Annotated in this window: 33 protein-coding genes and 2 pseudogenes; 17 read left to right on the top strand and 18 right to left on the bottom strand. The window is 68.8% G+C overall.

The features are described from left to right. Positions 1–122: 122 nt before the first annotated feature. Together AOK08_RS06180 and AOK08_RS06185 are read right to left on the bottom strand one after the other, a co-directional pair. The gene (locus AOK08_RS06180; protein WP_055524401.1) at positions 123–770 is read right to left on the bottom strand and encodes a LysE family translocator; all 648 of its coding nucleotides are present in this window, start codon (positions 768–770) and stop codon (positions 123–125) included. Then, a complete protein-coding gene (locus tag AOK08_RS06185) occupies positions 763–1,341 on the bottom strand; it encodes a hypothetical protein (protein WP_055524403.1) in 579 nt (192 codons plus the stop codon). Before AOK08_RS06185 ends, AOK08_RS06180 begins: the two co-directional genes overlap by 8 nt. 239 nt (positions 1,342–1,580) lie before the next feature. On the opposite strand from AOK08_RS06185, the gene AOK08_RS06190 reads away from it, so the two are divergent. Together AOK08_RS06190 and AOK08_RS42300 are read left to right on the top strand one after the other, a co-directional pair. Then, entirely contained in the window at positions 1,581–2,930 is a 1,350-nt protein-coding gene (locus AOK08_RS06190; protein WP_055524405.1) for an aminotransferase-like domain-containing protein, read from the top strand. A gap of 453 nt (positions 2,931–3,383) precedes the next feature. Continuing rightward, entirely contained in the window at positions 3,384–4,388 is a 1,005-nt protein-coding gene (locus AOK08_RS42300) for a LuxR C-terminal-related transcriptional regulator (protein ID WP_079053859.1), read from the top strand. 39 nt (positions 4,389–4,427) lie between these two features. Here AOK08_RS42300 and AOK08_RS06200 read toward each other — a convergent pair whose 3' ends face one another. Together AOK08_RS06200 and AOK08_RS06205 are read right to left on the bottom strand one after the other, a co-directional pair. Further along, a complete protein-coding gene (locus AOK08_RS06200; protein ID WP_055524407.1) occupies positions 4,428–5,219 on the bottom strand; it encodes an FkbM family methyltransferase in 792 nt (263 codons plus the stop codon). Beyond that, positions 5,206–6,303, bottom strand: a complete 1,098-nt coding sequence (locus AOK08_RS06205) for a cytochrome P450 (protein WP_198539123.1) — start codon at positions 6,301–6,303, stop codon at positions 5,206–5,208. Before AOK08_RS06205 ends, AOK08_RS06200 begins: the two co-directional genes overlap by 14 nt. A gap of 762 nt (positions 6,304–7,065) precedes the next feature. Between AOK08_RS06205 and AOK08_RS06210 the strand changes: the two genes are divergently transcribed. The 9 genes from AOK08_RS06210 (at position 7,066) to AOK08_RS06250 (ending at position 22,622) form a co-directional block, all read left to right on the top strand. Then, positions 7,066–10,227 carry a non-ribosomal peptide synthetase gene (locus AOK08_RS06210; RefSeq protein ID WP_055524410.1) on the top strand — a complete coding sequence of 1,054 codons (3,162 nt, stop codon included), beginning with the start codon at positions 7,066–7,068 and terminating at the stop codon, positions 10,225–10,227. 93 nt (positions 10,228–10,320) lie between these two features. Next, positions 10,321–10,527 (top strand): MbtH family protein, encoded by a 207-nt coding sequence (locus AOK08_RS06215; protein ID WP_055524411.1) that lies wholly within the window; start codon positions 10,321–10,323, stop codon positions 10,525–10,527. Further along, positions 10,524–13,697, top strand: a complete 3,174-nt coding sequence (locus tag AOK08_RS06220; protein WP_055524413.1) for a non-ribosomal peptide synthetase — start codon at positions 10,524–10,526, stop codon at positions 13,695–13,697. Before AOK08_RS06215 ends, AOK08_RS06220 begins: the two co-directional genes overlap by 4 nt. Then, complete coding sequence (locus AOK08_RS06225) at positions 13,694–14,488, top strand: thioesterase II family protein (protein WP_055524414.1); 795 nt, start codon at positions 13,694–13,696, stop codon at positions 14,486–14,488. Before AOK08_RS06220 ends, AOK08_RS06225 begins: the two co-directional genes overlap by 4 nt. Next, positions 14,485–15,564: an alpha/beta fold hydrolase gene (locus AOK08_RS06230; protein WP_055524416.1), complete on the top strand. Its 1,080-nt coding sequence runs from the start codon at positions 14,485–14,487 to the stop codon at positions 15,562–15,564. Before AOK08_RS06225 ends, AOK08_RS06230 begins: the two co-directional genes overlap by 4 nt. Then, positions 15,561–16,817: an ATP-grasp domain-containing protein gene (locus AOK08_RS06235; protein ID WP_055524418.1), complete on the top strand. Its 1,257-nt coding sequence runs from the start codon at positions 15,561–15,563 to the stop codon at positions 16,815–16,817. The genes AOK08_RS06230 and AOK08_RS06235 overlap by 4 nt, the downstream gene beginning before the upstream one ends. Further along, complete coding sequence (locus AOK08_RS06240; RefSeq protein ID WP_055524420.1) at positions 16,810–18,030, top strand: cytochrome P450; 1,221 nt, start codon at positions 16,810–16,812, stop codon at positions 18,028–18,030. Before AOK08_RS06235 ends, AOK08_RS06240 begins: the two co-directional genes overlap by 8 nt. 10 nt (positions 18,031–18,040) lie before the next feature. Next, complete coding sequence (locus AOK08_RS06245) at positions 18,041–21,448, top strand: non-ribosomal peptide synthetase (protein WP_241826850.1); 3,408 nt, start codon at positions 18,041–18,043, stop codon at positions 21,446–21,448. After that, positions 21,441–22,622 (top strand): NAD(P)/FAD-dependent oxidoreductase, encoded by a 1,182-nt coding sequence (locus tag AOK08_RS06250; protein ID WP_055524423.1) that lies wholly within the window; start codon positions 21,441–21,443, stop codon positions 22,620–22,622. Before AOK08_RS06245 ends, AOK08_RS06250 begins: the two co-directional genes overlap by 8 nt. A gap of 79 nt (positions 22,623–22,701) precedes the next feature. Here AOK08_RS06250 and AOK08_RS06255 read toward each other — a convergent pair whose 3' ends face one another. The 3 genes from AOK08_RS06255 to AOK08_RS42795 are packed head-to-tail and all read right to left on the bottom strand — an operon-like array spanning position 22,702 to position 26,555. Next, on the bottom strand, positions 22,702–24,768 hold the full coding sequence (locus tag AOK08_RS06255; protein WP_055524425.1) for an amino acid adenylation domain-containing protein: 2,067 nt from the start codon (positions 24,766–24,768) through the stop codon (positions 22,702–22,704). Next, a complete protein-coding gene (locus AOK08_RS06260; RefSeq protein WP_079053862.1) occupies positions 24,765–26,087 on the bottom strand; it encodes an MFS transporter in 1,323 nt (440 codons plus the stop codon). The genes AOK08_RS06255 and AOK08_RS06260 overlap by 4 nt, the downstream gene beginning before the upstream one ends. A gap of 6 nt (positions 26,088–26,093) precedes the next feature. Beyond that, the gene (locus AOK08_RS42795; protein ID WP_079053865.1) at positions 26,094–26,555 is read right to left on the bottom strand and encodes a YunG family protein; all 462 of its coding nucleotides are present in this window, start codon (positions 26,553–26,555) and stop codon (positions 26,094–26,096) included. A gap of 212 nt (positions 26,556–26,767) precedes the next feature. Here AOK08_RS42795 and AOK08_RS06265 point away from each other — a divergent pair, with 212 nt between their 5' ends. Beyond that, on the top strand, positions 26,768–27,871 hold the full coding sequence (locus tag AOK08_RS06265; protein WP_055524427.1) for a winged helix DNA-binding domain-containing protein: 1,104 nt from the start codon (positions 26,768–26,770) through the stop codon (positions 27,869–27,871). Positions 27,872–28,013: 142 nt separating this feature from the next. Here the strand turns inward: AOK08_RS06265 and AOK08_RS06270 are convergent, their stop codons facing one another. After that, positions 28,014–28,757: a helix-turn-helix transcriptional regulator gene (locus AOK08_RS06270; RefSeq protein WP_055524429.1), complete on the bottom strand. Its 744-nt coding sequence runs from the start codon at positions 28,755–28,757 to the stop codon at positions 28,014–28,016. 54 nt (positions 28,758–28,811) lie between these two features. Here AOK08_RS06270 and AOK08_RS06275 point away from each other — a divergent pair, with 54 nt between their 5' ends. Both AOK08_RS06275 and AOK08_RS06280 read left to right on the top strand, forming a co-directional pair. Further along, positions 28,812–30,026 (top strand): MFS transporter, encoded by a 1,215-nt coding sequence (locus AOK08_RS06275; protein WP_055524431.1) that lies wholly within the window; start codon positions 28,812–28,814, stop codon positions 30,024–30,026. Then, a complete protein-coding gene (locus tag AOK08_RS06280) occupies positions 29,989–30,282 on the top strand; it encodes a hypothetical protein (protein ID WP_055524433.1) in 294 nt (97 codons plus the stop codon). Before AOK08_RS06275 ends, AOK08_RS06280 begins: the two co-directional genes overlap by 38 nt. Positions 30,283–30,331: 49 nt before the next feature. On the opposite strand, the pseudogene AOK08_RS06285 reads toward AOK08_RS06280, so the two are convergent. Continuing rightward, positions 30,332–30,604 (bottom strand): annotated as a pseudogene (locus AOK08_RS06285) (IS630 family transposase); the annotation flags it as partial. Between the two features lie 450 nt (positions 30,605–31,054). Between AOK08_RS06285 and AOK08_RS06290 the strand changes: the two are divergent. Further along, positions 31,055–32,614, top strand: coding sequence for an APC family permease (locus AOK08_RS06290; protein ID WP_055524434.1), 1,560 nt, complete (start codon positions 31,055–31,057; stop codon positions 32,612–32,614). Between the two features lie 511 nt (positions 32,615–33,125). Here AOK08_RS06290 and AOK08_RS48350 read toward each other — a convergent pair. Further along, a complete protein-coding gene (locus tag AOK08_RS48350) occupies positions 33,126–33,257 on the bottom strand; it encodes a hypothetical protein (protein ID WP_277816008.1) in 132 nt (43 codons plus the stop codon). A 48-nt stretch (positions 33,258–33,305) separates the two neighbouring features. Further along, positions 33,306–33,455, bottom strand: coding sequence for a helix-turn-helix domain-containing protein (locus tag AOK08_RS44435; protein WP_157876576.1), 150 nt, complete (start codon positions 33,453–33,455; stop codon positions 33,306–33,308). A gap of 102 nt (positions 33,456–33,557) precedes the next feature. Here AOK08_RS44435 and AOK08_RS06300 point away from each other — a divergent pair, with 102 nt between their 5' ends. Next, entirely contained in the window at positions 33,558–34,028 is a 471-nt protein-coding gene (locus AOK08_RS06300) for a tyrosine-type recombinase/integrase (protein ID WP_079053863.1), read from the top strand. Positions 34,029–34,862: 834 nt separating this feature from the next. On the opposite strand, the gene AOK08_RS06305 is transcribed toward AOK08_RS06300, so the two are convergent. The 5 genes from AOK08_RS06305 to AOK08_RS06325 form a co-directional block, all read right to left on the bottom strand. Beyond that, a complete protein-coding gene (locus tag AOK08_RS06305; RefSeq protein ID WP_055524436.1) occupies positions 34,863–35,183 on the bottom strand; it encodes a S1 domain-containing protein in 321 nt (106 codons plus the stop codon). Positions 35,184–35,375: 192 nt separating this feature from the next. Next, a complete protein-coding gene (locus tag AOK08_RS06310; RefSeq protein WP_055524437.1) occupies positions 35,376–35,642 on the bottom strand; it encodes a hypothetical protein in 267 nt (88 codons plus the stop codon). Between the two features lie 97 nt (positions 35,643–35,739). Continuing rightward, positions 35,740–36,327 (bottom strand): suppressor of fused domain protein, encoded by a 588-nt coding sequence (locus AOK08_RS42800; RefSeq protein WP_079053864.1) that lies wholly within the window; start codon positions 36,325–36,327, stop codon positions 35,740–35,742. 99 nt (positions 36,328–36,426) lie between these two features. Next, on the bottom strand, positions 36,427–42,846 hold the full coding sequence (locus tag AOK08_RS06320) for an RHS repeat-associated core domain-containing protein (RefSeq protein WP_241826849.1): 6,420 nt from the start codon (positions 42,844–42,846) through the stop codon (positions 36,427–36,429). Between the two features lie 107 nt (positions 42,847–42,953). Further along, entirely contained in the window at positions 42,954–45,869 is a 2,916-nt protein-coding gene (locus AOK08_RS06325; protein WP_055524440.1) for a LamG-like jellyroll fold domain-containing protein, read from the bottom strand. A 53-nt stretch (positions 45,870–45,922) separates the two neighbouring features. On the opposite strand from AOK08_RS06325, the gene AOK08_RS44440 reads away from it, so the two are divergent. Next, entirely contained in the window at positions 45,923–46,519 is a 597-nt protein-coding gene (locus tag AOK08_RS44440) for a 3-deoxy-7-phosphoheptulonate synthase (protein ID WP_241826851.1), read from the top strand. Between the two features lie 1,508 nt (positions 46,520–48,027). On the opposite strand, the pseudogene AOK08_RS06335 reads toward AOK08_RS44440, so the two are convergent. Then, a pseudogene (locus AOK08_RS06335) lies at positions 48,028–48,474 on the bottom strand (IS30 family transposase); the annotation flags it as partial. Positions 48,475–48,594: 120 nt separating this feature from the next. After that, positions 48,595–50,349 (bottom strand): group II intron reverse transcriptase/maturase, encoded by a 1,755-nt coding sequence (gene ltrA, locus AOK08_RS06340; RefSeq protein ID WP_055524445.1) that lies wholly within the window; start codon positions 50,347–50,349, stop codon positions 48,595–48,597. Between the last annotated feature and the right edge of the window lie 689 nt (positions 50,350–51,038).

Below are 51,038 nucleotides of genomic sequence, written 5' to 3' on the forward strand. Positions count from 1 at the left end.
CGAACAACTGACCGCGGCCCGGTAGTACCGAAGCCGGGGGGGCATGGCCGGAGGGTCGGTAGCGGGGATTCCGCTGCCGACCCTCCGGCCATCCGGCTTTTCGGGGTGCGACCGCCGTGCCGTCAGCTCGCCTTGGTCGGGCCCGAGGTGTCGATGGCCAGGGAGATGGCGAGCAGGCCCAGTACCGTGCCCATCGCGTAGCGCTGCACCTTCAGCCAGGACGGACGGTGGGCGAGGAAGACGGCGATGGCGCCGGCCGCCAGGACGATGGCGAGGTTGACCGCGACGCTGACAACGATCTGGATCGAGCCCAGAATGAGGCCCTGGAGGAGGACGTGGCCCTTGTCCAGGTCGATGAACTGGGGGATGAGCGAGAGGTACATGATGGCGATCTTCGGGTTGAGCAGGTTCGTCATCAGGCCCATGGTGAACAGCTTGCGCGGTGAGTCGTGCGGCACGTCCTGCGGGGCGAACACGGAGACCCCGCCCGGCTTCAGCGCGTTCCAGGCCAGGTAGGCGAGGTAGGCGGCGCCCGCGAGCTTCACCGCGAAGTACAACTCGGGCACGGCGAGGAAGACGACCGACAGACCCAGGTTCGCGGCGAGCAGATACACCATGAACCCGATGGCGACGCCGCCGAGGGAGACGATGCCGGCGCGCCTGCCCTGGGTGATGCTGCGGGAGACGAGATAGATCATGTTCGGGCCTGGGGTGAGCACCATGCCGAGGGCCACCACCACCACGCCGAGGACCCCGCTCAGTTCAACCATGAAAATTCCTCAATTCGTCGGTGCGTTGTGCCGTCGTCCCCTCGGAGGCCGCTTCGTCGTCGGCGCGGCCGTCGCGCAGGACCTCGGCGAGGTCGTGCGCGATGTCGTGGAGGAGATGACGGGTGAAGAAGTCGACGGTGAGCCGTGGATCGGCCAGGCGCGGATCGTCGCGGTCCCAGTCGTCGGCGGTGAGCATGGCCAGGCGGCGGGCCAGGGCCTCGGCGGCACACCCCAGCTCCTGGGCCACCTGCCGCGGCTCCTCGTCCCGGTAGCGCGGGCCGGTGTCCGGGCGGTCCGCAGAGGCCCCGGACTCCGCCCCGGCCGATAATCGCGGTGCAATCGGCGATTGTCCGAGGATTGCATCGAGCCGGATGTGGAACAGCAGGCACATGTCCCGGACATGGCAGCCCCGTTCCAGGGGCGACCAGGCGGGCAGGCCCGCGCACCGGCCGCCCGATCCCGGATCCCGCAGGAACCGCTGCCAGCCCGCCGTGTACTGCCGGAGCACGTCGGCGATCACATCGTGCCCGATCGGGTCGGAGGTGAAGCCGCAGTCGCGACAGTCGGGCATGGGCGGAGGAGTCCGGCCGAGCGGTGACCGGGATCGCGTGGTCGTTTTCATGCGCCCTGGACTCCTTCCGTCCGAAGACCCGCCCGCTCGGGGCAATGCTCGGACTTTATTGCACGGCGAACTTCGATGCAATACGAGCATTGCACTGAGTGCAATGCTGTGGTTGGATGGATGTCCGCACGGGAAGACCGACCGACGGCCGACGATGGACGGCCGACGATGGACGATGGGGGAGCGCCGTGAAGGACTACCGGAGCGTCGCCGACATGGTGGCCGGGGAGATCGGAGCCGGTGCCCTCCGGCCCGGCGACCGGCTCCCCCCGCAACGCGAGTTCGCACGGCAGCACGGCATCGCCAACTCCACCGCCACCCGCGTGTACCAGGAACTGGCCCGCCGGGGCCTGACGGTGGGCGAGGTGGGCCGGGGCACCTTCGTGCGCGCGGAGTCCGCCGGGTCCGCGGCCACCGGCCCCGCGCTCACCGAACCCGCCGACAGTCGTCGCGTCGACCTGGAGCTCAACTATCCGGTCGTCCCCGAGCAGAACGCCCTGCTCGCGGAATCGCTCGGCGGGCTGCTGCGGCCCGACGCCCTCGGGCACGCCCTGCGACCGGTCGGCACGTCGGGTTTTCCGGCCGTACGGGAATCCGCCGCCGACATGCTCGCCCGTGGCGGCTGGCGCCCGGACCCGGCGCGGATCCACTTCGCGGGCAACGGGCGGCAGGCGATCTCGGCCGTCGTCACCGCACTGGTGCCGCCGGGTGCCCGGCTCGGCGTCGAGGAGCTGACCTACCCGATCGTCAAGGCCGTCGCCGCCCGCCTCGGCATCACCCTCGTCCCGCTGGCCATGGACGGCGACGGGCTCGTCCCGGAGGCGGTCGAGGAGGCCCATGCGGCGGCCCCGCTGCACGCCGTCTACGTACAGCCGAGGCTGCACAATCCGCTCTCCGTCAGCATGCCCGCCCGGCGCGTCGAGCGGCTGGCCGACGTACTGCTCGGCCTGGGCATCCCCGCGATCGAGGACGCCGTCTGGTCCTTCCTCCACGACGAACTCCCGCCGCTGGCCGCGTACGCCCCCGGCCGGACCGTCCTGATCGACAGCCTGTCCAAGCGCATCGCCCCGGGCCTGACCCTCGGGTTCGTGGTGGCGCCCGGCGCCCTGGTCAGCGAGATCGTCTCCACCATGCGGTCGGGCGGCTGGACCCCCACGCGGTTCGCCCTGGACGCCGCCCACCGCTGGCAGCAGGACGGCGCGGTGAAGGCGCTGGTCGAGGCCAAACAGCGGGAAGCGGTGGTACGGCAGAAGGTCGCGGCCCGGCACCTCGCCGGCTTCGCCGTACGGAGCGATCCGCGCTCCTACCACTGCTGGTGGCAGTTGCCCCGCCCGTGGCGCGCGGACACCTTCGTCGCCGCCGCCGCGCGGCACGGCATCGGGGTGGTGCCCGCCGCGGCGTTCACCGTCGGCCGCAACCACTCCCCCAACGCCGTCCGGCTGGGCCTCGCCTCGCCGGAGCCGGACGTCCTGTCCCGGGCGCTCGGCACGCTCGCCGAACTGGCCCGGTCCGCCCCCGAGGACCTGGTCACCGACTGACGCCGGCAGCCCCGCCCGTACGCCGTACCGCTTTTTCTCCAACCGGTCGGTGCGCGTTGAAACTTTTCACTCTGGGGCGATAGAGACGCCGCCAATTCCACGAGAACTTACGATTTTCCGAAAGAATTGCGGAAAATCTCCGCGACGCCACGCAGGAAGCCCCGACGGCGAATTTCTGCCGCGCTGGCCGAACTCAGCCCCAGGCCGAGTCGTCGACCGACCGGGCGCTGACCTCGACAAGGGTTGCGCAAGCTTGCGTGTATCGGGTGATCCTTGACATCTTCGATACCTCTCGGGTGTGAGTATTTCCACGTTTAGCTATAACTCTCCAGGCGGGCGGTGATGCTCACCGCAAGCGCCCCTCGCTTAATCAATCTTGCCGATGTCGGGACGGCAGCGCGAGAGCGAAGGGCGTCGGGAACACGCAGCGCAGCAATACGCGGGGGTGGACATATGTGCCAGAAAAAGGGCATCAAGGAAAAGGAAAGCGGCGGAACCTCGTGTGAGGCTCACTTCTGCACGCAGGGGCTGGAGAGTTATCGCGAGGCCCTCAACAGCGGGACGATATCGGGAGAGGTTCCCGACTGCGTCGTCACGTACGGGCTGTTACGTTCGATGCCGGGCCTGACCGGGTACTTCGTGCCCATCCCCCCGAAGGTCGCCGAGGCGGAACTCTCCCGTTCCGTCGTCCAGGAGATCGAACGCCACGAGAAGACCCTGGCGGTCCTGCGCTCGTCCTTCATGGCCGCGGAGACCCTCTACCGCACCGCGCAGCACGACACGGGCGTCCCCATCGAGTCCCTGAAGGGCACGGACGTGATCAGCCAGTCGCTGAGGCTGGCCGTCGAGGTGTGCAAGGAGGAACTGCTCACCGCGCAGCCGGGCGGCGGACGCTCCCCGGCCCTCCTCGCGGAGGCCCTGCCCCGCGATCTCGCGCTGGTACGCCGTGGCGTGGGCCAGCGCACGCTGTACCAGCACAGCGTGCGCTCCCACCAGCCGACCCTGGCCTACATAGAGCGGGTGACGGCCGAGGGAGCCGAGGTCCGCACCCTGGACGAGATCTTCGAACGCGTCATCATCTGCGACCGGGCGGTCGCCTTCATCCCCGGCATCCCGGAACGCAGGACCGCGGCACTCGCCGTCCGGCACCCCGGCGCCGTCGCCTTCCTCGTCAAGGTCTTCGACCACATGTGGGAACGCGCCCGACCGGTGTCCATCACCCCCGAGCAGCACCGGCCGGACCTGCTGATCGACTCGGTCCGCTCCGCCATGCTCCGCATGGTCGTCACCGGCCACACCGACGAAACGATCGCCGGCCGCCTGGGCATGAGTTCCCGCACCGTCTCCGCCCACATCAAGAAGGTCGCCGATGTCCTGGGCAGCCGCAGCCGAGCCGAACTCGGCTATCTCATCGCCCAGCGCCGCCTCCTCGAACAGGACGAGCTGGTCGGTTCCTGATTCGCCGCGTCCGTTCCAAGCCCGCCTGCCCGGCCGCGATCACGTCCCCGCGTGTGCGACGAGGTCGTACAGGGCGGTGCCCGCCAGTTTGGGGCTCTGTGAGACGTCGACCGAGAAGCCGTGTTCTGTCAGCAGGGCGGTGATCGTTTCCAGGCGGCCGTCCTCCGCGTGGACCTCGGCCGCGACGCAGCGGATGAGCGGCCAGTGGGCTTCCTCTATCCCCTGGAGCACCGAGAGTTCGGCGCGCTCGACGTCCACCTTGAGGAGACCGATGCCCGTCAGGTCGTACTGCCGGATGACATCCGACACCGTGACAGCCGGAACGGGAAGGGAGATCCCGAGGTGGAGATCTTCGAGCAGTTCGTCGATGAATTCCTCGTCGACTCCCGAATTCAGGAGAAACCGACGAGTGGTCTGATCGTCCGCCGTACGGTCCGCGAAGAGGCTGGAGTTCCCGGGGGAATTCGGATAGAAGGTGAACTCCATCTCCCCGGCGCTGTCGCACACCGCGGCGCGCACCGCGACGGCCTGCGGGACATGGATTCGCAGGTTCTCCTCAAGACAGGCGAAGGTTTGCGGTGCGGGCTCGAATGCGATGAGCCGCAGATCGGGTACACGGCTGTGGAAGAACACCGAAGCCAGCCCGATATTCGCTCCGATGTCAAGCACCGTGTCTCCGGGCCGAAGACTCCCGACGGCGGCGTCATACATTCCGTCCACCGAGATCTCGGTCCAGAGCAGCAGCGCCTCGGATTCCGTGACACAGGCGACGGTTCGCCCGTCCGGCAGTTCGATGCTCGCCTTTTGAGAAGTCTGGTCACTGGTCCGCATGGCATCCACTCTCACTGTCGTTGAACTTCCGATGAACAGGTGCCGAACCGGCCGGCTCCAGCCGCACCATGACTCCGAGTGGCCCTCGGGTGAAGTTGGAAGGGCTCCATTCCACCGGCTCGACGAGATGAATCCGCCGCACCCGGGCGCGTAGTTCGTCGAGGAACGCCGCTATCTCCATCCGGGCAAGTCGCGCACCGACACATACATGCCGACCGTGACCGAAGGCGAGGTGCCGGTTGGGGCGCCGCGAAATGTCGAACGTCTCCGGGTCGGGGAAGACCTCGGGGTCCCGGTTGGCGGCCGGCGTCCAGACCGTCACCCGGTCCCCGGGGGCCAGGGTGCGACCGCCGAGCAGGGTCTCGGCCGTGACGGTCCGCATGGCGTGCACGGCCGGTGAGGTCCAGCGCAGGATCTCCTCCACCGCCGGAGCGACCAGACTCGCGTCGCGCCGCAGACCCGACCACTGCTCCGGATGGTTCGCAAGTGCGACCAGCCCGCCGGCGACGGCGTAACGAGTCGTCTCGTTGGCCCCGATGAGGATGCCGGCGAGATTCACCACGAGATCGACTTCGGAGAACGGCGCGGCCCCGGACTCCTCGGCCTCGGCGGCCGCCCTGATGAGGATGCTGATCAGGTCCGGTCCCGGTCGCTGCCGACGCTCCTCGATCACCTCGGTGAAGTAGAGGAACAGCTCGGAGTTGGCGGCCAGTCTGACCTCGTCGTCGTCGGAGTCGATTCCGTCGGTGGTCAGTTGCCCGATCCATTCCCAGTCGGTGCGGGGCAAATCCATGAACGCACAGATCACCTGAGTGGGCAGGGGGCGTGCGACCGCCGAGACGAACTCACGCGGCTCGTCGGCCACCACCGCGTCCATCAGCTCCCGCACCACACCCCGGACGCTCGCTTCGAGGTCTCGGACCACGGGAGGAGTGAAGGCCGATCCCACGAGTCGCCGTACCCGTACATGTTCCGGGCTGTCGGTGACGATCAGCATGCGGTCGGCCACGGCTTTCACGGCATCGGCGTTGGCACCGAGCCGCATACCGAGCCGCGAGCTGAAGAGTTCGTCGTTCGCGTACACATGGGAAGCGTCCGCGTGGCGCGTGACAACCCAGAATCCCGGGCCGCCCCCGTCCTCATGAAAGTGAACGGGATCGTCATGACGCAGCCGTGTGAGCTCTTTCATGAATCGGTCGTCGCGGAACAGCTCCGGATCGGTCAGCTCCACATTTCCCTTACCCGCCCTGTCCCCTCCCGGGTGCATGACGCTCTCCTCTGGTGTGGTCTCGATGGCCATTGACACGCGCACGCGCAGAACGAAGACACACGTGAAAACAAGAAATGGTTGGAAGGGTGAGAGGGAGTACACCGCACGCCACGGTCGTGACGATCAGCCGGCCTTCTATCGGCTTCGGCCGGCTTCGATCAGTCTGCGGTCGTTCTGCGGTCGTTCCGCGGTCGGCACAGGAAGTGCTCACAACCACGAGTTCAAATGCGGTCGACGCGTCTGCGAGCGCGCGACAGCGTTCCCTCAAGACGGCACCGTTGTCCGCCAACGAAGATCATTCCTATCAGAGGTTGCCCGCTCCGTACAGATGCAAACGTGACCCGTGCCGCACTTCGGCCCCGCCATCCCCCGTGCTTCCACCGTCACTTCGCGGGCAATTGTGCACAACTCGACCGCGTTTGACGGCAGTACGCAAGCCCAGTTCGGCAACTGTCCGGCATCAATTAGCTGTTGACACTTGCCGAGTGGGCGTGTGTATCTTTCAACGGTCCGCCTTCAAGATCATCTGCGAGCTGGGGCGGGCAAAGACCAAAGAGCTTGAAAAACGGGGGCAGTATGCACGGCGATGGTCTGCGGCATGCGCAGAATCCGGAGGTGGTGGCGCGGGCGACCCCCGCGCAGCGCCGGATATGGATAGAGAACCGGGTCCGCCAGGATTCCGGAGCCGACGGGGCGGGTTTCCACTCCGTTCTGCTGCTTCGCCTTCCGGCCGGCCTGTCCCTTGCCGTCGTTCAACGCGCGTTGACCGCTCTGGTGAAGCGGCACGAGGCGCTCCGGACCACCTTCCGCTTCGACGCGGACGAGCTGCTCCAGGTCGTCCGGCCGCCGTACGTTCCCGAACTCGTCCACGAAGAGGTCGAGGGCTGGGATCCGGTGGCGGACCTCTTGAGCGATCGGCACGTCGAGTACTTCCGCGAGCCCTTCGACCTGGAATTCGGCCCGGTCTTCAGAGCGCGTGTCCTCGCGGCGGGCACGGGCGACCGGACGCTGATGCTCGTCATGCATCACATCGCCACGGACGGCTGGTCCCTCGGTCTTCTGCACCGTGATCTGGCCGAGTTGTACCGCGCGGAGGCACAGAACCTGGCTCCGGACCTGCCGGAGATCTCCCTGCGGCTCACCGACCTCGCCGAGCGGGCGGGGAGCGACGCGGCGGACGCGGCCCGCCTCGACAGCCTCGCCCACTGGGAGCACACCCTTTCCGGGGTCCCCTCGACGCTGGAGCTTCCCCTGAAGCGGGCGAGACCCGGTGTGCGCTCCCATCGTGGCGACCGCGTGGAGCTGGAGATCCCCGAGCCCCTCTGCCGAGAGGTCCGCCGGGTGGCCGCCACCGCGGACAGTTCGGACTTCGTCGTGTACCTGAGCGCTCTCCAGGTCGCGCTGAGCCGCTGGTGCGGTCAGGACGACGTAGTGGTGGGCACCATGATCGCCGACCGCTTCGAGCCGGGTTCGGAGAACGTTGTCGGCCCGCTGCTCAACATGGTGCCGCTGCGGGCCCGCGTAGACGAGTCGGCGTCCTTCGACCGCCTGCTCGACCTGAACCGCGAGTCGGTGCTGGAGTCGCTGGACCACATCGGCCTCGGTTTCGACGAGCTGGTCCAGCACCTGGTCCCGGAACGGCTGCCCGGTTGCGGCCCGCTGGTGCAGGCCGTGTTCAACGACGTACGGGAGGTCGACTCCTCCGACGGCTCCCTCCTGGGCACCCCCCTGCCCTTCACGTACGGGGAGAGCACCCACTTCGACTTCGTCGCGGAACTCGAGGAGCACTCGGGCAACACCCTCCTGGCGCTGTCGTTCGCCACGGACGTACTGGACGCCGCCGCGGTGACCGCGTTCGGGGACCGCTTCCTGCGACTGCTCGCGGAGCTGTGCGACCGGCCCGACGCCCCGCTGCTCGCTCATCCGCCGGTCGGCGCCGCGGAGCGCGCCGAACTCCTCGCCCGGGGCACGGCGGCTGCCGTTCCCGGAGCCCCGGGGTTCGTGGAGCGGGTGCAGCAGACCGCGGCCCGGTATCCCGACCGGCCGGCCGTGGTCGCGGGCGACGAGACCCTCGGCTACGGGGAGTTGCTCGACCGGGCCCGCCGGCTGGCGCAGGTGCTCAGGGAGGCGGGCGTGGGCCCCGAGACACCGGTGGGGGTCCATCTGCCGCGCTCGGCCGACCTGGTCGTGGCCCTGCTCGCCGTCATGGGGGCCGGCGCGTCATACGTGCCGCTCGCCCCCGACTACCCGGTGGACCGCCTGCGGTTCATGGTGCGGGACGCCGGTGTCAGGGTGCTGATCACCTCGGCACCGGAGGAAGAGGGCATCTGGGCCGGGGTGCCCACGGTCATCTCGCCCCGCGCCCGTTGTTCGGAAAAGGTGCCGCCCGCCCTCGACGCGCCGGCCGGCGGCAGCGTGGCCTACACGGTCTACACGTCGGGAACGAGTGGACGCCCCAAGGGAGTTCAGGTACCGCACAGCGGGCTGGGCAATCTGGTCGACTGGTACGTCCGCGAGTACGAACTGACGCACACGGACCGGATCCCGCAGTTGGCGGGCATCAGCTTCGACGCCGGCCTCCTGGAGATGGCGCCCGCGCTGGCCGCCGGTGCCTGTCTGACCGTCGTGCCGGACGAGGTCAGGGTCGACCCGGTGGCGTTCTGCCGGTTCCTCGATGTCTCCGGTGTCACCGTGGCCTTCCTCGTGACCCCGGTGCTCACCGCCGTGGAGAACGCCGGCGGCCGGATACCCGGCCGTGTCCGACGGATCCAGGTCGGCGGGGACGAGCTGACCGCCGTACCCGCCGGAGGGTCCTACCGGCTCTCCAATCTGTACGGTCCCACCGAGGCGTCCGTGGTCAGCGCCGCCGGGGAGCAGCGGGAGGGAGCGGAGGTCACCCTCGGCGGGCCGCTGCCCGGCGGGCGGCTGTATCTGCTCGACGAGCTGTTGCGCCTGGTGCCGGACGGAACTCCCGGCGAGCTCTACGTCGGCGGCGCCGGGGTCGCCCGGGGATACGCGGGGCAGCCGGGTCTCACCGCTTCCCGGTTCCTCGCGGATCCCTTCGCCGGGGACGGATCGCGGATGTACCGGACCGGTGACCGCATGCACTGGGACAGCGGCGGGAAGCTCGTCTTCCGGGGCCGGACCGACGCACAGGTGAAGATCCGTGGCTTCAGGATCGAACCGGCCGAGGTGGAGCGGGTGCTCCTGGAGGCCAAGGGAGTCGGCGCGGCCTGCGTCGTCGTTCGCGAAGTGCCGGGTGCGGGCAGTCAGTTGGCCGCCTTCCTGGTCCCGTCGGCGGCGGCGGACGGCGTGCTGGACATCGAGGAGATCCGCGCGGACATCGGCCGTCTGCTGCCTCGGCACATGGTGCCGTCCTCCCTGGTCCAGTTGTCCGGTCTTCCCCTGACGGCGAACGGCAAGGTCGACCGGGCCGCGCTGGCACGGCGCGAGGTGCCGAGCGGCCCGGAAGCCGGCTTCACGGCTCCCGAGGGTCCGGTGGCCGAGGTGCTCGCGGAGGTCTGGGCCGAGGTGCTGGGCCTGTCCCGGGTGTCGGCCCACGCCGACTTCTTCGCCCTCGGCGGCCATTCCCTCCTGGCGACCCAGGTGGCGGCCCGGATGAGCGACCGCCTGGGTGTGCACGTCCCGCTGAGCCTCTACTTCGAACAGACGGTGCTTCAGAACCTCGCGGACGACATCGAGCAACGGCTCTTCGCCGCCATCGGCGACACCGTCTGAACCATGTGGCTCTTCTGAACCACGTAGGTCTTCCGAACCACGTAGGTCTTCCGAACCACGTTCCACGAATTCTTCATCCGTCCAGGAGGACACATGACGGCCTCGGGCGCCCATTTTCAGGTGCTTGTGAACGACGAAGGACAGTACTCGATCCACCCCGCGCGGCTGAGCCCACCGGCCGGCTGGCGAGGGGCGGGATTCACCGGCACGGAGAGCGCGTGCACTGAATTCGTCGACGAGGTGTGGACGGACATGCGCCCGCAGAGCCTCGTCGACCAGATGTCCAGGAGCGGCAAGTGAGTCAGACGGCCGAACGCAGGGCGGCGATCGCGAAATGGCTCGCCCAGAGGGCCGAAGCCACGGCACAGGACCCGACCGTGACCTCCGCGAACACGGGCCGGATCTCCCTGGGCCAACGGGGGCTGTGGTTCCAGAGCGGTCTCGGTGAGAGCGAGAACACGGGTTCCGCGTTCTGCTACCGGCTGCGCGGGACCCTGCACCACCAGAGTCTCGCGCAGGCATTCGAAGCGGTCATCGCACGTCATGAGCCCCTGCGTACCCGCTACGTGTACGAGCGGGACGAGCCCGTCATGGTGACGGACCCGCCCGCGCCCGTGGCCCTCGATGTCGTCCGCGCCGAAGCCCCGACCGGTGACGACGGCGTCAACTGGTTGATTCCGGCGATCCAGGAGTACGCGAGCCGGCCGTTCGACCTCGGCGCCGACGCGGCTCTGCGGCTGCGGCTCTGGCGGATCGGCGACGACGACCACGTACTGGCCTTCGTCGTGCATCACATCGCGTTCGACGGCTGGTCCCTCGGCGTGTTCCAGAACGAGATCTCGCATTTCTACGACCATTTCCTGCACGGCGCGCCCGTCACCCTGCCCGAGCTGACGACCTCGTACAGCAGCTTCGCCGAGGAACAGCGACGGTCCGTGGACGAGGGGCGCTTCGCCGAGCACACGGCGTACTGGAAGGACCAACTCCGTTCTGCCCCGCCCCTGTTGGACCTTCCGACGGACCATCCCCGTCCGGTGGTGCAGTCGTTCAAGGGCGATCTCCACTCCTCCGCCGTCTCCCCGGAGTCCTGTGTTGGCATAGGCATGACAGTGGAGCAGGAGGGTGCCTCGCTTGCCATGGCCCTGCTGGCCGGGTACGCCCTGTTCCTCGGCCGCTGGTCGCGCAAGGACGAGGTGGTCGTCGGACTGCCCGTGGCCAACCGGGCCAAGGCGGAACTCGAACCGCTGATCGGCATGTTCGTGAACCTGCTGCCGATCCGTGTCCGCCTCGATCCCGACCTGACCTTCCGTGAACTGCTGCGCCAGGTCCGTACGACGATGCTCGCGGCCTTCGACCACCAGGCGCTGCCGTTCGACCAGATCGTTCAGGAGCACCGGCGGGCGGACGAGGACCAGTGGTCGACACCGATCGTCAACACGGCCCTCGCGCTACAGACGGCGGACCGCGGCAAGCTGGTCTTCGGTGAGGCGTCGGTCGAGGCCCTCATGGTCCACGAGCGGACCAGCATCTTCGATCTGACGCTGACCATGGCCCCGGTCGGGGACGGGTTCGCCGGATATCTGGAGTACAACCGGGAACTGTTCGAGGCCGGGACGATCAGCCGGATGAACGAGGCGCTGGCTACGGTCTACGCCTATTGCGCCGGCCACCCCGACCTCCCGCTGAGCGGCCTGTCCCTGGCGGGGGCCGACCCCGCTCCCCGGCCCTCCGGCGAGACGGCGCCCACCGCGACAGCGGACGCGGGAAGCGGCCGAGGACTGCTCGACCGTTTCCTGTCCACCGAGCGGACCACGCCGGAGCGCGCCGCCGTGACGGACCGTCAGGGCGGCCTGACCTACGCCGAACTGCGTGCCGCGGTCGAGGCGTCGGCCGTGCGGCTCAAGGACGCCGGGGTCGTCCCCGGTTCCGTGGTGGGCGTACATCTGCCCCGGGGCAGGGACCTCCTCATCACGTTTCTCGCCGTCCTGTGGACGGGCGGGGTCTATCTTCCGCTCGATCCGGTCCACCCCGTGCGGCGGCTGAGCGAACTCGTCGAGGACAGCGGCGCGAGCCACATCGTGACGGACGCCGTCGGTGACCTTCCCTGGAGTACGGGACCGGTCGTCGTGCGGCCCGGAGCCGAACCCGGCACCGGCACCGGCCCGCACGAGGTCGACGGCTCGGCTCCCGCCTATCTCATCTACACCTCGGGGTCGACCGGCCGGCCCAAGGGCGTGACGGTCAGCCGGGCGAACCTGGACCACCTCGTCGTCGCCCAGGACGCCCTCCCGGTCGACGGCTCGGAAAGCTTCGCCGCCGTCGCCACACCGTCGTTCGACGCGTCGGTCTGGGAGATGGCACTGCCGCTGGGCAGACAGGGCCGCCTCGACTTCTGCGCCCCCGAGACCCTCGCCGAGGACCTGACGGAGTTCGGCACCCAGGTACTGACGAGCACCCCCTCGCTGCTCGGCACGATCGGACAGGTGCCGCCCACCCTGAAGGTGATCGTCTCCGCCGGTGAGGCACTGCCGACGGCGCTGGCCCGGACGCTGGAGCGATCCGTCTGCCTGGTCAACGCCTACGGGCCGACCGAGACCACCGTGTGCGCCTCGTTCTCCACCTCCGCGCGTGACCAGGACACGCGGAGCATCGGCACCGCGCTTCCCGGCGTCGAGCTCCACGTCCTCGACGAGAACCTCCGCGAGGTGCCCCTCGGCGCCGTGGGCGAGATCTGCGTCGGCGGGGCCGGTGTCGCGCTGGGCTACCACGGCGACGAGGTCCTGACCAAGGCCCGGTTCGTGTCGTCGGCGGTCCGCCCCGGCGACCGGGTCTACCGCACCGGTGACCTCGGCCGGCGGGGCACGGACGGCTGTCTCTACTATCTGGGCCGCGCGGACGACCAGATCAAGCTGAACGGTCAGCGCGTGCAGCTCGCCGACATCGAGGCCGCCGCGGCCCAGGCCGCCGGTGTGGTCTCGGCAGCCGCGTACGTGAGCCGGACGCCCGCGGGAACGCACCTGGGACTGGCCGTCACGGCGGCGGCCGGCACGGCCGACCCGGCCGGCCTCGTCACGGAGGTCGAGCGGGCCTGTGCCGAGCGGCTTCCGTCCGGTGTCGTCCCGACGCGTATCTGGGTGACGTCCGGCCTGCCCCTGACCCCGAGCGGCAAGGCCGACCGTACGGCGCTGGCCGCCACGGAGCCCGCCGCGCCGGCCGGCGCTCCGGACACGGCACAGCCGCGTACCCCCCTTGAGGCGGAGATCGCGGACATCTGGGCCGAGGTGCTCGACACGCCGGTGAACGATCTCACCAGCACGCTCTACTCGCTCGGCGGACAGTCGCTCCAGGCGGTCCGCATCATCTCCGAGATCCGCAAGAAGTTCGGCATCCGCATCGCCGTACGCGACTTCCTCTCGGCACCGACTGTCGCCGCCCTGGCCGAGCGACTCGGCAAGGAGCTGAACCAGTGACGGCACAGACGCGGTCCGCCCCGGTGCTGGTCGGCCTCAGGGACGGTTCTCCCACCGCTCCGCTGATCGTCCTGCTCCCGCACTCGGGGTGCAACAGCACGGTGTTCCTGCCCGTCGCCCATGCCATGACCGGCGGTTCGCCGGTGGTGGGCGTCGACTACCCGGGGCACGGGGCACGCTTCACCGAGGCTCTGGCGCCTGACGTCCTGAGCATCGCCACCGAGACGGCCGACGCCGTACTGGCGCTGGCACCGCCCGAGGTCGTCCTGTTCGGCCACAGCTTCGGCTCGATCGTGGGCTTCGAGGTGGCCCGGGCGCTCACCGCACGGGGCGTACGGGTACGACGGCTGATCGCCTCCAGTTGCGTCGACCCGCACGCGATGGCAGCGCAGACCCGGACGGTCCACCTGGAAACCGACGAGGTCCTGCTCGACCTGCTGGTGGGCCACGGCGGGATCGAGCAGGAGCTGCTCGACGAACCCGAGCTGCTGGAGGTGATGCTGCCCGTGATCCGGCACGACACCCGGCTCGGTGAGATCCACCGGCCGCAGCCCGGAGCGGTCATCGGCGCACCGGTGACCGCGGTCGGCGGATCCGACGACCCCACGGTGAGCGAGGAGGACCTCGCGGGCTGGGGCGGGTGCACCACGGCCGGGTGCACCGTCGCGTTCGTACCCGGGGGCCACTTCCACGTCATGGAACACCCGCACAACATCGCGTCACTTCTCACGGACGCCGCCGACAGCGCGGCCTCACCACCGCGGACGACCACGGAAGGAAAGACGGCATGAGGCCGCTCTCACCCAGCTTCTGGGAGCTGACCGGGGCTCCCGGACCGGAGCTCCCGGTGGCGCTCGTCTTCCCCTTCGCGGGTGGCAGCGCCCACTCCGTCCGGGAGTGGGGCGAGCGGCTGCCCGGCTTCCGGACGATAGCCGTGCAGTACCCCGGGCATGGCGGCCGGACCGGCGAACCGTTCGCCGAGTCCGTGGAGGAGCTGGCCGCCACGCTGGTCAAGGAATACCTCGCCGAGTTCACCGAGCCGCCGAGGCTGCTCCTCGGGCACAGCATGGGCAGCCTGGTCGCCCTGGAGGCGGCGCTGGTACTCGAACAGCACGGCACGCCGGCCGATGTCCTGGTGGTTTCCGCCGCCGGTCCGCCCGGCACGCGCGCCGGCGGTGACGGGCCGCTGTCGGAGAACAGCCACGGCAGCCCGCTGCACCTCCTCGACGACGAGGTGCTGGCGGCCTCCCTGGTCGCGGCGGGCGGCCTCCCGGCGGAGACCCTGAACGAACCGGAGCTGCTCGCCCTGGCGCTCCCGGTGGTGCGCCACGACTTCCGGCTGGGCTGGGACTACGCGTCCCCCTCGGCGGGCCGGACCGTGTCATGTCCGCTGGTGGCGGTGGGGGGCGCGGCGGATGCGGCCGTTCCCGCCGAGGTGCTGCGTGCCTGGGCGCCGCTGACGACAGGCACGTTCACGACCCGGACCTGGCCGGGCGGTCACTTCTACTACCGCGAGGAACTGCCGGGCCTCGATGCCCTGGTCCGCCCGGCGCGGCTCAGGCCCGCGCAGAGCCCGGCCGGCGATGCCCTTTCGGCTCCGGGTGCCGAGTCCGCTCCCGTGGAGCCGATGGAGAGCGAGGTGCTGCGAGCGGTCATCGAGGTGTGGGGCGAACTGCTGCCGGCCACCGAGGTGAACGGACAGACCCGTTTCTTCGAGGCGGGCGGCACCTCCATCGCGGCGATGCGCGGCTGCGCGAAGCTGAGTTCCCGGCTGGGTGTGCGGGTACCGGTGAAGATCCTTCTCAACCACGGCCGTCTGGACGAATTCGCCGTCCAGGTGTCCGAGATCCGGCGCGCGGCCCGATGACACGTCTTCTGGTGCCCTACGACAAGGGGGCGGTGCATCCGGCGGAGATCACCCGTGCGCTGGAGGACGTCGCGGAGATCGTCTTCGCCGTTCCGGACTCCGAGCACGCCCGGCGCCTGGAGCCGGTGATGGCGGCACTCGGCCGTACCGTCCCGCTCAGCCGGCACCGTGAGACCGACCGCCGTACGGCCGAGGCCCTGGGGGTCGACGGTGTCGTCACCTTCAGCGAGCTGATGATCAGGTCGGCGGGTTGGCTCGCCGCCGACCTCGGGCTGCCCGGCCCGGGTGCGGAGGCGGCCGAGGCGGTCACCGACAAGAACCGTCAGCGCGCTCTGCTGCGCGCGGCCGGCGTCGACACGACCCGATCGGCGATCGTCACGGACGGCTCCGGCTGGGACGCGGCGGTGTCGGCGGTCGGACTTCCCGCCGTGCTCAAGCCCGCGCGGGGCGGCGGCAGCCGCGAGACCCATCCGGTCACGGACCTGGAGGAGGGCCGGCGACTGCTCGCCGGTGTCCAGGGCGCGGGAGAGGTCTTCGTACTGGAGGAACTCCTGCGCGGTGCCGACCGCGCCCCGTTCGGCGACTACGTCTCGGTGGAGACGGTCGTCCTGGGCGGAACGCCGCACCACTTCGCGCTGACGGGGAAGTTCCCGCTCGCGGCTCCCTTCCGCGAGGTGGGCCAGTTCTGGCCGGCGCCGCTGGACGAGGCCGAGGCCGGCCGCGTACTCGATCTGACGGCGGCGGCGCTCAAGGCGCTCGGCTTCGGCACCGGGGTGACCCACACCGAGCTGAAGCTGACGCCGGACGGTCCCCGGGTCATCGAGGTGAACGGCCGGCTGGGCGGGCACATCGGCGAACTCGCGAGACGGGCGGCAGGAGTGGACCCGGTGCGGATGGCCGGACTGGCCGCCCTCGGGGACACCACCCCGCCGCGCCCCGTCACCGCCACGGGCCGCGTGCACTGGCAGTACAACAATCCCGCGCCGCGACAGGCCGGTGAGCTGACCGCCATCAACGGATGGCGGGAGGCGCGGCAGGTCAAGGGCGTCACCGTGTACACCCCCTATGTACGGGCAGGGGCCCGGCTGCCGGGCGGAGTCATGACCGAACCGCTGGACCTCCTCGGCGGAGAAGCCGCCGACCACGACGAGATGTTCGGCCAACTCGCCGAAGCCGGGCGCCGTTTGACGTACTCCTTCCGGTTCGCCGAGGGCGACCGGACGATACCGATGAGGTACCTGCCTGATGCCTAGTCCAGCGACCGCATCCGTGCACGACATCACCGTGCCGGATCTGACCGACCCGACCCTGCACGCCGAGCGGGACCTCTCCGGCTACTTCCGGCGGCTGCGCGCCGAACAGCCCGTGGTCTGGTGCCGGCCCCCGGGAAAGCGGGGGTTCTGGCTGGTCAGCACGTATGCCGAGGCGCTCACGGTGTGCCGGGACGGCGACTCGTTCGTCTCCACCGGGGGCAATGTGATGGACACGCTGCTGACCGGTGGGGACGCCGGAGCCGGCCGCATGCTCGCGGTGATGGACGGTCCCCGGCACACCAGCATGCGCAAGCTGCTCTGGCGGTCCTTCACACCGGGAGCGCTGACGAGCTACGCGGAGCGGATCAGATCGGCGACGCTGGAACTGTTGCGCGCCGCCGTACGCACCGGAACGTGCGACTTCGCCAGTGATGTGGCGGCCACCATTCCCCTGGTGGCGATCTGCGATCTGCTCGGGGTGCCCGCCAAGGACCGGCAGTTCATCCTGGAGCGGACCAGCAACGCGCTGGGCTCCGAGGGCGCCGCCCACGCGCCGGGTGCCGCCCGGCTGGCGAAGGGCGAACTGCTGCTCTACTTCGCCAAGTTGGCCCGGGCCCGGCGCAAGGAGCCCGCCGACGACCTGATCACCCTGCTGTCCAGCGGGCTGGTCGAAGGGGACCGGCTCACCGACGACGAGGTGATGCTCAACTGCTACAGCCTCATCCTCGGGGGCGACGAGACCACCCGGCTCACCATGATCGGTGGCGTGCGGGCACTGATCGACCATCCCGAACAGTGGCGTGCGCTGAAGGACGGCACCGTCACCACGGCCTCGGCGACGGAGGAGATCCTCCGCTGGACCTCACCGGCCCTGCACATCGGCCGGACCGCCGTACGGGACCTGGATCTGGGCGGGGAACGGATCCGCGCGGGTGACGCGGTGGTGGCCTGGACCGCGTCGGCCAACTTCGACGAGGCCGAGTTCGACGAACCGGACCGGTTCGACCTGGCCCGTCAGCCCAACCGGCATCTGTCCTTCGCCTACGGCCCCCACTACTGCCTCGGGGTGCATCTCGCGCGGATCGAGATCGGGGCCCTGCTCGACGGTCTGCGCGAGACCGTGAGCGTACTGGAGCCCGCGGGGCCGACCGAGCGGGTCCATTCCAATTTCCTCAGCGGCCTGAGCAGCCTGCCGCTGCGGCTGCGAGCATAGAGAGTTGACGATGCAGGAACCGGCGACCATTCCCGAGCTCTTCGACCATGTGGCGCGACGGCACGCTGACCGCGTCGCGCTGACGCACCAGGGAACCAGTCTGACCTATGAGGAGTTGCGACGCCGATCGGACGGGTTCGCCGATGTGCTGACCCGGGGCGGGATCGGCACCGAGACGGTCGTCGGCGTGTACGCGGAGCGCTCGATCGAACTCGTCGTCGCCCTGCTCGGCGTACTCAAGGCCGGTGGGACCTACGTCTGTCTCGCCCCCGACCATCCCAGGGAACGACTGGCCCGCATCCTCGCCGACGCGGGAGCGGCGGCGGTCGTCGCCACCGACGGACACCAGCGGGCAGCCCGGGAGTTCGGCCTCCCCGTGATCGGAATCGGCGCGGCCACGGGCTCCGGCAGCCCGGACGAGGCCACCCGGCCGCGTCCCGTGCCCCCGCCGGACGCGCTCGCCTACATCATCTTCACCTCCGGATCGACCGGGCAGCCCAAGGGCGTCGGCATCACGCACCGAAACCTGCTCGGGCTCGTGCGCGGGCAGACCTACGCCGCGTTCGGCCCCGAGGAGACCTATCTGCAGCTCGCCCCCACCTCCTTCGACGCCTCGGCGTTCGAGATCTGGGGAGCGCTGCTCTCGGGCGCCCGTCTCGTGGTTCCGGCAGCCTCCTACCAGGCGCTGGACGAACTCCCCGACGTGCTCCGGGCCGAGCGGGTCACCATGCTGTTGCTCACCCCTCCGCTCTTCCACGAACTGGTCCGGCGGCGGATCGACGCGTTCGGCACGGTACGACGGCTCGTCGTCGGCGCGGAGTCGATGTCCTTGCCGGCCGCCCGTGCCTATCTGGAGGACGCCCGCGGGCGCGGTGCCGCCTTCGCCAACGTCTACGGCCCCACCGAGGCGACCACACTGGTCAGTTGTTACGAGATCACCGACCTGGACGGTCCTGGGGCGGTCATCCCGATCGGCACGGCCATCGAGGGGGCGACGGTCCGGCTGCTCGACGACGATCTGAACCCGGTCGCCCCGGGTGCCACGGGCCAGATCCACATCGGCGGCAGCGGGGTCGCGCGTGGCTATGTGGGACGGCCCGGTCTGACCGCGAAGTGCTTCGTCGCCGACCCGCATTCCACCGTTCCCGGGGCGCGGATGTACGCCACGGGAGACCTCGGGCGACTGCGCGCCGACGGGGAGATCGAGTTCCTCGGCCGGGCGGACGATCAGGTGAAGATCCGTGGGCACCGAGTGGAACTGGGCGAGGTCGAGGCGGTCCTGGCCCAGTGTCCCGGGATCCATGCCGTCGCCGTGACCGCCCGCGCGACCAGTGTGGGCAGCCATCAGCTCGTGGCCCATGTGGCCGCGGCGAACACCGGGCACGGATCACCGGCCGACGCCCTGGCGGCGTTCGCGGCCGACCGGCTTCCCGCCTATCTGCGGCCCTCGTCGATCCGGGTGCTGCCGTCCCTCCCGCTGACGCCTTCCGGCAAGATCGACCGCAAGGCCCTCGCCGCCCTGTCCGGCACACCGGCCCACGCGGCGGAACCGGCCCCGGGGTCGAGCGACGCCGGATCCGTTCTCACCACGATCTGGCAGCAGGTGCTGGGAGTCGACCGCATCGAGCCCGACGACGACTTCTTCGCCCTCGGCGGCGACTCACTGCTCGCCATCCGCATCATCGCCGACGCCGAGGAAGCCGGCATCGACATCAGCCTCGCCGACCTCTTCGCCACCCCCACCGTCCGCGCGCTCAGCACGAAGACCGCCCCGCAGCCCGACGGCACACCCACCGCCACAACGACCGACAGCCCGGTCACGGACGACGGTACGCCGGACCTCACCCCCGCACAGCGGAACCTGTGCGCGATCTGGACCGAAGTCCTGGGCGTGACACCGGAGTTGGACGACGACTTCTTCGCCCTCGGCGGCGACTCACTGCTCGCCATCCGCATCATCGCCGACGCCGAGGAAGCCGGCATCGACATCGCCCTCGCCGACCTCTTCGCCACCCCCACCGTCCGCGCGCTCAGCGCCGCCGGCACCGATACGGACACCGACGTGGAGGAGACCACTCCTGCTGTCGGTGCTGGCGGAAGCGGCGACCTGGCACAGCACTTCGGCCCGGAGATCGAGGCCGTGTATCCGGCGTCGATGATGCAACTCGGCCTGCTGTTCGAGGCAGAGACGGATCCGGACAGCGGCCTGTACATCGACGTCATCACCCGCCGTATCGCGGGGCGTTTCGACGAAGCGCTGTTCACCCGTGCGCTGGAGACGACGCTGACCCGGCATCCGGCCCTGCGAACCGGCTTCGACCTGCACACACTCACGACACCGGTACAACTGGTGCACCGTGATCCGGCCGTCGACCTCGTGGTGACGGATGTGCGCGGTACGAGTGCCGGCTCCGCCGACTCCACGGTGGACGAGGACATCAGAGCGTCCGCACGGCCCTTCGAGCCGGACGACCGCTCGCTCATCCGCTTCCGGGTGACCCGGATCTCCGACTCGGACTATCACCTGACCTACGGATTCCACCACGCCGTGATGGACGGCTGGAGCGAGTCGGTCTTCGCCGGGGACCTGCTGCGCCGCTACGACACCCTGCTCCGTGAGGCGCCGCCCGAGCCTGTGGAAGTGGTGCGTGGCTACGCCGACTTCGTGGAACTCGAACAGCGGGCACTCGCGTCGGAAGACACCCGGCAGTTCTGGAAGGAGCACTGTGCCGCCCTGGAGCCGGTGCTCACCAGCGCCGCCGAGGGTCACCCGGGCCCCGATCGGCTGACCCTGGCCGTACCCGTACCGCACGATGTCGTACAGGGGTTGCGGCGCTGTTCGCGGGAATGGCGGCTGCCGTACAAGAGCCTGATCGTGGCGGGTCACCTGGCCGCTCTCGGCCGGACGCTCGAAACGGCCGAGCCGGTGACCGGCCTGATCGTGAACGGGCGTCCGGAGACCGCCGGAAGCGATCAGCTCGTCGGCCTCTTCCTGAACGTGCTCCCCATGTCGGCGTCCACCACCGGTTCCTGGCGGGAGATCGCCGAAAGGGTCTTCGAGCAGGAGAAGACGCTGCTCCCCCATCGGCGCTTCCCCTACCCGGCGTTGCGCGACCTCATGGGACCCGGGCCACTGTTCGACGTCGTCTTCAACTACGTTCAGTTCCATCGCGGCGCCCAGTCCGACGGCCTCACCGAGGTGCGGGTGACCGACACACGCATCATGGACAAGACCAGCTTCCCCATGGCCTTCGACGTGGTTCAGTCCCCCGGCGGCGACCGGCTGACCATCGAGGCGGCGGTCGCGGCCGACGCGTTCTCCGCGGATGACCTCGACAGGACGGTGGCATCCCACCTGGCCGCCTACCGGGCCATCGCGGCAGCCGTACCGGCGGGTTCGGTGAGCGCGGATGTATGACGTCATCGTCGTGGGTGCCCGATGCGCGGGCGCTTCCACAGCCCTGCTCCTGGCAAGGCAGGGCCACCGGGTGCTGCTGATCGAGCGGGCCAGGTTCCCCAAGGACACGCTCTCCACCCTGTACATCCATCAGCCGGGTGTGGCCAGGCTCGCCTCCTGGGGTGTGCTGGAGCGCATCGCGTCCACCGGATGTCCACCGGTCGACTCGGTCACGTACACCGTCGGGGACGTCCGGCTCACCGGGTCGAGCCGCCCCGTGGACGGTCAGGGCGCGGCCTACGCTCCGCGCAGGTATCTGCTCGACCGGATCCTGGTCGACGCGGCCGTCGAGGCGGGTGTCGAGTTCCGTGACGAGACGACCGCCGGCGACCTGCTGTTCGAGGACGGCCGGGTCGTCGGGCTCCGGTGCAGAACGGCCGGTTCCGTGTGGCGCGACGAACGCGCGGGCCTGGTCGTCGGCGCGGACGGAATGCGCTCGCAGGTGGCGAACCAGGTCAAGGCCACGGTGTTGGACAGTGCCGCGCCGAGGACCTGCGCCTACTACACGTACTGGGACCTTCCCGGCGCGAGGATGTCCCTCCACGAGGCTCCCGGCCGCTGGGTGGGTGCCGTCTCCACCAACGACGACGCCACGCTGGTGGGCTGCTATTTCCCGCAGGAGGACTTCCAGCGCATTCGCGGACACGCACTCGACGCCTATCTGGACTGCTTCCGCGAGCACGCACCCGAACTCTACGAAGAGCTCGCCGGGAGCACTCCCGTCGACAGGCTGTACGGGACGGGTGACCAGCAGAACTTCGTCCGGCGGGCGGCCGGTCCCGGATGGGCCCTGGTGGGGGACGCGGCCCACCACAAGGACTCGATCACCGCACGCGGCATCACCGACGCGTTCCTCCAGGCCCAGCTACTGGCCGACACCCTGGCGGATGAGCCGAAACGCGGCGCGGAGCTGGACGAGTCGCTGCGACGCTACGCGGCGGCCCACTACGACCTGGTCGTCGAGGGCTACCACAGCACCTTGTTCGTGGCGGAGCTGACAGTGAAGGAGGAACGGCTCGCGATGCTGCGCGCCGTCGCGAAGAGCGAGGAGATGACGGGGCTGTACTTCTCGATGCTGTCCGGCGCGTGCGACTCCGACGAGTTCTTCAGCGACGAGTTCATGGCCTCCCTCTGACGGCTCGGCTCTCCCGGGCCGCGCCCGACTCCGATGTCCCCGGTCCGGCGTCCTGCCACACGGCAGGACGCCGGACTTCTCAGTGCCCGGCCAGCATGCGCCGCACGACAGCCCGGTCGACCTTTCCGTTGGCCGTGAGCGGCAGGGCGCCGGTCGCCACCAGGCGTCCGGGGACAGCGTAGGGAGGCAGGGCGTCCCGGACCTCGTCCAGAACCGTTCGGGAGTCCAGCTCCGCGTCGCCCACCACCAGGGCACCGAGGACCCGGCCGCCGCCGGCGGCTTCGACCATCTCGACCGCGGCCTGCCGGACTCCGGTCGCCGAAGCCAACACGCCCTCCACTTCGGTGAGTTCGACGCGGAAGCCGTTGACCTTGACCTGTCGGTCGATCCGCCCCAGGTAGTCCAGCGCTCCGTCCCCGCGCCAGCGCACCAGGTCACCCGTGCGGTACACCCGGGTGCCCGGCACCTGCGGCAGTTCGACGAACGCGGCGGCCGTTCGCACCGGATCGTTCAGATAGCCGGTCGCCAGCGAAGGCCCGGAGACGCACAGCTCACCGACGGCGCCCCACGGTCGCAGCGTCAGTCGGTCGTCGACGACGTACGCGGTACAGCCGCCGATCGGGCGCCCGATCGGCGGCGGAGCGGTCCACTCACCGGTGAGCTTCTGCAGGGTGACCGCCACAGTGGCCTCGGTGGGCCCGTACCCGTTCCACAACTCCCTCTCGGCGGACGCCCATTCGTTCACGAGTGCGCCGGGCACCGCCTCGCCGCCGACCGACACCAGCCGCAGGGAAGGCAGTTCGGCCGGATCCAGCAACGGGAGCAGCGCCGGCGGCAGTTCGGCCAGGGTGATCCGCTCGTCCCGGATGAAGTCGGTGAGCAGCATCGGATCCATCCGGGCGTCCGCATCGGGGATCACGACCTGCGCCCCGGCGGCGAGAGTGGCGAACACCTCGAACACGGAGACGTCGAACACCGGACGGGCGAAAGCGAGCACGCGGTCCGCCGGCGTCATGGCGTACGCGGCGTTGATCTCCCGGGAGAAGTGCCCGAGGCTCTCGTGGGACACCTCGATGCCCTTGGGAACTCCGGTGCTCCCGGAGGAGAACAGCACGTACGCGGCCGTCGAGGGCTCCGGCGGAGCGGGAGACAACGGCGTCGACTCCGTCGCGGAGTCCTGCCCGATCCTGATGACGGGTGTCCCGGCGGGGAGGAAGTCCGCCGGAAGCGGCTCCTGCGAGTCGTCGGCCCACAGACAGGCTCCGGCTCCCGTGCCGGCGGCGACCTGCGCGAGCCGCGCGACGGGCGACTCCACGTCCAGGGAGACATAGCTCGCGCCGACGAGATGGCAGGCCACCATGCCCGCCACGGTCGCGTCCGACTGCGACCCGTACAGCAGCACCCGGTCACCGCGGGCGATCCCGGCGGCCTTGAGCCCGGCCGCGGTGTCCGCGGCCCGCCGGACCAGGTCTCCGTAGGTGACAGTGCTGCCGTCGAAGCGGACCGCGGGGCGCAGGGGGTGGCTTTGGGCCCACCCGAGGATCGCTTCCGGGACTGTGCGGTACCGGGCACCGGCGGGTGTCCCGCCGTCTCCCAGGGCCAAGAGGCGCGCGACGGAGTCGGGTGAGACGAGGGGAAGGCCGGCCAGGTCGGCGTCGGGATCGACGAGCCAGCCGGTCACGAGCGTGCGCAGGGCGTCCGTGAACGCCGTTGTCGTCCGATGGTCGAGCAGGCCCTCGTCCCAGGTCGTGGAGAGGCGCACCTCTCCGCCCGGGGCGTCGTCCGGCGGGACGTGGACGGCCAGTTGGAGGGAGTTCACGGACTCCGGAGCCGTCCTCGCGGCGGAGGCGATGATGTCCCGAGCCTTCACTCCCGGCTCGGCGACCGCGTACTGGTTCCAGCGCTCGGCCAGGTGTTCGGCCAGCCGTCGCACGGTCCGCGTCGGCGGGAGGGCGTTGGCACGGCACCAGCGGAAGAGCGCGCGGGCATCGTCACCGGCGAGCAGAACGACCTGCTCGGTGCGCGTGCCCTGTGCCCGGCGATCGGACTCACAGCGGTGGTCCGGCGGCAGGACGAGCCGTGCCATGGCATCGGACGGGCCCTCGGTGCTCCCCGCGGGCACCGAGGGCAGGTGAGCGTTCGTCATACGGTCTCTCCCTGCCGAACCTGTTCGTCCTGCTCGTCCTGCCCGTCCCCGTCCCCGTCCTGCTCGTCCTGCCCGTCCTGCCCGTCCTGCTGCGGCTGTTTCATCGTGGCGCGCCTGAGCGGCGAGGACAGGAGAGCCAGTACGCCCGCGCCCGCCAGTACGGCGGCGCACACCAGCGCTGTGGCGAAGGCGTCCACGACGTCGGCCAGTTGGCCGAGCAGGTTCAGGGTCACCACGAGTACGAGGCTCTGTACCAGGGTGATGAGTGCCTGAACCCGCGCGAGGTGCGTGACCGGGCTGGCTCCCAGCATCACCGGGCCGAGATGGGTGACGAACAGGCCCAGGCCGAGGCCGAAACAGGCGCCGGCCGACACCGCCACAGGTGCCTGGTGCGCTTGCCCGAGCACCGCTATGCCGAGAGCCATGGGTACGACGCTCAGCGCGGCGACGACGCCCGGCAGACGGAAGGCCCCCCAGCGGGCCACGAGCAGGGCGACGACCAGGGCGCCCAGTGCCTCACCGCCCAGCACCACGCCGGCGACCTGCGCGCCCCAGTGGTTCTCACGCGCGAGCAGGGGTACGAGCAGGGACCCCACCGGGATCGCGAAGCCGGCGACCCCTCCGGTCAGCAGCAGAGCGGGCCGAAGGACGGGGTGGCGAAGGGAGAACGTCACTCCCTGCGCGGCCTCACGCAGGAGGTTCGTACGCTCCGCCGGGGGCGGTACCTCGAAGCGCGGCCGGATGAGCACGGCCACCAGCACGGCGAAGGCGAAGGTCACCCCGTCGAAGACCGCCGCGCCGGTGAGCCCGCCGGCCGTCACCAGGGCCCCGCCCACCGAACCGCCGACCAGTGAGATCAGTTGGCTGCCGCTCTGGCTGAGACCGACCGCGCGGTCGAGGTTGTCCGCGCCCACCAGTCTGCGCGGCATCGAACCCGACACCGGAAGATAGAACGCGTCGATGGTCCCGATGATCACTCCGGCGCCCAGCAGCAGCCACATGGTGGATCCCCGCGCGTAAGCCGTCAGAGCCACGCCGACTGTCATCGCGACCATCATCGAGTCGCCGAGGATCAGGATGCGCCGGGGGGAGAACCGGTCGGCCACGGCCCCTCCCAGAAGGAGGAGCAGAGTTCTCGGAAGCGCCACCGAAGTGAGCACGAGCCCCGCGGCACCACCCCCGTGCGCGGTGGCCGCCCACCCCAGGGCGAAGTACATCGCGGCATCCCCGAGCTGGGACGTGAACGCTCCACCGAGCCAGAGGAGATACGTTCTCGGCAGCTTCGTGCGCAACGCTATGTGGTCATCCGCAATGCTCATGGAAGATCACACTAATGTTGTGTGCCCTGCTGTGTCTCCCAAATGATCTTCCTCTCCTTGGTGAGTGCCCGGGCTGCCGGCCCCGGCCGGGCCGAGACGGGCGAACACCCGTCGGCGAAGCAGTTGATACTGCTCACGGCAGTGCCCCGGCGGCCCGGGCGGTCGCACCACGACCTCGCCGGGGCCCACGCTTTCGCCGGGACCGAACTGTTCCCGCGTCAGGTCGATCTCGATCCCCTGGCCGAACCGGTTCCACCAGTGGTAGTCGACGACCTCTCCCTCGACCCGCACTTCTCCGCACACCAGATCACCGCCGAAGAGGTCGTGCACGACCAGCGCGGTCACTCCGCACTGCCCGCGAGCGGGATTGCCGGGATGCCATTTCGGTACGTCTTCGGGCGCACAGGTGTCGACACCCCAACTTGCCCGCAGGGCCGCCTCAACGCCAGACAGCGTGATCGTGTCCATGCCCAAGAGCATGGCAGAGAAGGTGCTCCCCAGTCGCACCGGGCACGGCACTGTACGAACAGGCATTCGCCGACAAGGAATCGGCCCTCACCGCCATCGTGGGTCGGCGAATTCTCGGCTCGGTTTCCCGACCCGGCCCCGTCCCGCGAACACCGCGTGACGCGTCGCCGATCTGTGTACCTTCGGCGTACCTTCGGCGTACCTTCGGCCCCATGCGCGTACTCGATCACGAACAGGCGAGGGCCCTGCGCAGCCAGGGGCAGGGCATCGGCGGAGGTGTCAGGTACGGTACGGCGGCCGAGGTGGTCGAGCGGGTCCTCGCCGTGCAGGCGCAGGACGCCCGAGCCGCCGAGCTCGGCATCCGGGTACGGGCGAGCGGTCTCACCGCCGCCGATGTCCGGCGGGCCCTCGAAGAGGACCGGAGCATCGTACGCGGCTGGTTCCTGCGCGGCACCCTGCACACGGTGCCCGGCGCCGACCTGCACTGGCTCCTGGGGCTGCTCGGCCCGCGCTTCCTGAGACTGAGTGCCCGCCGCTACCGCGAACTCGGCCTCGACGAGGGGCTGTGCGACCGTGCGGAGGCCGTCCTCGTCAAGGTGCTGGGCGACCAGGGACCGGCCACCCGGGCCGAGTTGACGGAACATCTGGCGAGGATCGGGGTGGCTCCCCGTGGACAGGCCCCCTTTCACCTGATCCGGCGTGCCGCGTTGCGGGGGGTTGTCTGCCACGGCCCGGAGCGCGACGGCGAGGCCACCTTCGTGCTCCTGACGGACTGGCTGCCCTCGCGGACGGGCGGCCCCACGGGGGAGGCGGCCGAGACCGAACTGGCCCGCCGCTACCTCCGTGCCCACGCCCCGGCTTCCCCCGAGGACTTCGCCACGTGGTCGGGGCTGCCGAAGACGGCCGCGCTACGCGCCTGGCGCGCACTGGGCGCCGCGGGCCACCTCACCCCCTGCCGCATCGTCGATGAGGACTCCGCCCTGCCCACGGAACGGGTGGCGGAGGCGGACCTCGCGCCCCCCGCCGCTCCCGACGTGCGGCTGCTGCCGGCGTACGACAACTACCTGCTGGGCTACCGCTCCCGTGCGCTGTCCGTACCGTCCGCCCACGAACGGCGGGTGTGGCCGGGTGGCGGTCAGATCCGGCCCACGGTCGTCGCCGACGGACTGGTCCGGGGCACCTGGGCCTGGCGCAGGAGCGCCGCGGACACCGACGTCTCCCTGTTCCCCCCAGGGCCCGACGAGGCCACCGCACTCACGCAGGGGATCGCGACGGAGACGGCCGACATCGCCCGGTTCCTGGGGAGGCCCCGCTGAGGCCACACCACGCGGCGCCGCCGCCCCGGGGCTTCCCGCCGGGGCGTTGGGCCACTTCGAAGCAGCCGCGCACGGCGGGAGCGCCGCTGACTCCCGCGAGCTCTTCCAGCACCTCCTTCTCACGAGCGAGCCTGGCCACCGCCTATCGGGGCTGATGCGTTCCCGGGGTGTGTCCGAAGGTACGGCGGAAGACGTCGATGAACGCGCTGGCGGACGACCAGCCGCACAGGTGGGCCACGGCGGTCACCGGGGTGTTCTCGGCGAGCAGCACCAGGGCACGGTAGAGACGCAGTTGGGTGCGCCACTGAGGGAAGGTCATGCCGAGATCGGCCTTGAAGAGACGGGACAGGGTGCGCTCGCTGGCGCCGACTTCCCTGCTCAGCACGGCCAGTGTGCGATCGTCGGCCGGGTTGGCGCGCAGGATCTCGCACAGTGCGGCGAGTTGGGGGACGGTGGGGGCGGGCAGGTACAGGGGCTGCTGGGGCGAAGCCCGCAGCTGGTCACGCAACACGGCCCGCAGTCGCCCACGTTCGGGACTGTCGTCGTGCGGGCTGCGGGTGTAGGCGAGGATCAGCTCACGGAGCAGAGGGCCGACGGTCAGCACGGTCGGCACGTCCAGACCGAGTGGGTTGTCACTCGCGGGCAGACCGACAAGGTGCAGTTCGAGTTCGCCGTGGGCCTGGTGGGCGTGCACGGTGCCGGCCGGTACCCAGATGGCGCGAGTACCCGGCGCGATCCACATTCCCGCACTGGTGGTGACGGCCAGCACTCCCCGGCCCGCGTAGACGATCTGGTGATCGTCGTGGTGGTGCGCGTCGATCGCGGCTCCGGGCGCCAGCCACTGGGTGCGAGTCGGCGCCACCGGCTCGTGGCGGATGTTCGTCATTGATTGGCAGTTTATCGGAAGTGCTCCACCTCCCTCGGCGATGACCATGGCGATGTGACAAGGAACAGGTTGATCATTCTGCTGTCGGTCGGGCATGCCTGCGTGGATGTCTACCAGGGTGCTGTCGCATCGCTCGTGCCGTTCTTCGTCGCCGAGCGCGCCTACAGTTACGCCGCGGTCTCGGGCGTCGTACTCGCCGCCTCCCTGCTGTCCTCGGTGGCACAACCGGTGTTCGGTGCGCTCACCGACCGCTGGGCGATGCCTTGGCTCCTGCCCGTGAGCACGATCCTCGGCGGACTGGGCATCGCCCTGAGCGGGCTGAGCGGTTCCTACGCTCTGACGCTGGTGTTCGTGGCGGTGTCCGGAGTCGGGGTCGCCGCCTATCATCCCGAGTCCGCCCGCGTGGCGCGGGTCGCCAGCGGGGGAAGTCACAGCGCGATGGGCTGGTTCTCCCTCGGCGGCAATTTGGGCTTCGCCCTCGCGCCCCTCATGGTCACCGCCGTCGTCGGCCCCGGCGGTCTGCGCCTCTCGCCGCTGCTCGTGGTGCCGGCCCTCGTCGGCAGCGTGCTGTGCCTGCCCGTCCTGCGCGCGCTGGAGAAGAGGACGGCCGACGGCTCCAGCGCCTCGATCACGACGGGCCCCGACGACAGGGCCTCGTTCGTGAAGCTGTCGCTCGCCGTGGTCTGCCGGTCCATCGTCTTCATCGGCGTCAGCACGTTCATCTCGCTCTACGCCAAGGAGCGCCTGGGAGGCAGTACGGCAGCGGGCACCGCGGCTCTGTTCGTGCTCTATCTCGGCGGCGCGGTGGGCTCGGTGCTGGGCGGCAACCTGGCCAACCGCTGGGACCGTGTCACGGTCGCCCGGTGGTCGTACCTGGTCACGGTCGGCGCCGTCGCGGGAATCGTGTTCGTACCCGGCCCGGCGATCTACCTGTTCGTGGCACTGACCTCCGCCGGCCTGTACGTCCCCTTCTCGTTGCAGGTCACGCTCGGCCAGGACTACCTGCCCTCGCGCGTCGGCACCGCCAGCGGAATCACCCTCGGGCTGACCGTCAGCATCGGCGGCCTGGTCAGCCCTCTCATCGGCACCGTCGCCGACGCGACCTCCCTGCGCACCGCCCTGACGCCACTGATCCTGATGCCCGCCCTGAGCTGGCTGTTGTTCCGCACCCTGCCCGAACCCACCGCGCCGAAGCCCGTGGCAACGGCGCCGCAGACCGGAGACGACACGGATGCCGCGCTATCTCCCGCCCGACACGACCACCGCTGAGCAACCCGCACGCCCGCCGGCAGACCGGCCGCAGCGCGGAGACGAAGCGAACGGCTCGTCGCACTCGTCGTCGCAGGATGTGTGCCCCCTGCGGGACTGGGGCTGTCTGACCGCTCTGCGCCACCCTTCGTGGCAACTGCTGTCGAGCCATTCGACGTCCGAAGGCGACATCGAGTACTGCCGGTGTACGTGTGACGCGCTGGTGGTCCTCCGCAAGGGCGAGCTGACGGCCTTCACCGGACCGCGGCTCGGCTAGTGCTCTGACCGGGAAGGTTTGCCGGTTTGGCTGGTCATCCCTATTCACCGACGTAGATCGGAGCGCCGTCAGGTCGGGCAGCCCGGATCGACTTCAGCGCGGCCAGAGTGTTCCCGGTAGCCTTCTCGCGGCGGCTGAGGCCCCACAAGGTGTCGTCACCGATCGAGTAGCAGCCATGGAGGTAGCGCACTCCGTGGGTGCGGTGGTAGGTCGCGGGATGACGCTCGGGCGGGCATTGCTCGGCCCAGCACGACCCGGCAGTGGGCCGGATGCCGAGCGGCCCGAACTCGTCGAACACGAACACACGGCCCGGGAAACGCTCCTCCCAGGACCCCAGCGATTACTTGCCTCCGATGTTCTCGGCGGTGTGTGGAAGCCCCAGGACTCACTGTGACCTGGGGCTTTTGCCTGCGCCCGAGCCTGCGCCTTCGGGATTCGAACCCGAGATCTACGCATCACTAGCCGAAGGAACCCCTTGGCGATCTTCCTCGATCCTGCTGATCGATAGCTTTTGGACAGGTCGGATGAGGTCCGGCGTCTCACCCTGGCCGAGTCCTTCTCGGTCCTTCCCGGTCTTTCTCGGTGCTTCCGTTCCCCCATCGTTCCCCTTGGTTGCCCGTATGGCCCCGCACTGGACAGCCGCGCCAGCCGCGCCGGCCGTACATCACCGGCAAGAGCCGAGCGGTTTCGGTTGCCGGTGAGTGGGTTCATGCTGGGAACAGCAGCTCCGCGTTCTTCGACCGGAGCAAGCCATACATTTCCGGAGGGCGCCATGAGCCTGCCTTCTGTCCCACCCGCAGTGCAGCCCCCGTCGGGCCCTGGAGCAACGGACAAAGGGCTCAAGGGCGGCGCGCTGGGGCTTTTCTCCAGCACGGTGATCGGCCTGGCCTCCACCGCCCCTGCCTACAGCCTCGCGGCGACCCTCGGAGTCATCGTCGGGATCGTGGGCTTCCAGTCACCGATCGTGGTCATCCTCGCCTTCGTCCCGATGTTCCTGATCGCCTACGGCTACAAGGAGCTCAACCGGGCGGACCCCGACTGCGGCACCACCTTCACCTGGGCCTCCCGGGCGTTCGGTCCCCGCACCGGCTGGCTGGGCGGATGGGGCATCGTCGCGGCCGACATCATCGTGATGGCCAATCTGGCCCAGATCGCCGGGGCATACGGCTTCCAGCTGGTGGGTGCGGACGGACTGGCGCAGGACACCTTCTGGGTCACCGTGGTCGGCGTGGTGTGGATCGTCGTGATGACGCTGATCTGCTACATCGGCATCGAGATCTCGGCGAACCTCCAGAAAGCGCTGCTCAGCGTCGAGATCGTGGTGCTCTTCCTGCTCGCGATCACAGCGCTGGTCAAGGTGTACGGGGGAACTGCGCCGAGTGTCTCGTCGGAACTCCATTGGTCGTGGTTCAACCCCGCCCAGATCAACTCGCTCGACGACCTCACCAAGAGCGTGCTCGCCGGTGTGTTCATCTACTGGGGCTGGGACACCGCCGTATCGGTCAACGAGGAGACCGTCGACCGCGATCGCACCCCGGGCCGCGCCGCCGTCATCTCCACCGTCATCCTGCTGCTCGTCTACGTACTCATCACCACATCCGCGCAGGCCTTCGCCGGAGTCGGAGAGCACGGCATCGGCCTCGCCAACCCGGACAACTCCGGAGACGTCCTCTCCAGTCTCGGCACCGAGGTCTTCGGCACCGGGGGCTGGGGCGAGACCGCCACCAAACTGCTGATCCTGATGGTGCTCACCTCGGCCGCCGCCTCCACCCAGACCACCATCCTGCCGACGGCGCGCACCACGCTCTCCATGGCCTCCTTCAAGGCCATCCCGGACCGCTTCGCCCGCATCCACCCGCGCTTCCTCACCCCGACCTGGTCCACGGTGGGTATGGGCCTGGCCTCCATCGCCTTCTACGTCATGCTGACCCGGGTGAGCGAGAACGTCCTGGCCGACTCGATCGGCTCGGTCGGCCTGATGATCGCCTTCTACTACGGGCTCACCGGGTTCGCCTGCGTCTGGTACTACCGCAAGGTCCTCACCCGCAGTCCGCGCGACCTGTGGACGAAGGGCATCATGCCCGGGCTCGGCGGCGTCCTGCTCCTCTACTTCTTCATCAACGCCTGCGTCGTGTACTCCGCCTCGGACTACGGCAGCACCTCATGGACGCTGCCGTTCCCGCCGCACTGGCAGCTCGGCGGCGTCTTCGTCACCGGTATCGGCGCGCTGCTGCTCGGCGCCGTCCTGATGCTCGTGTACCGGGTGATCCGTCCCGGCTTCTTCCGCAAGGAGACCATCCCCGTCTCGGCGCACGAACCCGACGGGCGGTGAGGGAGCCGCGGTGAGCATCCCGCGGCTCGCCGGAAGCACCGGGGCCTTGGACCTTCGGTGCCGGGCCGGTGCTGCGGCGGACGATGAGTTCCACGGAGACGACAGGCTCGGCGACTGCTCGGCCGGGCTGTCGATCTGGGCCGGCAGGAGCCGCAGGGAGCGGGTACCCCACAGACTCACGGCGGCCAGGGTGGCGATCAGCCGCCAGAACTGGCGCTGCACCATCCGTGACGGGTCCGGCCGGCGAGGCGAGCGCATCGCTGGCCGAAGTACTCGATCAGCACGCCACTGCCGACGCGCCCCTTCAGGAACATCGCTGGTCTTCAAACTCCAGTCCGCCGTGGCCACGCCGCACACCTCCGAGATCAAGGTGTTGCGACGACCAGTTGAACCCACCTTCGCTGCCGCGGTCGCTATGGAAGATCACGCCCTTCACATCACCACCGCGGGTGGCCGCAGCCATGTTCAACGACGCCGCGACCAGTTCGGCGTCATGGCGCGCCCCCATCGCTTAACCGAGCAGCCGGGGCGAGAACGGGTCGATGACGGTGGCCAGGTAGAGCTTGCCCTCACCGGTGGTGATCTCGGTCATGTCGCCGCACCACACCTGGTCCGGAGCGTCCGCGGTGAAGTCCCGCCGCACGAAGTCCGGAGCCGCTGGCCGCTTTCCGGGCCGGGTCAGTCCGCGCCGTCAGCAGAACTTCCGTCCGGCCAGGCCGAGTTCAGCCATCAGACGGGCAACCGTGTTCACCGAGACCCGCCAGCCCGCGCGGACCAGGAGGAGCCAGACCTTCGGGGAGCCGTAGGTGCCGCCGGAGCCCTCGAAGATCTTCCGGATCACGTCGGCCAGCTGCCCGCGCCGGACCTCACGCGCGGTGGTGGGCTAGTCGCGCCACTTGTAGAACCAGGACCCCGCCCCCCCCAGGACTCGGCAGGCCAGACGGTGCGGAACGCAAGCCTCGGTCCTCTGGTTACCGACGAACGCGGCCAGGGCGGCCGGGAACTACGAGAGGCGGCCGGTGAACTCTGGCAGGAGCACCATGCCGTGTTCACCCGACCTGATGGCCGCCCCATCAACCCCCGCGCCGAATGGGAGGAGTTCAAGAAACTACTCGAAGGGGCGGGCATCACAGACCGCCGTCTCTACGACGGGAGCCGCCACACCGCCGGCACGATCCTCAACGAACTCGGGGTCGACATGCCCACGATCATGGAAATCCTGCGGCACACCCAGATCAGCCAGACCCGGCGGTATGTGAAGGGCCGATCCCACCTCTCCAAGGACGCCATGCGCCGCATGGGAGACACATTCCTGCCCGCCCCGAAAGTTGCCCCCGCATCCGCAACTGAGACTAAAACTGAGACTGGGGACCGCAGGGCAGCCCGCGCTCAGCGCCGCCGACGGGTCCGGTAAAAGCAAAAGCCCCAGGTCACGGCGAGTGAGTCCTGGGGCTTCCACAGAGCCGCCTTCGGGATTCGAACCCGAGACCTACGCATTACGAGACCATGAGTGATCGTGTTGCGTGGTGTTCCGTCGTGCTGTCCGGTGACGTTTGTGCTGATCAGAGCACGTGTAGCAGGTTGACCGGTGCTCCTTCGTCATGCACCGTCCAAAGGCGTCTGTCCACCGGCCGTCCACCGACAGGGTTGTCACCGGCCCACCAGCGAGACGGGGCTGGGCTTCCGACGACGCTGTCGACCGATCGGAGTAGTCGAGCGGAAGCTGCTGTGGGAACTCGGCAAGTACCCCTTCTCCGAGGTTCCGGCGCCCTGTCCTCCCCTGTGCAGATGGTCGACGCCATAGCCGCGAAGGAGTCGCGCCAGTTGGCGCTCAGGTCAACACGGCCGACTGGGTCATTTCTCGTCGAGCCGTTCATCGAGGATCTCGGCAGCCCAGGCGCGCAACCGTCGGCGCATGTCGGGCGCTGATCCAAGGCCCCGCCGCGTGCTCGCCCCTGGCAACCCCATACCGCCGGGTCACGCTCGCCGCTTGACATCTCCCCTAGGAATCGGTACCGCTCTCCGGATCGCTGTCCGCTCCTGCCTGCGTCCAAAGTTCGGCGGCCACACGACCGCGGAGGAGTAGGGCGAGCGCCGAGACGGACGGAGTATCGAGTCCGACCACCCACTCTTCGGCTGTCCCGACCAGACTTACAGAATCCCACGGCTTCCTGAGCCGACGTGATACGACTGCCGCGCCGGGGAGCTCGTCGTACGTGCTCCCCTGCGATCGCCGTTGTCCGGAAGGTCAGGAGGAGAGACCTCGCCTACGCAGGCGTTCCGCGATCGGTACCTGCCCCGGGGGCCTCAGGATGAACTTGCGCTTCTGCTCGTCGAAGCAGTCAAGGTAACAAGACACTCGGTCTCCCACCTGGTAGCTGTCGCCATCCTCGATGTAAAGGACATCGAGGATGGCCACCCATGACAGACCCAGGTCAACGATTACGCCCCAGCGAAAGACAGCGATGGCCTCCCCTTCAACGATGCTCCCCATGAGGCCCGTCTCGGCCTCTGTCACCAGACCATCGGTCACTGTTTCATCACTCTCAACGGGGTTGTACAGCCCCACGGACGCTTCCACCTCCCACCGGGTCCTCCCGGGTACATCCGGGAGGACCCATGTGCGCGCATCCTTCGCCGGACAACCGTCGCTCACACGCTGCGCGGAGCCGTTCCGCGAGCGGTACCTGACCCGGCGGGCGCAGGACCGGGGGGGGCAGCCGGCCACTCCGGCACCCCCGGTCTCGGACTCCTCAAGCTCTCAGCTCTCGTCATCCTCCAGATACCAGCCGCGTTCGATCATGCGCTGCTTGAGTTGCTCCACCTGCTGAGCAGACGGTTTGCGGATGGACAGGGCCGCTGCCGCCCGGTTGCGCACCACATGCCGGTCGAGGCCGAAGGCCGCCTCAACCACCACGCCGAGGTTCCGCTCGGACAACAGGTCGGAGAGAATCACGAGCAAAGGACCGTAGTGCGCATCGTTGTCGCGGACGCCGACGGGGAACACCAGCTGGAGCCGGTCGGCCACCTCGGCGAGATGAGGTTCCAGTTCTGTTGACCGCCGTACACCGCAGCCACTTCAACGGACTATCGGCCCGCCTCCGCGCCTGAGCACACCCCCGGCTTCACACCGCAGGCGGCCGCAGGGGGTCGAAACGGTCCCACTCAAGGCTCCAGAGCGCGTCGAAGCCCTTCGCATATACAATGTCCCGTTCGGAGGCGTACACGGGGTATACCCCAACCAGATCAATGAGGTCCCGACCGGTCCGGCTCTCTTCGCCCGAGCCAAGATCGATCGGTTCGGAGTTCCGGAAGACAGCGGAATCCGCCACCACGATGCTGCTCATTTCCGAACTCTCGACATAGGACTTCAAGTAGCCGATGGCCTGCCCGTGATCATAGGCGCACATGCCACGCAATGCCGCCGCCGTCTCGGCAGGGACACTTGCCCAACCGATGTCGTCGGACCGGACCGTGATCACCAATTCCCGACTGCTCGACGTCCACTTCGGATGACGCACGAGAGAGAGTCCGTAAGTGAAACCAGTCACATACCCGGGTTCTGGGGTATCGGCGTAGACGATGGAGCGTACGCATCCGTCCTCCGGCTTCGCGGGGGGGATCTCGTGAACTTCCGTCGGCTCCTTTCCCGTGAGCGGGAGCAGCTGTTCAAGATAACGAGAGAATCTGGCCTCAGTGTCACGTTTGTTCATTGAACCTCTTTATTTCTTAGTATATTCAGCCGGCGCGCCGGATGGGTGCCTCCGTGAAGATCAGCGGAGGCACCCATCCTAGAACATCGGTTTGACTTGCTACGACGGGAAGAAGTGGCCCTTCTCGGAGTACCACCACTCCGTCTTGGCGTGATCAATGTACGAGTTGAACTCTTCGAACCTATTCGAAGGAATCCTCCACTCGGTAACCCCATTCAGTCCGTTCTTGTTCGGCAGGGGGAATTCGAGATCACCGAATGCCTCTCTAAATCCGGGCTTCATCGTGAAGACGTGAAACCCGGGATCATGCCCGTTTCCGGCATATTGCGCAGCACCTTCCGGCATGTTGGAGAGGTATGCCGTGGGATGGTCCCCCGCATGGTTCTTGACGCTCAAGCCGTTTCTCTCGCTTGCTCGCTTTCCCTCGCCCGGCGAACGGTAGAGCTTCACCGGCTCGTCGGCCCCGTCCTTGGCACCCGCCTTCGAGTCCGTCTTCTTCGGACCGTCCGCCGTGTCGCTCTTCCCGCCGGCGCCGTCGTCCTTCTTGCCGCCGGAGTCTCCCTTCTTGGCCGCCGGGGCCTCCTTGGCCTTGGCCGGAGGCGCCGGCTTGGGCGGGGGCTTGGGCTTGGGGGTGGACGGCGGCGTTACGTTCTCGGCGTTCTTGACAGCGTCCTTTGTCTTCTCGGCCGCCTTGACGGTGTCCGTCGCCGCGTCGACCGCGTCCACGGCCTTGTCGACGTACCGCGCTCCCTTTGCCGCGGTCGCGCCGTAGCCCGCGATCGGAATCGCCGAAGCGTAGGACAGACCCGCGTCGATGTAGTTGCCCTCGGCCGTGTACCAAACGCCGTTGAGCAGGTCGGCCGGCTCACCGAAAGCGGGCACCAGACCGATGACATCGAGGGCACCGTGGCCGAGCGGGCTGAGCCAGGACTCGCCCCAGTAGAGGCCCGTCGGGTCCGGGAAGGCCAGCGGGTTGTTACGGCCATAGGCGTATGCGTTGAGGTGCTGCGGGTCCCCGACGTTGAGCATGGGGTCGACGGAGACGAAACGCCCGGTCGCCGGGTCGTACGCGCGGGCGCCGAGCTGGATCAGACCCGTCGTCGCGTCCGCTGTGCCGCCCACGAAGGACTTGTCACCCGGCCACGCGCCCGCCGCCGGCTTCGCCCCACGCACCTCACCGAAGGGGAGCGTACGGCGCTGTGTGATTGCCGAGTCCGCCGCCTTGATGGCGATCTCCGCGGTGCCGTTCTGGCCGCCGACCAGCCAGGTCACGCCGGCCGACGTCCGCACCGCGATCTTCTGACCGCCGTGGGAGTAGTAGCGCGTGCCCGACAGGGTGTTCTTCGCCGTGTCGAGGCGGATCTCCTGGCTGCCCAGGTACAGCGTGACCGCGCCCTTCTCCTTGCGGAGCAGGCGGCTTCCGTCCGGGCCGTACACGTACGAGGTCTTGTTGGCCTCGTCCAGGGTGTCACCGGACAGGTACGGGGTGACCGCGCTCAGGCGGCCCTCCTCGTCCCAGTCCAGTTTCTGGTCGACCGCCGGGGAGAGGTCGGTCGCCGCCTTCGTGCGGCGGACGGTGTTGCCCGCCTCGTCGTACGTGAAGGACTGGGCCGCCGTCACCTCCTTCGCCGACGAGCCACCCGAACCCGGCATGACCGTGCGGACTTCCGCCGACTTCAGGGCGTGCGCATGTGTGCCGCCCTTGGTGTCCGTGGCCTTCGGCACGTACGTCGTCGTCTGCGTGATCGCCGCGGCCCCGGTCGTGCCGGTGGCGTGGCGGACCTCGCCCGTACGGTTGCCCGCTACGTCGTACTCGTAGGAGTGCCGGTACGGGGCCGGGCCTCCGACAGTCGCCTCACCGGCGCTGGGGGCGCAGGCGGTGGCCGTCTGGGTCCACGCGTCGGTCAGGCGGCGCAGATAGTCGTAGGCGAAGCACTGGACGTCAGCCGTCTTGCCCTCGGGCGCGTCCGCGATCCTCTGGATGTTGCCGGTGGCGTCGTAGCCGTAGGTGATGTCGGCGTCCGGGGTCTTGACGATCTCCCGGTCGATACGGGCGCGCTCCAGCCGCCGGGTGCCCTCCTCATAGGTGTTAGTGAGCCAGGTGTACTTGTCCGCGCTGGCCGTGCCCAGCGTGAGCTGGAGCAGCTCGCCGTAGTTGGAGTAGCGGGTCTCGCGGGCATAGTCCGTCGAGTCGCCCAGGGTGAAGGACGGCAGGCCGGTCGCCGTGTAGCCCTTGGTAATCGTCTCCGCCGGGAGGCCACCGGCCGCCGGGATGCGTACGTCGTCAACCGAACCGTCCGGCTTGTACGACGCCGTCGAGGTGTAGGTGCCGGCCAGCTTGCCCTCAACGGCCGGGATCGTCACCGACGTCTTCGTCGGGCGGCCCGCCACGTCATAGGCGTCGACCGAACTCGTGTAAGCGGTGTCGCCCACCCACTTGGTGGCCGATGCCAGACGCCCCTGGCCGTTCGGGACGGTGGCGCTGTCGTACTCCCAGGTCGTCAGCTTCTTGTCGCCGTTGTAGAGCGAGCGCTGACGGCCCAGCTTGTCGTAGTTGAAGGAGAGGGTGGTCTCGCGCTCGTTGCGGACCGTCTTCAGCTGGTCGAGGTCGTTGTACGTCATCCAGGACGTACCGGCGTCCGGGTCGACGGACTTGGTCTGACGACCGCGCACGTCGTACTTCGACGACCAGAGGTTGCCCGACTGGTCCTTGACCTCAACGAGGCGGCCCGCCGCGTCGTAGTCGTAGGACGTGGTGTCCGCCGCGCCTGTCGGCGAGCTCGCTTTGAACTCCAGGACCTTGGTCGTCTGCCCCTGGGCGTCGGTGTACTCCGCGGTGGGCGTGGCACCGGCCGGCGGGTCAACCGTCGTGTGGTCCCCGTGGTACGCGGTCTTCGTGCGCCACTTCTCGGTGCCCGCGACGCGGAAGATCGAGTCGGTCGCCCGGCCCGCCGCGTCGTAGACCGTCTCCGTCTCCCGGGGCGTGCCCTCGGAGGCGTCCGCCACGTTCACGAACGTCGTGCCGACGGCCGCCGTGTTGTAGAAGGGGCCGATCTCCTTGACCGCCAGCCCGCGACTGTCGTACTCGGTGGTCGTGATGACCCGTCCCGAGTTCGCGGCCGGGGTCTGTGTCTGGCGGGGGCGCAGCAGACCGTCGCTGAGCTGGTGGCTGGTGGCCACCGAGCCGTTCGGCAGCAGCGACTTGGTGGTGGTGACGACGGGGGCGTTGTTGCGGATCAGGTAGCCGTATTCGAGGCTCGGCGTGGCCGTCGCCTTGGCTCGGCCCGGGAGCCACACCTTCAGCAGACGGCCGAGGGCGTCGTACTCCAGGTCGGTGCGCTGCTTGTTGGGGTCGACCGTGGCGATCACCAGGCCCCAGCGGCGGTCGACCGTGGACGTGGTCGTGTTGCCGAGCGGATCCTCGACCTTCATGCCGGTGACCGGACCGCCGGTCGTGGGCGTGTACGACGTCTTCGTCGTGTTCGACGCCTGGTCGGCGGACTCCACGACACGGCCGTGCACGTCGTACCTGGCCGTCGACGTCGTCACGTACTGCGGGGTGCCGTCGTCCGCGTACCCCTTGACCTTCTCGCTGCGCACCACATCGCCCTTGGTGGGCGTGGTCCCGTAGGTGTCACGGTTGTCGTACCAGGTGCGGACGTCGGAGATCGCCTCGCCCTTGTACGAAGTCGGCGCGCCGTCGTCGCAGTTGACCGGGACGACCGTCACCCGCTTCAGCAGGGTCAGCAGGTTCGCGTCCGTGTTGCGGTTGTACTCGTTCGTCGTGCAGGTGTCGTCGTCCGGGACTGCGAGGTCGCCGGAGTCGGAGGAGCGGACGAGCATGCCGTACGCGTCGTAGAAGTGCTCGATCGAGGCGCGGCGGACCTTGCCGTCGTCGAGGGCGGTGCGGGTCTTCGTCGCCTTGACGGCGGCGAAGCTCGCCTCGTCCTTGCCCTCCGTCGCCGTGGGCTCGGACTTCCACGGGGTGCTGACCGAACCGGTCACCTCCGCACCACCGTTGAAAGTGCGCTGTTCCAGCAAGAAGCCCTGGTGCCGGCTGTCGTCGCGGACCTTCGTGCCGTCGGAGGCGGTGACCGTGACGGACTTGGTGCCGCCGGACTCCTTCTCCCGGTCGCCGTCCATGCCCTGGAGGTAGGTGGTCTCCGTGCGGAGCTGCTTACTGCCCGCCTCACCGGTCCTCATGGTGACCGAGCGGAAGCCGCGCCACTGGTTCCAGGTCTTCTTCTTCGTCTTGACGAGCTCGCTGTCGTCGAAGGCCCAGGCGGCGCCCGAGTAGTCGTAGGAGGTGACCTTGTTCGGGCCGGTGACGGTGACCTCGTCCTCGATCACCGTGTCGACGACGAACTTGTGGAACCAGTCCTCCTTCTCCCCGATCGTGCCCTCCTTCGACCAGAAGGACGGCATGCAGCGCTTGGTGTTGGTCTCGGGGGTGGGGAGGTTGGAGGGGGTGCACTCGGTGGGCTTGTAGTTGACCGAGATCGTGCCGCCCGTCTCCGACTGGATGGCCCGGATGCGCCACTTGTACATCGGCAGACGGTCGTGGGAGTCGGCGTGGACCCGGTTGGCGTCCTGGCGCTCGTAGAAGGTGACCTTCGGGAGCTTGTTCGCGCCGTCCTTGCCGGAGTGGGTGACCGACTCCAGCCACAGAGCCGGGGCGTGCGTGGTGTCGGCGCTCTGGTACTTGTGCGCCAGGTCCCACTCGTCGACGTCCCCGTACGTCTTGCCGTCGGAGCCGAGTACCTGCGTGGTGACCTTCGACAGCCGCTTGCGGGAGAAGAAGGTCGGGGACCACTGGTCCTTGCACTCGGTGTCGGAGGTGCAGATCTGCTCGAACGGTACGTCCGGCCAGCGCTTGGCGGTGGACTCCTTCAGGTCGCCCGGCTGGCAGTCGGCGGCGGCGCCCTCGCAGCGCTCGGCGACGTCGAAGACGACCTGGGAGGGCGCGACGGTGGTGTTCTCCTTGCCCTCCTGCTCGCCGTACTCGATCCGCTTCAGGTAGCCGCCGCGGTCGTAGGAGACGACCTTGTCGCCGCGCACGCTGTCGTACTTGTTGGTCTCGGTGGCGTAGTAGTACGTCATCGAGTTGCCGTGCACGTCGACGACGTAGTCGAGTTGCCAGCGCCAGGCCTGCTGGCAGCGGGAGTCCTTGAAGGTGTCGGCGTGGCAGGGCTCGTCCTTGTCGTCGCCGAAGACCGGGACTTCGAGGGTGGAGCCCGTGTTCTCGGCGTCGGCGGCCTCCGACTCGCGCTTGCCCTTGCCGAAGTGGTAGCGGGTGCCGTCGGTGGTGGTGACGACCCAGTACTCGTGGTTGTTGTCGGAGTTGAAGCCGTCGTACTTACGCTCGATGAGCGTGCCGTCGTCCTGCTTCAGCCGCCACTGGTCCTTGCCCTTCTTGACCAGCTCACCGGCCCGGCCGCCGAAGTTCATGGTGGCGTTGTCGGAGTGCCAGCACAGGTCGTACTTCTGCGACCCGGCCTCGTCGTGGCCGTCCTCCGTGCAGGCCTGGTACGAGCGCTCGATGTAGCCGGCGCTGAGGTCGAAGCCCTCGCCGATCCAGGAGGTCTGGTTGTTGCTGGAGGCCGTACGGCCGTCCGTGGAGGCGGAGTTGTAGCCGAGCCCGAGCTGCGGGGAGGGTCCCGCGACGGCCGGCGGGACGCGCAGCGGGTACTGCCAGGTGAAGCCGCCGGTCTGCGCTGCGACCTGCCAGGAAGCGGAGGGCGCCAGCGAGGTCGCGGCGTACGAGCCCGAACCGCCGGAGTCCCCCGCCGCGACCGCGAGCAGCGGGGCCTTGGCGGCCGACAGCGCGGCCACATCGGCGATGAGCTTCCGCGCGCGCACGTCGTTGTCGGTCTTCAGCGGGGTACTGGTGCGGCACTTGTCCGCCGTGGGCGTGGTCAGCGCGCAGGCGGGGAGTTCGACCAGCCGCAGCCGCTGGGCCCAGTCGCCGCCGTATGCCTGGGCGAAGGCCGCGTAGTCGACCTCGACGGACACCCTGCCGTTCGTGGCCGACATACGGCTGTCGGCGCGGGCCACCTTGAGCAGCAGTCCGTCGATGCCCGCCTTCTGGGCGGCGGCGTGGCTGAGGACGTCGACCTTGGCGCGGGCCGGTGTGACGGCGGCCATCGCGGAGCGGGTCACGCCCTTGGCCGGGCCGACGCGGACCGGCAGCGAGCCGGCCTTCGCGCCCGACTGCGCGCTCCGCTTGCCGGAGCCCGCCAGGTCAACGGTCGCGGTGCCCGCCTTCGGCCAACTGGCCTTGAGGTTCAGCGGTTTGCCGTACCCCTTGGTGTGCTTGAGCGGGGTGACCTCGCCGTCCTGTTCGACGACCGGGGTGGAGGCAACGTCCTGGGTCTTCGGGCGCCGCTGCTCCCGGGCGTCGTCGGGGTCGTCGCCGAGCGCCGGGGTGCCCTGGAGCAGGGTGACGGTCAGGGCTGAAGTGAGGGTGACACCGAGGGCTTTGGCCCAGGGGTGTGTTCTGTGTCTGCGAGATGCGCGCACGCGCGCTCCCCCTCCCGTATGGGTATGGAAAGTGCCCGGGTGCCGGAGGGTCCGGGCACCCGGGTGGACGGCTCTGGTCGGCAGCCGTCAGTTGTCGTCAGCGGTCGTCAATTGTTCGCGAGCCGGAAGATCTCCGTGCCGGACAGCAGGCCGGGGACGACACGTACGTCGTCGATGTCACCGGCGAAGGCGTCGGACCAGTCGGCGCCGTACTGGGCGCGACCGATGTTGAGCCCCTTGCCGGCGTTCCAGACATCGGTGACGGTGGCGCTGCCCTGCTCCTCGCCGTCGACGAAGAGCGTGAACCTCCGGGCGACCGGGTCGTACGTACCGGCCAGGTGGACCCACTTGTTCACGGTCGCGGGGCGCTCGCTGCTCGCCATGGCGCGTACGAGGCCGGAGTCCGCCGTGTCGCTGGTGTGCCGGCCGAAGATCCAGCGTTTGTAGGCGGTGGAGTAGTAGAGGTTGAGGCCGTTGCCCTGGCTGCCCGCCTGGCTGATCACGGCGATGTTCTTGGCCAGCGATGTGGGCCGCACCCACACCGAGACGGTGAACGCCTGGCCGGTGTGGACCGGGGACACGGCGGTGGCGTGGTCGGTGGTGCCGTTGAAGCGCAGCGCCCTGTCGGCCGGGGTGGTCGCGGAGTTGTGGCCGGCGACCCAGTCGGCGCCCTTCACCGTCAGCGTCCGGTTGTGGCCGGAGGCGTCGGGGGCCGTGGTGCCGGAGGTCTGGTCGAGGCCGTAGACGGCGGCGGCGCAGGTGTCGGCCAGGGCGTCGGCGCAGGCGCGGTCGACGGTGAAGAAGTACTTCTCCAGCGGGCCCCGGTTGCCGGCCCGGTCCACGCTGCGGACGTAGAGCACGTTCGGTCCGAAGGTGCTCGGCGCGACCTCGATGGTGGCCTTGCCGCCGAGAGCGGGCGGGTCAGCCTTGCGGGTGGGGGTGTCGTTGCCGAGGTCCCATTCGTAGAACTCGACGTCGTTCTTGAACACCGAGTCGGAGTTGCCGTTGGCGGAGAAGGTGAAGTGCCGCTTGGCTCCCGCCGGCAGGTCGGCCTCGCCCGCGACCGGCTGGACGTGCGGTTCGGTGTCGGGCCGCTCCACGTCCACCACGAACTCGCACCAGTCGGACCACGGGGAGTACCCGGAGTCCTTCAGATTGCCGGTGGAACCGTCGTAGGTCTGAGCGCGCCAGCGGTAGCCCCCGCCGTGCTTGAGTTCCCTGACGGGGATCCCCTTCTCGAACCTGCCCTCGTTCTGCGGTCCGTCCTTGCCCTCGTAGACGAGGGGGCGGCTCGTGTCCTGGTCCCCCACCTGGAAGGTCGCGGTGAGGTTCTGGCCGCTGCCGTCGGTGTGGGAGTCGGCGTCGGTACCGGTGACGGACATGGTCGGGGTCGCGTCCCGGATCCACGGCCGCTTGGTGTTGTCGGTCGTGCAGGTCTTCTCGTCCGGGTTGGTCAGCCGCTCACCGGTGGGCTTGTCCGGGCGGGTGTTGTAGGTGACGACGAGTTTGGCGTTGTCACCCTGGAACCGCTTCCAGGAATTGGGGTCGTCCTCGTCGGCGGCGCGCAGCGAGAAGGCGATCGGGTCCTCGCCGGCGGCCTTCTTGCGGACGGAGGCGGTGAGGTTCTCGTTGCTCTCGTCGGCGTTGTCCGCGAAGTGCACCCAGCTGGGCGGGGCGTCCGGGCTGCAGCTGTCGCCCCGGCCGTACGCGACGTTCTTGTCGACCAGCAGGTCGCCGTCCTTGGGCTTGTTGTTCCAGTTCGTGGCGGAGTCGACACCACCCTCGGCGACCATGTGCAGGTTGACGGCGCTCTTGGCGCAGGAGAACGCGAACGTCTCGTAGACCTGGAAGACCGCCTTGGAGATCGTCCGGTTCTTCCAGCCCTTCGTGGCGAACTGGAAATACATGCGGTTCGTGTACGGCGAGCCGCTGCACACGTAGTAGATCCCGCCGATGGTGTCGGCCGAGCAGCGCCCAACACCCTCGTCCTTCTTGAACTTGTGGAACTCGGTGCCCGGGTTGGCGCTGGACACGTACAGCCACTCACTCTTGGACATCCCGGCCTCGGGGTCGATGTAGACCGGGAAGTCGGTGTCGGTCGCGGTGAGCAGGGCGTGGTCGGGCTCGACGGTGACGGCGGACGCGGAGACGTCGAGTGCCATGTCGGCGATCTTCGCGCCGGCGTCGGGCGCTTCCTGCGCGGGCGTGTCCGTGCCCGAGGCGGGGACGGCGTCGGCAGGGACCCCGGTGGTGGCGGAGTCCCACATCTTGGGTGCCTGTCCGCCGAAGACGCGCTCCCCGGAGGCGTCGACCGCCTGGAGGCCGCCGGTCGGTCCGGTGCCGAGGTCGAGACCCTGCGACCGTACGGGCAGCCGCAGTTCGGCCAGCTCCTCACTGCGGGCCGCCTCGGGGGTCTTCACCTCCAGGACGTACGAGTAGCCGGTGACCGAGGCGCTGGCCAGCAGGTCCACGCCGGGCAGCACCTCGCGGTACTCAGCGGTGTCCCCGTTCAGGACCGGCTCGGGCAGCGGCTTCGGCCAGCTCAGGGTGAAGGACTTTCCGTCCTCGCCGAGCGTGACGAAATCGGACGAGCCGCCCGCCGCGAAGGCCAGGTCGACAACGGCGGCCTTCGGCCCGACCGTGCCGTCCGGGCGGCGCTCCAGGGTCGCGTCCGCCTTCTCCCAACTGCCGTCGGGACGCTCCACCCGCTGCGGCTGGACACTGGTCTCACTGGTCAGCGAGCCGTCCGGGTTTGCGTAGACGAGTTCGTCCTCGGCCCGCCGGTCGACGATCTCCACGGGTTCGCCGGTGGCGGCGGCCTTCGCGAAAGCGGACGCCTCGGCGGGCGTGCTGTTCGTGGTCGATCCGGTGGTGCTGGTTGATCCGGTGGTGCTGGTCGAGGCCGTGGTCGTGGGCGCACCGATGGCCGGTGTTCCCGCTGTTCCAGTGAGTACGACGGCGGTGCCGAGCAGCACGCCGAGTTTTCGGGCAGCGCGAGGCCGCCGGTTCCAACGGGAGGTCATTCCCGTTGCTCCTTCCCCCGTGAGAGCTCTCCCCAGAGCCCGCTATGAAAATGATGTGGCCATGCCGTACAGCAGTGGCCAAGGAAACATATGGGACTTCCTTTACCGAATCAAGGGTGTTTCGAGAGCAAACCGCCCCACAGCCCACACCGCACGCACCACTCACGCCTTACGAACGGCCCTTGGTGCGGGAGGACGCGCACGGCACGTACAGCGGATCCGCCCACTTCCGCTGGATCGTGATCGGAGAGCCGACGCGCCAGCAGGGTGGAGCCCACACCGGCCTCACGCAGGCTGCGCACAACCCCCATCGATGTCAGGCTGGGGCCGACCGTGTCACCGGAAGACGCCATCGCCCTGAGCCGGACGGCGCTGAATCCAGAGGACGTGCCCGGACGGCTGACCTTCACCATCTGCTTCGGCGCGAAGACGTGCACCGGCTCCTGCCACTCATACGACGGCATCGCAGACGGGTACCTGACCGCGTCGGAGCTGAAGTTGTCCGGACCGGACAGTCCCGCCGCTTCCGATCGCCACATCGAAGACAGTCGTATTTTCACCCCGTCGGTCCAGGTGCAACCAGGCCACTGGCGGAGTGTCAGACACACCTGTCCACCGGATGTCCACCGAACCTCATCGCGCAGGCCTGACCCGCCCATCCCGGATGAGCAAGAGCCCACCTCAGAGGCTCAGGCCGTCCAAACGGTCACGGAAACCGAACCCCGACACACGCATTACGATGCACAGACCCTAGAGGCACAACTTGGGTCGATTCCAAGGTCATCCAAAACAAGAAACCCCAAGTCAGAGGCCTGACTTGGGGTTCGCCTTGGAGCCGCCTTCGGGATTCGAACCCGAGACCTACGCATTACGAGTTGTCCGATCTTGGTCCGGGGGCGTCCAGCACAGTCCGTTCGTTGAGAGAAGGGTGAGGTCACAGCCCCTCACGTACATCGTCGGACGCCGACGGACTCCCCCAGACAGAGGGGCTATTGAGACCCCAACTGAGACCCGCTCCACGCCGTCCAGAGCTGACCACCCGACACGAAGACGCCGAGCTAGCCAGTGAACTAGTCTGTGACCATGTCGCACGGACAGGATCCAGCCTCAACCCCCAGTGGGCTTGGGCATGCTGGCCTGCCGGAGCTGTCCAACTACACGGATCTCGGCCGTGCTAGCCGGCACTTGCAGTTCACGCTTCGGGCGGATCATGTCCTCACCGCGATTAACGACTTCGCTCGCCTCGTCAGAGACGACTCGCAGGCCGCGCAAAAACTCACGGAGGACCTGCTCACTGGGGCTGAGCGAGACACCGGACTGCCCTCTGTAACGTCCGGAATCATTTACGGGCTCGACCCGCGTCCCTGCCCTACGTCGTTCTGGACGGATGCCTACAGCCTCGGGCAGCAGGTAATCCTCGATCTCTGGAGGTCCTGGCCATCCGTCCTACACCTCTCGCCGGTCGAGCGTCACCAAGTCATGGAGACTCTTGGGCGAGCCGAGAGCACGGTTCGCGGCATCAAGGCTGCCGCTCAGCGTGCACTTAACCAGCACGTAAGCTCTCAATACGGATTCCTAGGCTGCGTCCCTCCCCACGACACCTCGCCCTGCGGCGTACTAGGGCTTGCCTCCCCGATTGTCCCAGGGGCGCCCTCCTCTCGGCCGACTCCCGACCAGGAAGTCATGGCCACTGCCGCTTAGCCCTCACTGTGGGGCTGCGGCCCCACTATGAGGATGATCGTGCAAGCGTTCGGACCAGTGGACTGGAACTCAGTCACTAGATTCATCATCGAAAGTTTTAGCCTTCTGGCTCTCTTCGTCATCCTGCTCATCGGATTCTTGCGCCAGCTCCGGGAGCTGGCCCGAGAGCTGCGAAAGGCTCGTAAGGACTTCCAGAGGCCGTCCGAAGATGACCCGGATGACTCACAGCGAGGGATCCGCCAAGACTGAGCGGCGAACACGTCAGCCGGGCGCCGATAACAACATCGAGCGGGTGTCCGGCTGACGCTGTGATTTCCAGAGCTGTCTCGGCAACCTGGTCCCAAGGCGCGGACCGCATCGTCGAGGCGATCTAGAAGGGCGCCGGTGACCGACGCTCGCACTAGCACCTTGGCCCCCCATCTTGGGCGGATTCTAGGGGTCGTTGCAACACAGGTGATCAACTGGCTGTGGCCAGGAGCTTAGCGAGGCGCTCGGCTGGGGTTTCCCAGTCGAGCGTTTTGCGTGGGCGGCTGTTGAGTTCGGCGGCGACGGCCGCCAGGTCCTCGGGGGTGTGGGTGGTGAGGTCGGTGCCCTTCGGAAAATACTGCCGCAGCAGGCCGTTGGTGTTCTCGTTCGAGCCGCGCTGCCAGGGGCTTGCCGGGTCGCAGAAGTAGACCGGGATGTCGGTCGCGACGGTGAAGGACCGGTGGGCGGCCATCTCTGAGCCCTGGTCCCAGGTCAGGGATCGCCAGAGATGGCCCGGGAGGACCTGGACGGTCGATGCGAGCGCGTTGCGGGTCGCATGGGCGGTGTGGCCGTCCGGCAGGTGCACAAGCATCAGGTAGCGGGTGGAGCGTTCGACGAGTGTGCCGATGGCGGACTTGCCGTTCTTTCCGATGATCAGTCGGGTAGCGGGGACGCATTGCTGCGTCCCCGCCCCCTCAGAACCGTGCAAGCAGCTGTTCACCGCACACGGCTCAAGCAAGCCTCAGGGGCTCGCGGTCAGGAGAAGGTGCAGGATTTGTCAGTCCGGCGGCTCCATCCGCCGTTGACAGAGGGTGTGAAGGAGACGGAGCCGTTGATCGCCTGATGAGCCGCCGCCCGGGAAAGCGATGTACTGCTTGGAGATCGCCTTCCTGATGACGGCCCGCCACCCTTCCCACTCCTGCGGGCTTCGCGGCGGGTGATCGGCGTGCAACAGGAGCCCTCCGCAGATCGGGCAACGACCTTGCTGTGCCTGGAGCAGGCACACGGTCATGCCGTCGACCGGTGGAGGCGGTCCCTTGCGACGCCGTTCGGCCCAGTACGACTCAAGCGCCGGGTCGTCCGGAGACGCCCTGCCCTTGACCAACTGGTGCCGGACGATCTTCGTCCAGGAGAACTTGAGCAGGTAGGCGCCGCTGTCGCGGTCGCCGAACACCCAGCGGTCCTTCCTGGACTTGTTGAACCGGCCGAAGTACTTGTCGGATATCCAGCGCTTCGGCTTGTTCGGGTGGCTGTGCTTGGCCCACTTGTAAGCGAGCTTCCACATGTGATTGTCCAGCGCGGTGAAGACCTCGCTGGACACCACCGTCCGGTAGTAGGCCGACCAACCCCGCACGATCGGGTTGATCTTCTTGAGCACCGCTCCCGCGTTGGCCCCTCGCAGGGCCAGCATCTCGGCACTCAGCCGTTCCCGGACCCGTCGTTGAGCCGCTGTGCTCGGCTTGATCAGCAACTTGCCGTGATAGCGGCGGACGTTGAACCCCAGGAAGTCGAACCCGCTATCGGCGTGGACGATGCGTGTCTTGTCCTCGTGGAAGGCGAGCCCTCTGGGCGTCAGCCATGCGGCCAGTCGTTCCTTGACCTGTTCGGCCTGTTCACGGCTGGTGCACATCGCGACAAAATCATCTGCGTACCTCACCAGCACGGGGCTCCCGCTCTGCGCACTTCCGGCATCCCTGCCGGTCGTGTAGTAGCGGACCCCTGCGGCTTCCTCCATCCCGTGCAGGGCCACATTGAAGAGCAACGGGCTGATCACTCCGCCTTGCGGAGTCCCCGCTTCGGTCCGGGCGAACCGACCTCGATCCACCGCCCCGGCCTTCAGCCACTGCCGGACCAGTCCCCGGGCGGGGAACGTGCCGAGCGCGGCCATCAGCCGTTCATGGTCGATCCGGTCGAACGCCGCCGTCAGATCCGCGTCGAGCACCCACACACGCTGCGGGTTCTTCCCGTTGAGCGTGGAGTAGATGGCCCCGATCGCATCTTGGCAGCCGCGGCCGGGCCGGAAGCCGTACGACTTCGGCTCGAACCGCGCTTCCCACTCGGGTTCCAGTGCACCGAGTGCCACAGCTTGCAGGCACCGGTCAACGATCACGGGAATCCCGAGTCCGCGCTTCTTCGTCGTCCCTGGCTTGGGGATGAACACCCGCTTGACGGGCTTGGGAATCCACGGCCGGGCACGGTGCTGGACCCAGTCGGCCAGCGCGACCTTGGACTGGGGCAGAAGCACCACCTTCCCGTCGACTCCCGCCGTCGAGCGTCCCGCGTTGATCTCCGTGACCCGCCGCACGCTCAGGAGCGTGTTCGACCGGGACCGGAGCATTAGCTTCTGCAAGTTGCGGACATTCTTCAGGTCCCCTGCCTGCGATGCCGTGAAGATTCTCTGCCGCAGACGCCGTACGTCTTCCTCGGCCCGGCGCCAGTCGACCGACGCCCAGTCCAGGTCCTCGTCCTCGGGTCCGTTCACCGTCGCGACGGCGGGCGGGACGGCCGAGACCGCTCCGGCCGCGTCCGTCATGGTGTCCAACTTGCCCCTCGGTTCCATCGTCCTTGTCCAGTGAGTCCGCACAGGCTCACCTGGCCCACGTCAGCACCCTTTCGAGTCCGGGCAGCACACCCGTATCCGGACGGTTATGCGGGGCGACCGGCGGAGAGGCCGGTCATCGTGCCCCGGGTTCCCGTTTCCTTTCGGCTTCCGGCATTGGCTTCTTGGGCCATCCTGTTCCCGCTGGGGAGTTGAGCCTTCCTCGCGGTCGGCCGACCGGGCCACGACGGCCCGGACCCCAACGGGGTTTCCACGTTCCACACGAATGAGATACGACCGGGGTGGGTGCTCCCTTTACCCCGAGGCGGCGGTGTCCACCTGGCCGGAGCGACCTCTGCCGGCCAGCGCCTGCCGCTTCTCAGCGGCCAGCCATGCACCCCGCTGAAACTTCCCATCGGCGGGGCTTGGGATCACGAGGCATCATCGGGAGTTCATGTGACTTCACCCGTCCGGTCTTCCCCTTGCCGGTGACTCCCGGATGGAACGGGAGTCCTTAGGCTTTCCCCTGAGCTCCGCACCACGCCGTTACCGGCGTCGCACGTCAAGGGCGGGGACGGGTCGTACGGACACGGACCCGTGACTGTACCTACGGCCCCACCATCAGCCGCCTCTCCAATCGGTCAGTCCACTCAAATTCGTGCAACTTCGTGTCGCACGGTCGC

The sequence above is a fragment of the Streptomyces graminilatus genome (assembly GCF_001418565.1).
GTDB lineage: Bacteria > Actinomycetota > Actinomycetes > Streptomycetales > Streptomycetaceae > Streptomyces > Streptomyces graminilatus.

Coding starts and splice junctions, on each gene's coding strand:
- AOK08_RS06180 (WP_055524401.1), bottom strand. CDS start 770: ATGGTTGAACTGAGCGGGGTCCTCGGCGTGGTGGTGGTGGCCCTCGGC.
- AOK08_RS06185 (WP_055524403.1), bottom strand. CDS start 1,341: ATGCCCGACTGTCGCGACTGCGGCTTCACCTCCGACCCGATCGGGCAC.
- AOK08_RS42300 (WP_079053859.1), top strand. CDS start 3,384: ATGTGCCAGAAAAAGGGCATCAAGGAAAAGGAAAGCGGCGGAACCTCG.
- AOK08_RS06200 (WP_055524407.1), bottom strand. CDS start 5,219: ATGCGGACCAGTGACCAGACTTCTCAAAAGGCGAGCATCGAACTGCCG.
- AOK08_RS06210 (WP_055524410.1), top strand. CDS start 7,066: ATGCACGGCGATGGTCTGCGGCATGCGCAGAATCCGGAGGTGGTGGCG.
- AOK08_RS06215 (WP_055524411.1), top strand. CDS start 10,321: ATGACGGCCTCGGGCGCCCATTTTCAGGTGCTTGTGAACGACGAAGGA.
- AOK08_RS06230 (WP_055524416.1), top strand. CDS start 14,485: ATGAGGCCGCTCTCACCCAGCTTCTGGGAGCTGACCGGGGCTCCCGGA.
- AOK08_RS06235 (WP_055524418.1), top strand. CDS start 15,561: ATGACACGTCTTCTGGTGCCCTACGACAAGGGGGCGGTGCATCCGGCG.
- AOK08_RS06240 (WP_055524420.1), top strand. CDS start 16,810: ATGCCTAGTCCAGCGACCGCATCCGTGCACGACATCACCGTGCCGGAT.
- AOK08_RS06245 (WP_241826850.1), top strand. CDS start 18,041: ATGCAGGAACCGGCGACCATTCCCGAGCTCTTCGACCATGTGGCGCGA.
- AOK08_RS06250 (WP_055524423.1), top strand. CDS start 21,441: ATGTATGACGTCATCGTCGTGGGTGCCCGATGCGCGGGCGCTTCCACA.
- AOK08_RS06255 (WP_055524425.1), bottom strand. CDS start 24,768: ATGACGAACGCTCACCTGCCCTCGGTGCCCGCGGGGAGCACCGAGGGC.
- AOK08_RS06260 (WP_079053862.1), bottom strand. CDS start 26,087: ATGAGCATTGCGGATGACCACATAGCGTTGCGCACGAAGCTGCCGAGA.
- AOK08_RS42795 (WP_079053865.1), bottom strand. CDS start 26,555: ATGGACACGATCACGCTGTCTGGCGTTGAGGCGGCCCTGCGGGCAAGT.
- AOK08_RS06265 (WP_055524427.1), top strand. CDS start 26,768: ATGCGCGTACTCGATCACGAACAGGCGAGGGCCCTGCGCAGCCAGGGG.
- AOK08_RS06270 (WP_055524429.1), bottom strand. CDS start 28,757: ATGACGAACATCCGCCACGAGCCGGTGGCGCCGACTCGCACCCAGTGG.
- AOK08_RS06280 (WP_055524433.1), top strand. CDS start 29,989: ATGCCGCGCTATCTCCCGCCCGACACGACCACCGCTGAGCAACCCGCA.
- AOK08_RS06290 (WP_055524434.1), top strand. CDS start 31,055: ATGAGCCTGCCTTCTGTCCCACCCGCAGTGCAGCCCCCGTCGGGCCCT.
- AOK08_RS42800 (WP_079053864.1), bottom strand. CDS start 36,327: ATGAACAAACGTGACACTGAGGCCAGATTCTCTCGTTATCTTGAACAG.
- AOK08_RS06325 (WP_055524440.1), bottom strand. CDS start 45,869: ATGACCTCCCGTTGGAACCGGCGGCCTCGCGCTGCCCGAAAACTCGGC.
- AOK08_RS44440 (WP_241826851.1), top strand. CDS start 45,923: ATGTGGCCATGCCGTACAGCAGTGGCCAAGGAAACATATGGGACTTCC.
- ltrA (WP_055524445.1), bottom strand. CDS start 50,349: ATGACGGACGCGGCCGGAGCGGTCTCGGCCGTCCCGCCCGCCGTCGCG.